The organism is Paracerasibacillus soli (assembly GCF_042432965.1).
GTDB lineage: Bacteria > Bacillota > Bacilli > Bacillales > Amphibacillaceae > Paracerasibacillus > Paracerasibacillus soli.
On sequence record NZ_JBHLWL010000062.1, the window covers coordinates 57,672 to 115,342 of the forward strand.

53 protein-coding genes and 2 riboswitches (1 of these 55 only partly in view) are annotated in these 57,671 nt (G+C 35.0%); of the genes, 28 read left to right on the forward strand and 25 right to left on the reverse strand.

Annotated elements, in window-relative coordinates; genetic code table 11:
- Positions 1-740 carry the 3' portion of an MFS transporter gene (locus ACFFIS_RS15765; protein ID WP_390188314.1) on the forward strand. It extends 442 nt beyond the left edge of the window, so only the last 740 of its 1,182 coding nucleotides appear in the window; its start codon lies beyond the left edge, outside the window; its stop codon occupies positions 738-740.
- A 265-nt stretch (positions 741-1,005) separates the two neighbouring features.
- On the opposite strand, the gene ACFFIS_RS15770 is transcribed toward ACFFIS_RS15765, so the two are convergent.
- The 3 genes from ACFFIS_RS15770 to ACFFIS_RS15780 form a co-directional block, all read right to left on the reverse strand.
- Complete coding sequence (locus tag ACFFIS_RS15770) at positions 1,006-2,337, reverse strand: NCS2 family permease (RefSeq protein WP_320381434.1); 1,332 nt, start codon at positions 2,335-2,337, stop codon at positions 1,006-1,008.
- Positions 2,338-2,741: 404 nt separating this feature from the next.
- Positions 2,742-2,843, reverse strand: a riboswitch (purine riboswitch).
- Between the two features lie 237 nt (positions 2,844-3,080).
- A complete protein-coding gene (locus ACFFIS_RS15775) occupies positions 3,081-4,241 on the reverse strand; it encodes a restriction endonuclease (protein WP_390188315.1) in 1,161 nt (386 codons plus the stop codon).
- A 168-nt stretch (positions 4,242-4,409) separates the two neighbouring features.
- The gene (locus ACFFIS_RS15780; RefSeq protein ID WP_320381431.1) at positions 4,410-4,601 is read right to left on the reverse strand and encodes a hypothetical protein; all 192 of its coding nucleotides are present in this window, start codon (positions 4,599-4,601) and stop codon (positions 4,410-4,412) included.
- 487 nt (positions 4,602-5,088) lie between these two features.
- Between ACFFIS_RS15780 and ACFFIS_RS15785 the strand changes: the two genes are divergently transcribed.
- The 16 genes from ACFFIS_RS15785 to ACFFIS_RS15860 all read left to right on the forward strand — a co-directional run bounded on the left by ACFFIS_RS15785 (position 5,089) and on the right by ACFFIS_RS15860 (position 21,708).
- Positions 5,089-6,180, forward strand: coding sequence for a DNA cytosine methyltransferase (locus tag ACFFIS_RS15785; RefSeq protein WP_390188316.1), 1,092 nt, complete (start codon positions 5,089-5,091; stop codon positions 6,178-6,180).
- 78 nt (positions 6,181-6,258) lie between these two features.
- Positions 6,259-6,444: a hypothetical protein gene (locus ACFFIS_RS15790; protein ID WP_320381427.1), complete on the forward strand. Its 186-nt coding sequence runs from the start codon at positions 6,259-6,261 to the stop codon at positions 6,442-6,444.
- A gap of 101 nt (positions 6,445-6,545) precedes the next feature.
- Positions 6,546-6,860: a YdcP family protein gene (locus tag ACFFIS_RS15795; protein ID WP_320381426.1), complete on the forward strand. Its 315-nt coding sequence runs from the start codon at positions 6,546-6,548 to the stop codon at positions 6,858-6,860.
- A gap of 12 nt (positions 6,861-6,872) precedes the next feature.
- The gene (locus ACFFIS_RS15800; protein ID WP_320381425.1) at positions 6,873-7,253 is read left to right on the forward strand and encodes a YdcP family protein; all 381 of its coding nucleotides are present in this window, start codon (positions 6,873-6,875) and stop codon (positions 7,251-7,253) included.
- On the forward strand, positions 7,253-8,599 hold the full coding sequence (locus ACFFIS_RS15805; RefSeq protein ID WP_320381424.1) for an FtsK/SpoIIIE domain-containing protein: 1,347 nt from the start codon (positions 7,253-7,255) through the stop codon (positions 8,597-8,599). Before ACFFIS_RS15800 ends, ACFFIS_RS15805 begins: the two co-directional genes overlap by 1 nt.
- Before the next feature lie 211 nt (positions 8,600-8,810).
- Positions 8,811-10,010: a MobT family relaxase gene (mobT, locus tag ACFFIS_RS15810; protein ID WP_320381423.1), complete on the forward strand. Its 1,200-nt coding sequence runs from the start codon at positions 8,811-8,813 to the stop codon at positions 10,008-10,010.
- A 129-nt stretch (positions 10,011-10,139) separates the two neighbouring features.
- Positions 10,140-10,361 carry a hypothetical protein gene (locus ACFFIS_RS15815; RefSeq protein WP_050349780.1) on the forward strand — a complete coding sequence of 74 codons (222 nt, stop codon included), beginning with the start codon at positions 10,140-10,142 and terminating at the stop codon, positions 10,359-10,361.
- Between the two features lie 137 nt (positions 10,362-10,498).
- Positions 10,499-11,953, forward strand: coding sequence for a metallophosphoesterase family protein (locus tag ACFFIS_RS15820; protein ID WP_390188318.1), 1,455 nt, complete (start codon positions 10,499-10,501; stop codon positions 11,951-11,953).
- Positions 11,950-12,357, forward strand: a complete 408-nt coding sequence (locus tag ACFFIS_RS15825; protein ID WP_320381420.1) for an ABC-three component system middle component 6 — start codon at positions 11,950-11,952, stop codon at positions 12,355-12,357. Before ACFFIS_RS15820 ends, ACFFIS_RS15825 begins: the two co-directional genes overlap by 4 nt.
- Before the next feature lie 2 nt (positions 12,358-12,359).
- Positions 12,360-14,120, forward strand: coding sequence for a DUF2326 domain-containing protein (locus tag ACFFIS_RS15830; RefSeq protein ID WP_390188320.1), 1,761 nt, complete (start codon positions 12,360-12,362; stop codon positions 14,118-14,120).
- A gap of 112 nt (positions 14,121-14,232) precedes the next feature.
- The gene (locus ACFFIS_RS15835) at positions 14,233-14,733 is read left to right on the forward strand and encodes an antirestriction protein ArdA (RefSeq protein WP_320381416.1); all 501 of its coding nucleotides are present in this window, start codon (positions 14,233-14,235) and stop codon (positions 14,731-14,733) included.
- Positions 14,734-14,801: 68 nt separating this feature from the next.
- A complete protein-coding gene (locus tag ACFFIS_RS15840; protein WP_390188322.1) occupies positions 14,802-15,194 on the forward strand; it encodes a conjugal transfer protein in 393 nt (130 codons plus the stop codon).
- Entirely contained in the window at positions 15,178-17,631 is a 2,454-nt protein-coding gene (tcpF, locus tag ACFFIS_RS15845) for a conjugal transfer ATPase TcpF (protein ID WP_390188323.1), read from the forward strand. The genes ACFFIS_RS15840 and tcpF overlap by 17 nt, the downstream gene beginning before the upstream one ends.
- On the forward strand, positions 17,585-19,753 hold the full coding sequence (locus ACFFIS_RS15850; protein ID WP_390188325.1) for a CD3337/EF1877 family mobilome membrane protein: 2,169 nt from the start codon (positions 17,585-17,587) through the stop codon (positions 19,751-19,753). Before tcpF ends, ACFFIS_RS15850 begins: the two co-directional genes overlap by 47 nt.
- 5 nt (positions 19,754-19,758) lie before the next feature.
- Positions 19,759-20,775 carry a bifunctional lytic transglycosylase/C40 family peptidase gene (locus ACFFIS_RS15855; RefSeq protein ID WP_320381564.1) on the forward strand — a complete coding sequence of 339 codons (1,017 nt, stop codon included), beginning with the start codon at positions 19,759-19,761 and terminating at the stop codon, positions 20,773-20,775.
- 15 nt (positions 20,776-20,790) lie between these two features.
- Complete coding sequence (locus ACFFIS_RS15860; protein ID WP_390188326.1) at positions 20,791-21,708, forward strand: conjugal transfer protein; 918 nt, start codon at positions 20,791-20,793, stop codon at positions 21,706-21,708.
- A 104-nt stretch (positions 21,709-21,812) separates the two neighbouring features.
- On the opposite strand, the gene ACFFIS_RS15865 is transcribed toward ACFFIS_RS15860, so the two are convergent.
- Genes ACFFIS_RS15865 through arsD form a run of 3 tightly spaced genes read right to left on the reverse strand, consistent with a single transcriptional unit; the run spans position 21,813 to position 24,235 of the window.
- Positions 21,813-22,094 carry an iron-sulfur cluster biosynthesis family protein gene (locus ACFFIS_RS15865; RefSeq protein ID WP_320381413.1) on the reverse strand — a complete coding sequence of 94 codons (282 nt, stop codon included), beginning with the start codon at positions 22,092-22,094 and terminating at the stop codon, positions 21,813-21,815.
- A complete protein-coding gene (arsA, locus tag ACFFIS_RS15870; RefSeq protein ID WP_390188328.1) occupies positions 22,091-23,872 on the reverse strand; it encodes an arsenical pump-driving ATPase in 1,782 nt (593 codons plus the stop codon). The genes ACFFIS_RS15865 and arsA overlap by 4 nt, the downstream gene beginning before the upstream one ends.
- A 21-nt stretch (positions 23,873-23,893) precedes the next feature.
- On the reverse strand, positions 23,894-24,235 hold the full coding sequence (gene arsD, locus ACFFIS_RS15875) for an arsenite efflux transporter metallochaperone ArsD (protein ID WP_320381412.1): 342 nt from the start codon (positions 24,233-24,235) through the stop codon (positions 23,894-23,896).
- A 174-nt stretch (positions 24,236-24,409) separates the two neighbouring features.
- Here arsD and ACFFIS_RS15880 point away from each other — a divergent pair, with 174 nt between their 5' ends.
- The 6 genes from ACFFIS_RS15880 (at position 24,410) to ACFFIS_RS15905 (ending at position 28,166) form a co-directional block, all read left to right on the forward strand.
- Entirely contained in the window at positions 24,410-24,742 is a 333-nt protein-coding gene (locus ACFFIS_RS15880; protein WP_320381411.1) for an ArsR/SmtB family transcription factor, read from the forward strand.
- Positions 24,743-24,771: 29 nt separating this feature from the next.
- Complete coding sequence (locus tag ACFFIS_RS15885; protein ID WP_390188330.1) at positions 24,772-26,061, forward strand: arsenic transporter; 1,290 nt, start codon at positions 24,772-24,774, stop codon at positions 26,059-26,061.
- A 12-nt stretch (positions 26,062-26,073) separates the two neighbouring features.
- Positions 26,074-26,493 carry an arsenate reductase (thioredoxin) gene (gene arsC / locus ACFFIS_RS15890; protein ID WP_320381410.1) on the forward strand — a complete coding sequence of 140 codons (420 nt, stop codon included), beginning with the start codon at positions 26,074-26,076 and terminating at the stop codon, positions 26,491-26,493.
- Positions 26,494-26,713: 220 nt separating this feature from the next.
- On the forward strand, positions 26,714-27,034 hold the full coding sequence (locus ACFFIS_RS15895) for an ArsR/SmtB family transcription factor (protein ID WP_320381409.1): 321 nt from the start codon (positions 26,714-26,716) through the stop codon (positions 27,032-27,034).
- Positions 27,035-27,117: 83 nt separating this feature from the next.
- Positions 27,118-28,005: a permease gene (locus ACFFIS_RS15900; protein WP_320381562.1), complete on the forward strand. Its 888-nt coding sequence runs from the start codon at positions 27,118-27,120 to the stop codon at positions 28,003-28,005.
- Between the two features lie 14 nt (positions 28,006-28,019).
- Positions 28,020-28,166: a hypothetical protein gene (locus tag ACFFIS_RS15905; RefSeq protein ID WP_320381407.1), complete on the forward strand. Its 147-nt coding sequence runs from the start codon at positions 28,020-28,022 to the stop codon at positions 28,164-28,166.
- A 409-nt stretch (positions 28,167-28,575) separates the two neighbouring features.
- Here the strand turns inward: ACFFIS_RS15905 and ACFFIS_RS15910 are convergent, their stop codons facing one another.
- On the reverse strand, positions 28,576-28,932 hold the full coding sequence (locus ACFFIS_RS15910) for a helix-turn-helix domain-containing protein (RefSeq protein WP_320381406.1): 357 nt from the start codon (positions 28,930-28,932) through the stop codon (positions 28,576-28,578).
- A gap of 583 nt (positions 28,933-29,515) precedes the next feature.
- Here ACFFIS_RS15910 and ACFFIS_RS15915 point away from each other — a divergent pair.
- From ACFFIS_RS15915 to ACFFIS_RS15930, 4 genes are all read left to right on the forward strand, one after another.
- Complete coding sequence (locus ACFFIS_RS15915) at positions 29,516-29,938, forward strand: RNA polymerase sigma factor (protein WP_320381404.1); 423 nt, start codon at positions 29,516-29,518, stop codon at positions 29,936-29,938.
- A complete protein-coding gene (locus tag ACFFIS_RS15920; RefSeq protein ID WP_320381403.1) occupies positions 29,935-30,165 on the forward strand; it encodes a helix-turn-helix domain-containing protein in 231 nt (76 codons plus the stop codon). The genes ACFFIS_RS15915 and ACFFIS_RS15920 overlap by 4 nt, the downstream gene beginning before the upstream one ends.
- A 591-nt stretch (positions 30,166-30,756) precedes the next feature.
- A complete protein-coding gene (locus ACFFIS_RS15925; RefSeq protein ID WP_057987222.1) occupies positions 30,757-30,942 on the forward strand; it encodes a DUF3173 domain-containing protein in 186 nt (61 codons plus the stop codon).
- A gap of 38 nt (positions 30,943-30,980) precedes the next feature.
- Positions 30,981-32,198, forward strand: a complete 1,218-nt coding sequence (locus tag ACFFIS_RS15930; protein ID WP_390188332.1) for a site-specific integrase — start codon at positions 30,981-30,983, stop codon at positions 32,196-32,198.
- A gap of 56 nt (positions 32,199-32,254) precedes the next feature.
- Here the strand turns inward: ACFFIS_RS15930 and guaA are convergent, their stop codons facing one another.
- The 5 genes from guaA to ACFFIS_RS15955 form a co-directional block, all read right to left on the reverse strand.
- Entirely contained in the window at positions 32,255-33,775 is a 1,521-nt protein-coding gene (gene guaA, locus ACFFIS_RS15935) for a glutamine-hydrolyzing GMP synthase (protein ID WP_390188370.1), read from the reverse strand.
- Between the two features lie 142 nt (positions 33,776-33,917).
- Positions 33,918-34,019, reverse strand: a riboswitch (purine riboswitch).
- A gap of 116 nt (positions 34,020-34,135) precedes the next feature.
- Entirely contained in the window at positions 34,136-36,364 is a 2,229-nt protein-coding gene (locus tag ACFFIS_RS15940; RefSeq protein ID WP_390188333.1) for a DUF4129 domain-containing transglutaminase family protein, read from the reverse strand.
- The gene (locus tag ACFFIS_RS15945; protein ID WP_320381400.1) at positions 36,361-37,626 is read right to left on the reverse strand and encodes a DUF58 domain-containing protein; all 1,266 of its coding nucleotides are present in this window, start codon (positions 37,624-37,626) and stop codon (positions 36,361-36,363) included. The genes ACFFIS_RS15940 and ACFFIS_RS15945 overlap by 4 nt, the downstream gene beginning before the upstream one ends.
- A 3-nt stretch (positions 37,627-37,629) precedes the next feature.
- Complete coding sequence (locus ACFFIS_RS15950) at positions 37,630-38,586, reverse strand: AAA family ATPase (protein ID WP_320381399.1); 957 nt, start codon at positions 38,584-38,586, stop codon at positions 37,630-37,632.
- 329 nt (positions 38,587-38,915) lie between these two features.
- Positions 38,916-40,415 (reverse strand): amidase, encoded by a 1,500-nt coding sequence (locus ACFFIS_RS15955; RefSeq protein WP_390188334.1) that lies wholly within the window; start codon positions 40,413-40,415, stop codon positions 38,916-38,918.
- A gap of 215 nt (positions 40,416-40,630) precedes the next feature.
- Here ACFFIS_RS15955 and ACFFIS_RS15960 point away from each other — a divergent pair, with 215 nt between their 5' ends.
- Positions 40,631-42,415 (forward strand): ABC transporter substrate-binding protein, encoded by a 1,785-nt coding sequence (locus ACFFIS_RS15960; RefSeq protein WP_390188336.1) that lies wholly within the window; start codon positions 40,631-40,633, stop codon positions 42,413-42,415.
- A gap of 151 nt (positions 42,416-42,566) precedes the next feature.
- Here ACFFIS_RS15960 and ACFFIS_RS15965 read toward each other — a convergent pair whose 3' ends face one another.
- From ACFFIS_RS15965 to ACFFIS_RS16025, 13 genes are all read right to left on the reverse strand, one after another.
- Positions 42,567-43,607: an SPFH domain-containing protein gene (locus ACFFIS_RS15965; RefSeq protein ID WP_390188337.1), complete on the reverse strand. Its 1,041-nt coding sequence runs from the start codon at positions 43,605-43,607 to the stop codon at positions 42,567-42,569.
- A 63-nt stretch (positions 43,608-43,670) separates the two neighbouring features.
- Positions 43,671-44,465: a TPM domain-containing protein gene (locus tag ACFFIS_RS15970; protein WP_320381396.1), complete on the reverse strand. Its 795-nt coding sequence runs from the start codon at positions 44,463-44,465 to the stop codon at positions 43,671-43,673.
- Entirely contained in the window at positions 44,462-45,490 is a 1,029-nt protein-coding gene (locus ACFFIS_RS15975; protein WP_320381395.1) for a TFIIB-type zinc ribbon-containing protein, read from the reverse strand. Before ACFFIS_RS15975 ends, ACFFIS_RS15970 begins: the two co-directional genes overlap by 4 nt.
- Before the next feature lie 101 nt (positions 45,491-45,591).
- The gene (locus tag ACFFIS_RS15980) at positions 45,592-46,272 is read right to left on the reverse strand and encodes a PspA/IM30 family protein (RefSeq protein WP_390188338.1); all 681 of its coding nucleotides are present in this window, start codon (positions 46,270-46,272) and stop codon (positions 45,592-45,594) included.
- Between the two features lie 319 nt (positions 46,273-46,591).
- Positions 46,592-48,193, reverse strand: a complete 1,602-nt coding sequence (locus ACFFIS_RS15985; protein ID WP_390188339.1) for an aspartate:alanine exchanger family transporter — start codon at positions 48,191-48,193, stop codon at positions 46,592-46,594.
- A 259-nt stretch (positions 48,194-48,452) separates the two neighbouring features.
- The gene (locus ACFFIS_RS15990; protein ID WP_390188340.1) at positions 48,453-49,100 is read right to left on the reverse strand and encodes a hypothetical protein; all 648 of its coding nucleotides are present in this window, start codon (positions 49,098-49,100) and stop codon (positions 48,453-48,455) included.
- A gap of 53 nt (positions 49,101-49,153) precedes the next feature.
- The gene (locus tag ACFFIS_RS15995) at positions 49,154-49,906 is read right to left on the reverse strand and encodes a MerR family transcriptional regulator (RefSeq protein ID WP_320381390.1); all 753 of its coding nucleotides are present in this window, start codon (positions 49,904-49,906) and stop codon (positions 49,154-49,156) included.
- Between the two features lie 398 nt (positions 49,907-50,304).
- A complete protein-coding gene (gene srtB / locus ACFFIS_RS16000; protein ID WP_320381389.1) occupies positions 50,305-51,072 on the reverse strand; it encodes a class B sortase in 768 nt (255 codons plus the stop codon).
- A gap of 174 nt (positions 51,073-51,246) precedes the next feature.
- Positions 51,247-52,017, reverse strand: a complete 771-nt coding sequence (locus ACFFIS_RS16005; protein ID WP_390188342.1) for an ABC transporter ATP-binding protein — start codon at positions 52,015-52,017, stop codon at positions 51,247-51,249.
- Positions 52,007-52,990: a FecCD family ABC transporter permease gene (locus tag ACFFIS_RS16010; protein WP_320381388.1), complete on the reverse strand. Its 984-nt coding sequence runs from the start codon at positions 52,988-52,990 to the stop codon at positions 52,007-52,009. The genes ACFFIS_RS16005 and ACFFIS_RS16010 overlap by 11 nt, the downstream gene beginning before the upstream one ends.
- A gap of 92 nt (positions 52,991-53,082) precedes the next feature.
- Positions 53,083-54,009: a heme ABC transporter substrate-binding protein IsdE gene (gene isdE, locus ACFFIS_RS16015; RefSeq protein ID WP_390188344.1), complete on the reverse strand. Its 927-nt coding sequence runs from the start codon at positions 54,007-54,009 to the stop codon at positions 53,083-53,085.
- 203 nt (positions 54,010-54,212) lie between these two features.
- A complete protein-coding gene (locus tag ACFFIS_RS16020) occupies positions 54,213-56,489 on the reverse strand; it encodes an NEAT domain-containing protein (protein ID WP_390188346.1) in 2,277 nt (758 codons plus the stop codon).
- Positions 56,490-56,517: 28 nt separating this feature from the next.
- Positions 56,518-57,135 (reverse strand): NEAT domain-containing protein, encoded by a 618-nt coding sequence (locus tag ACFFIS_RS16025; RefSeq protein ID WP_320381383.1) that lies wholly within the window; start codon positions 57,133-57,135, stop codon positions 56,518-56,520.
- Positions 57,136-57,671 lie beyond the last annotated feature (536 nt).

A 57,671-nucleotide genomic window follows, 5' to 3' on the forward strand; every position in this document is an offset into this window, starting at 1 on the left:
TTATTGGTGAAGTACTTACGCAAGTCGGTATACAATATATGATTTGGCCATATTTATTATTTGGTACGATGGCGTTACTCGTTGTCCTCAAATTGGAAGATGTAAAGGTAGAATCAGAACCTGTTCAACTAAAGGATATTAAGCAATTAGTAACGAATAAACCGTTTATTATCTTCCTCATCCTGATGATGTTTTTAACAATTGGACACCGTGCAAATGATAGTTTCATTGGACTGTATATTGCACAATTAGGCGGAAAAGAAAGTTTAGTAGGTATGGGTTGGTTTGTTGGGGTAATGAGTGAAGCAGCTGTTTTCGCTTTGGCAGGATTTTGGTTTCGGAAGTTCCGACCAGTATTCTTTATTATTATTGCCGGAGCCTTGTATAGCGTACGCTGGTTTATATATGGCGCAATCAACAATCCATATCACATCATTGCGTTACAAGTTTTACACGGACTAACATTTGGAATCTTTTATACTGCTTCCCTTGATTATGTCACCCGCTTAATTCCAAAGGTACTACAATCTACAGGGCATTTACTATTTTACTCTGTGTTTTTTGGGGTTTCAGGAATTATCGGCTCCCTTTTAGGCGGAACTTTACTAGATTCCTTTGGCGGAACCGCATTATATAATATATTAGGGTCACTAAGTGCTATTGGAACAATTAGTTTTATTATCTATTATGTCATTTCCTATACCAAAGAAGATCAACTACCATTGAAAGGTAGATCATAAACATCAAATAGCTGTAATGACATAATCTTCATAAATCGAGACAATCATGGGATATTCTTTTTAGTAATTAGAAAACAACAAAAATGAACACGTAATGTGAATATGCATTGCGTGTTCATTTTATTTTATTTTCTATAGCAGCCTGTCTGGATAATCCCTTAGCGAAAAATAAGGTTAATTTTCGTATATATCATTCTTCCACCTGTGATGCGAATGCTACAATCTAGTATGTCTCAACACGATTTTAAAAATCCTTAAAGCTTCCTTACGTTAAAAAGATAAAATACAAAACAAATATAGCAAATAACAAATACATAATTGGATGTACTTCTTTAATCCGACCTTTTAAAATCATAGTGATTGGATAAAAAACAAATCCAATTGCGATTCCTGTTGCAATACTATATGTAAGTGGCATCGCAACAATTGTTAAAAATGCTGGAACGGCAATTTCAAATTGATCCCATTCGATATTTTTCAAGGAGCTCGACATTAAGACTCCGACAATAATAAGCGCAGGCGCGGTAACTTCTGATGTAATGACACCTAGTAAAGGTGAGAAAAATAATGCTAATAGGAAAAACCCTGCTGTTACAACGGAAGCAAAACCTGTACGGCCTCCTGCACCAACACCCGCTGTTGATTCTACATAAGAAGTGGTAGTCGATGTTCCGACTACTGCACCAGCTACGGTTGCGGCTGAATCAGCAAATAATGCTCTACCTGCACGCGGTAATTTATTATCTTTCATTAAACCTGCCTGTGTAGCAACTGCAACTAATGTTCCAGCGGTATCAAAGAAATCAACAAATAAAAAGGTTAAAATAACGACCAACATCTGCAATGTAAAAATATCACCAAAATGGCTAAACGCCTGACCAAATGTCGGTGCTAAACTTGGTACTTCTCCGACTATATGCCCAATACTAGTAGGTGGGGCAATTAAACCTACAATCATCCCGGCAATAGAAGTAATAATCATGCCGTAAAAAATTCCACCACGAACACCAAGTGTTAATAAAATAACCGACACGACAAGTCCAAAAATTGCTAGCAGTGTAGAAGATGAGGACAAGTCACCAATCGCAACCAACGTCGCATCATTACCAACTATAATTCCAGCATTTTGGAAACCGATAAAAGCAATAAATAATCCAATACCCGCTCCTACAGCCATTTTTAAATTAGCTGGAATTGCATTAATAATCATTTCTCGTAAACCTGATAGTGATAGAACAATAAATATAAGTCCAGAAACTAATACACCAGATAAAGCAGTTTGCCAAGGTATGCCATAACCTAACACAACAGTATACGCAAAGAAGGCGTTCAATCCCATTCCCGGTGCTAATCCAATTGGGTAACGAGCAATAACCCCCATAAATAATGTACCAATTGCCGCGGCAATAGCGGTTGCGGTAAACACTGCACCTTTATCCATACCAGTTATGCCAGCCGGTAAGTCGATTCCCTCTAGAGATAGTGTAGTAGGATTAACAAATAATATGTAAGCCATCGCTAGAAATGTTGTTAAACCTGCCATAAACTCCGTCCGATAATTTGTCCCTAATTCCTCAAACTGAAAGTATTTCTTCATGCTGCTTTTTCCTCCCTGTTTTTTGTATTGAGCAATAACGTAAGTGCCAGTTAACGATGTACAGACTAGACTAAGCCATAGAAGATAAAGGAAACACGGCGACTGAAAAGCACAGATGTTGACTTATCGTACGAAGGCTTAGGAAGTCCGCTAGTCGTTAGGCACTGGAGCTAGATATAGCTACTATCGCTATCCAACTATTCATAGCCCAATAATTTTTAAACATTAAAAAAGCACTTTTGATCGTTGAACGACCAAAAGTGCTACCGAATTTACTATGCAAGGAAAAAGTAATCAAAATAAATAGAAGTACCGTAATAACTAAGTATTCCATTTCACCTATTTTATCCAACGGTGAAACAGACTACTAGTTACATAGCCCTTTACGTAATACATCATTTATTTGTGAGTTACTATACCTGCGTAGTCAGACTATTTACGGTAGTCCGGTAGAAACTTTTGGGCCATATCCCCGAAATTATACGCAAAATATTTAATTAAATTAAACACTAATACCTAGTATTCTATCTAACGTATGTTGTTATCTTACACGTGAAATTTTGCTTTGTCAATCATGTTTTCTATTTAGTTTGTTACATATCATTTATTACCATTGTTCAATTAGTCGTGTTACTGTCCACTTATTGGTCACATTCGTTAATCGCTATTTATATCTTAAAGACGACCCTAATAAAAGGTTGTTTTCCGATTGCGTTCCTATTAAACTAAGACAAACTAATAAATCATTCATCTTTAAAGTAATCATAATCTATATCTTTAACTAAGAATGTCTTCTTAACATTTACACCCACATTATACATAATCATTAATTTTGATAGTTCCTTACCATCAATCAAAATTATTTTTTTAGACATCGATTCAAGTCTCTCTGCGTAATTCCTTGCATTCTCAGTAAATCGTGAGGTAGTGATAAAAACTCCCTTTCTAGCTCCTTTAGCATCTAATGCACCAGAGAAACTTTGAACAGCTTCCCTACCAATAGGGTTATTAATATTATATCGTTTTGCTTGGATATAGATATTGTCTAATCCAAGCTTATCTTCTTTAATAATACCGTCTACTCCCTCATCATTGCTACGCTTAGTTACTTGGCCATCACCGTATCCCATTGTTGTTAGCAATTCAACAACTATATCCTCAAACTTCATCCAATGAATGCTTCTTAACTGTTTTAGCAGTGTACCTGCCAATTCATTCTCCAATTCATCTATTTTATCATTAACTACAGTTAATGGATCAACAACTTTTTCTAATTCCTCTATCTCATCTTTAATTTCATTTATACTTTCATTCAGAAGTGTAATGCCATGTTCTGTTATCTTATATGTTAATTTATTTACTTCCTCGATATAACCTTCTTTCTTTAAACTATATCTTACACTCCTAATCCTACTAAGAAATATAGAATCACTTCCTCCTTCATACCTCATTAAACGTTGAGCCTCGTTTAAATTATAAAACTTTACTAGCCTTTCCGTAATTTCACTAGCAGTGTATGTTCCTCTATCGCTAATCATTTTTAAATAAGGTATTAATACATCTTTAGATGATGGTATACTTCTTGCAACTTCCTCATTATAATCCTTATTATTTTTCTCTTGCTTCTTATATTTAATAAAAAGCTTCTCTTCATCAGCGGAATTTGCTGGTAAGCTATCCTTTTCTAAAATACTATTAACTTCCTCCATCGTAAAACCATTATCACTCATTCTCTTAAAGAACTTCATAATTCTAAGGGATTCTCTGTTGTACATTATCTTGTTATTAATGGTAACCCTTGGTATATACCCTTTAAATCTCCCCACCCATCTTCTTCCATTTGCTTCGGACCATCCTACTAATTCCGACATCTTTGTCTGCGTTAATAATTTCGTCTCTTTCAACTTCAACACCACCCCAGCATCCTATTTGATTACAATTGTAACACCTATATCAGTTGAATCTACTATCAATTATATTTTCTAATAGGAATACGTGGAATGTCCTTCTCTTATTCCGCCCTTTATATAAAAGTTTAAATGGGGAAAACAAATCATTAATGTTGCTAATTGTTAACGATGTTGGATATACCTTTTAATATGGATTGCTTTTACATCTTCTGCTTCCTCAACAGAAAGCTCTATTTGCATAAATTCATTCCAGCGTTTAAGTCGCCATGAACAAATTTCAACATATTTTGGCTTCCTCCCTTGAATTTGTTGATTCAGTTTAAAATCATCCAGTAACTCTGTAATTTTAGTCATAAAAAAGACCCTCCTTTTCCACAAATAATGTGAATAAAAGAGAGTCTCATTTTAAAATAAAATTGTTGTGGGTGAACAGCCCTTTCCAAACGGATAACTTCCAAACCGCTGATATTACTGTTTTTTCAGCACTTTTAATCATTCGAATTTTAGGTTCCTACTCCCACTCTACTTTCACGGTGTTATATATAGAGCAATATCATTGATTATAAAGGGTTTTAAAGAAGTATCAATCTATATAAATTGATATAAAAAATTAAAATAATGCAATTTTAATGCAATAAATGCAAATCGCAATTCAGAGTTATCACTATAAAATTTTGATATCTTTTACAAGAGACGTTTCAATTGAAGCGTCTTTTTTTATGCGAAAGTTTATTAAAAAACTTAAAATTACTTCCCATATTTTTGTAACTTTAAATAATTATATTGAATTCATTTGGATGGTTTCACCTACAAATGATTTTTAAAATTAGAGGTGAAATATATGTTAGATTACACGTCTAAAAAGAATTATAACACAAATTTTAAAATCGGTAGCCTTTTTGATGGAATTGGTGTCTTCCCCCTCTCTGCTTCCCGTTTTGGAATTAATCCAATATGGGCAAGTGAGATTGAAAAAGCACCTATCTCTATTACAAAACGACACTTTCCTAACATGATTCATTTAGGAGATATTACAAAAGTAAATGGTGGGGAAATTCCACCCGTTCATATCATTACATTTGGTTCACCTTGTCAAAACTTATCTAATATTGGTAAACGAGAAGGTCTTACTGGAAGTCAATCCAGTTTATTTTATCATGCAATACGAATTATAGAAGAAATGAGGTGTGCAACGAATGGAACATATCCAGTTATCGCTGTTTGGGAAAACGTCATGGGAGCTTTTTCATCAAATAACAGGCTGGATTTTAAGGCCGTGCTTGAATCGTTCACAAATACCGAAATTCCAATGCCTACTTCTGGAGTCTGGGCAAACGTTGGAATGGTCCGAGGGAATGATGTTGATATCGCCTGGCGATTGTTGGATGCCCAATATTGGGGAAAGCCCACACTCGCTCAAAGAAGAAGACGTATTTTCCTCGTGGCAGATTTTGGAGGAACACGTGCCACAGAAATATTATTTAAAGCCCGCGATTTGCAATCGGTTTTTACGTCTAGCGGAGAGAGCAGGCTGTCCTCCCCCACTACCAGTAGAATATCTTCTCAAAAAGCAAGGTGGAAAATACCCGTCGTCCGACCCTTTCAAGAAAGACGCATGCGAAGTACAGCCAAAGAAAGAAATAAAAAAGGATTTCATGGAAGTTTCGGAAAAACAAACGATCCCTTCCCTACTTTGTTAGCGGGATCAGTCAATAACTTTTCTTTTTGGTACGAAGGGAAAGAAAATGAAGGCTATATTCGGCAACTTACGCCATTAGAATGCGAACGTTTAATGGGTTTGCCAGAAGGCTGGACAGCTTTAGGGAACAAAGGTGAAGCGATTAGTGATTATGCGAGATATAAAGCAATTGGAAATACGATTGCGGTACCATGTGCGGAATATATTATGGCTGGTATTGCAGAAGTTTTATAAATAGAACGAAACTAACGTATAACAAATTCTATCTGTCATACTTTTTTATTGCCCAAAATAAGGTGGTGTGTGATTTCTATGGAAGAAATTGAAGCAAAAGTAATGGATTGGATTGAAGATCATTTTGTTTTGAATGAGATAGAGATTGAAGATTTTCCGTTTTTTCCTCATGGAAAATTGATACGTGATAAAAATGAAGAAACCATGGTTGTTTTTTGGTGTGTAATTTATGGACGTGTGGATTATCGACTACAAGAAGCATAGGAGTGATTGATAAATGAAAGAGTATTTTTCCCGTTCCCCTCCCCTCTCCCCTTGCTTACTTATAAACAACATAAATTAAAACAAGAAGAGAGGTTTATATAATGGAACTAAAATATGTCATTCCAAATATGGAAAAAACGTTTGGGAATTTAGAATATGCTGGTGAAGGTAAGGTGGAACAACGTCGTATAAATGGTCGCATGACAACACTTGCACGTAGTTATAATCTGTACTCTGATATTCAACGTGCAGATGATATTGAGGTGATTTTGCCGCAAGAAGCAGGAGAAAAGTTTTTTGAACATGAAGAAAAAGTGAAGTTAGTCAATGCTAAAATCACTGCTGAAGGCTATAAAATTGGTGATCGTGGTTTTACAAAATACATTTTACATGCTGACGACATGGTCAAAGCATAAGGAGGAAAAAACATGAGATTAGCAGAAGGAATTGTGATTGATAAAGAAAAGACATTCGGATTATTAAAGTTTTCTTCATTACGTCGAGAAGTCTTTTTACAAAACGAAGATGGTACAGTATCAACGGAAGTAAAAGAACGCACCTATGATTTAAAGTCTCGTGAACAAGGACGTATGATCCAGGTGAGTATTCCTGCTTCTGTTCCATTAAAAGACCTTGATTATAATGCGGAAGTGGAACTAATTAATCCTGTCGCAGATACAGTCGCAAACGCAACCTTTCGTGGTGCGGATGTGGATTGGTATATCAAGGCAGATGATTTAATTTTAAAAGGGAAAACAGCATCGCCAGGCACTAATACTCAAAAATCCACTCCATCCAAAGATAAATAATGAAATTTTACCGAAAAAGAGGGAAGCGAATTCGACCAAGTGACGCCTCTCTCTTTTTTCAATTTATCTTCTTTGGACTGTTTGGTGTATGGCTCGTTTTCTTTATCCCTTTTCATGTAAATTTTTTGCTTTCAACAACATGGGAAGTTGTTCCATTTCAAACTCACTTTGTAAGTACGTATGGATTCACTTCATTAATCATTAGTTTGGTCATGGTGGCAATTTGTGCTTTTGTTTATTATCGGTATCGTTACAACCATCTAAAACAGTTGATGCATCGTCAAAAGCTCGCAAAGATGATTTTAGACAATCAGTGGTATGAAACAAAACAAGTGATAAATGAAGGATTTTTCAAAGATATCCCATCTAGTAAGGCAAAGGAAAAAATCAGTCATTTTCCAAAGATGTATTATCAGTATGAAAAAGGCATGATTCATATTCAAGTAGAAATAACACTTGGTAAATATCAAGAGCCATTGTTAAATTTAGAAAAGAAGCTAGAAAGTGGCTTGTATTGTGAATTAGTGTCAAAAGAATTACATGATTCCTATGTAGAGTATGTGCTTTTTTATGATATGATTGCGAACCGTATTTCGATTGATGAAGTCATTGCGCAAAACGGTCGTTTAAAGCTCATGAAGGCAATGGATTGGGATTATGATCAGCTGCCACATATGTTGATTGCTGGCGGAACAGGTGGCGGAAAAACGTATTTTATTCTTACGTTGATTGAAGCACTTTTAAAAACCAATGCGAAGTTATATATTTTAGATCCGAAAAATGCTGATTTAGCCGATCTAAGTACCGTTATGCCTGATGTCTATTATAAAAAGGAAGACATGATGGCAAGTATTGATCAATTTTATGAAGATATGATGGCTCGAAGTGAAGAAATGAAACAAATGCAGGGATATAAAACAGGAGAAAATTATGCGTATTTGGGTTTACCTCCCCACTTTTTAGTTTTTGACGAATACGTGGCTTTTATGGAAATGCTTGCGTCTAAAGAAAGTACAGCGGTATTAACGAAACTAAAACAGATTGTGATGTTAGGTCGTCAAGCCGGCTTCTTTCTTATTCTTGCCTGTCAGCGGCCAGATGCAAAGTATTTAGGCGATGGAATTCGTGATCAATTTAATTTTCGTGTTGCTTTAGGAAGAATGTCAGAGCTAGGATATGGCATGATGTTTGGAAGCGACGTGCAAAAACAATTTTTCTTAAAACAAATTAAAGGACGTGGATACGTCGATAAAGGAGATAATGTCATTACTGAATTTTACACACCACTTGTGCCAAAGGATCATGACTTTTTAAAAGAGATAGAGAAACAGAAACTAGCTCAATGAAGGCTGCCCAGTGCGGCGGCGTGCGAAGCGTAAGCCGCTGTGCTGGGCAAAGCCTGCGTGGCGACAGCCACGCTTTACCCCCCGTTTCTAACAGGGGGGTAGAAAAACAATAAGAAACTGTTTCAAAAGCACAGAAACCCTGATGCAACAAGTGTTTAGGTCATATTACGAAGATGTCAGCTATTAGCCTTTAGTTGACATCTTTTTTCTGTTGGGAGGAATGCACATGAATGAAGTACCTTGGTATCAACAATTAAAAGAAAAACGACTGGCATATGGCGTATCGCAAAATAAATTAGCGGTACATGTAGGAATTTCAAGGCAGTATATTAGTGAAATTGAAAATGGAAAAATGACACCGACTCAAACCTTACAAAATGCAATGTTCGATATTTTAGAACAATTTAATCCCGAAGCACCACTCGAAATTTTATTTGATTACGTGCGAATACGTTTTTTAACAACAAACCCGAAGCCAGTTATTGAAGAAATCTTACGGTTAAAAATGGAGTATATGATCCATGAGGATTATGCGTTTTATTCTTACGTGGAACAATATGTCTTTGGCGATATTGTCGTTATGGTTTCGCCAGATGAGGATAAAGGCTGTTTACTTGAACTGAAAGGAAAAGGATGTCGGCAATTTGAAAGTTTCCTACTAGCTCAGAAACGTACATGGTTTGATTTTTTCATGGATGTATTTCGAGTAAATGGTGTCTTTAAACGGGTTGACCTTGCGATCAATGATAAGACAGGCATTTTGGATATTCCGTTCCTCACAAACAAATGTCGAGATGAAGAATGTATTTCTGTATTCCGTAGCTTTAAAAGTTATCGGTCTGGCGAATTAGTTCATGGAGAAGAAAAACGTGATATGGGAAATACATTATATATCGGTTCTTTGAAAAGTGATGTGTATTTTTGTGTGTATGAAAAAGATTATGAACAATACGTGAAACACGGCGTTTCACTTGAAGATACAGACATAAAAAACCGTTTTGAAATTCGATTAAAAAATGATCGTGCCTATCATGCAGTTGTTGATTTAATGACGTATGAAGATGCGGGACGAACAGCCTTTTCCATTATTAACCGATATATTCGATTTGTTGATAAAGATGAGAAAAAACGGCGAAGTAGTTGGCCAATGAATGCAGAGTGGCAGCATTTTTTAGATTTAGGTGAAAACAGAAAAATTTATTTAACAACAAAACCTGAACCTTACACATTCGATAAAACACTTAGATGGTTGGCACGTCAAGTAGCCCCTACTTGGAAACTGGCAACTAAACTAGATGAAATCAATCAAACAACTGTGATTCAAGATATGTTAGATCAAGCGAAGTTAACCAAACGACATCAACAATTATTGATGCAGCAGGCGCTTAAAACAGAAGATGTCATTAAATGATGGATCGGAGCAATTCCATGAAAATTTTGAAATACATTTTTATTACAATCCTGGGCGGTATCGTTTTATGGTTTATTGAATGTTTGCGTCAAGTGACAAAATATTAGAATGTGGAAGGAGAAATGTAAGATGAACTTTGGACAAAATTTATACAACTGGTTTTTAAGTAATGCACAATCATTGGTATTAATGGCAATCGTAGTAATTGGTATTTATTTAGGCTTTAAACGAGAGTTCTCTAAATTGATAGGCTTTTTAATTGTTGCATTGGTTGCAGTAGGATTGGTATTTAATGCTAGTGGTGTAAAAGATGTGCTATTGAACCTGTTCAATAGAATTATAGGCGCTTAGATGGTACACTTTGTATAGTATGTTTAGATTAAATTATAGCGTAGTTTTAGGCCATTAAGGTGATAGATATAGTATAATTGATGGGACAGTATACTTTTATTTTTATGCTAAAGGAGCTTAAAGGGGGAGGAAAGGTATTGAACTTGAGATTTTTGCAATTAACAGATATACATTTTCATAATGATAACTATAATACACTAAAGATGAGAACTGAATTAATCAAATATGTTGTAGAATTAAGAAAAGATGGAGAAATTGATTTCTTACTGATAACTGGTGACATTGCCAATAAAGGTGGTCCTTATAATTATGAAGTTAAGAAATTCTTAAATGATATTGTGAGTGCTATTAATATTACAAAAAAAGATGTTCATCTTATACCTGGGAATCATGATCTCAAAAGGGATGAAATAAGAACTCTAGTTATAGATAGTATTTTAAGAGATCCTTCGCCATCTGATAAACTTGATAAATTACAAGATGAAACTTACCAAACATTAATAAATGCTCAATCAGATTTCTTTACTTTTTATAAAGAATTTTTGGGAATAGATTATCCAAGTGAAAAATTGCATTTTATCAAAAGTTCGGATAAATACAACATATTATCAATTAATACCTGTCTGATTTCAGATAAAAGTGGAGAAGAAGGAAATTTACTAATAGGAAAAAGGCGATTTTACGAATCTATTCAGGAATTATCCGCTAAAAAAGATGAAAAGAAATTGAATATTGCAATCGGGCACCATACATTGGGATGTATTGAATATGGTGAAAGAAAAACTATACAGGCGAATTTTGATGATGGTGATATTGATTTATATATTTCGGGACATGTTCATGATCCATCTCACAATATAACTATAAATACTAGTGATAATCCATTTATTGAATTGACAAGCGGTGCCATATTTTCAGATGAATATGCAGTTCCAGGATTTGTAATTGTAGATATTAATCTAGATAATGGTGATGCTACAGCATGTTATCATATTTGGAATACTTCTGATGATTATTGGTCCGTTAATAATCAAGTAAGTAGAAGAACAAAGCATGGAAAACTGGAATTTAAATTGGAAAGACTTTCAAAAGAAATAGAGTTGAAAATAGATGAAGATAACTTATCTATTGATAACGAGGAGATAGATGAGAATGAATTCAAACAATTTATAATTGATTTTCATGAAAAATTAGATTTTGAAGGGCCGACTAGAAGCAACTTAGACAATAAGGTTGAATTAGATAATAAGTTTTATAATATGAAGTGTAGCGCTACTTTTCAAAAAAGATTTGATAGATTTTCCCGTTATTTTGGAACTATATATAGCATTATGGAATCCACAGCATATGTTAGTTCTGAGAAAAAGGATCTTATTGCAGATATTATTATAGATAAATATCTTGAATATCATAATAAATATGACAATGGAGATGAGATTTTTAACTGTATAATTGACCAAATAATTCAAGAGAATGAAAATTTATTTCCATATTCCAAACTAGTTACGAAGAAGTATGTGAAGATACTTACTGCATGGAGTATATATGAATGCGATATTTTTAATGAAGATAAAAGGTGCGTTGAGCAATGAACAGTTTATCAATTCAAGATACGAGTGAGGTACTCAGATATTCTGTTGTAAATTTTGTGAAAAAGAATCGTACGCTTTCTTTTGGAAATGAATGTATTTCTTTAGAGAAATACAGAGAATCAAAAAAGAGTGAGGTGACTAATGATAAAATGAATTACTTTTTATTATCAAAATACCGCTCTGTTGAAGAGAATGTATTATTTACAGCAAAGGTATTATATGAACTTATAGATACAAAAAGTAAACATGTGGATCAGTTATTTCTTGAGTTTTCCGACAAACAAGGAATCACAATAAACCTAAATATTGAGAGAATCTTATATTTAGCTTTAACTTTTTTATTCTCATTAGGAAAAATAGTTTTCAATGAAAACATGATTAGAAAAATAGAAAATGAGGTTTAGCTATGATTTTAGATGAATTATATATTTTCTCTCCTGACAATAATGAAATTTTCAAAAAATATGTATTTAATAAAAATGGTGTGAACATAATTTTAGGTGAAAAGAGACATGCTAACGATGAGACTAATGGTGTTGGTAAATCAACTATGATTGATTGCATATCGTTTTTGCTTGGTAAATCAATCCCAAAATATTATCAAGATAATGGGGATATATTAAATAAAAATATTTACATTGCTTTAAAAATACGTACCAAAGACACTACACATTTTTTATCAAGATCTTTTAATAATCCTCGTCATGGATTTTTGTTAGAAAATACTAACGAGCTCTCAATGGATATTTCCACGTGGAAAAAGGTAACTCTTACAACTTTTAAAAATCATGTAGAGAATCTAATATTAACGGAAAAAGAGGAAAACATTACTTTTGCTGCATTAAGAGAATATATTATTAGAGATGAAAAGAATGGTTTTAATGATATTCTATTACCTAACAGAAATGGATTAAAACAATATAGATATCTAAATTATTTATTTACTCTACCAAATAAAACAGAATTTGAAATAAAAACATTCAGGGACCGCATTGAAGAGATGAATAATGAAATAAAAATCATTGAGTCAATGAGTATAAACATAACGGATTTAAAGGTGAAAGAAGAGGAAATTATAGATCAAATAGACGAACTTGATAAAGCAATAAAGAAAGCAAAAACAGTCACTCATTTTAAAAAAAGTACGAAAAACTATACCTTAATAAAAAAGGAACTCAACGATGTTCAAAATAAAATATTTGAATATGAACATGTCCGGAGCCAGTACCAAAAAAATATAGAGAATTTAAAAGAAAAAGTAAGTGAAATAAAACAGCTTGAAAACGTGGAACAATTTTATAAAGATTTAGTAGGTTTTTTTCCCGATGATGTAAGGGAAAATTACCAGAAAGTAAAAGAGTTTTATGATTTTATGGTTGATAGCAGGGGGAATTATTTTAAGGATAAAATTTCTTCTTTAAATAGTAGGCTAAAAAAATTGAACAGCCAAAAACAAATTTTGGAGAAGGACTTAGAAGAAACTTCTAAAATATTTATAAGTGAGAATTATGTAGAAGACATATCTCTAGTAATGGACAAGAAAAGAGATAAAGAAGTTGAACTGGCTGAAGTCAGGGTAAGAATAAATGATTATAATAAAAAGAATGAAATTGTAGAAAACATAAATGAGATTCAACATAAAGTGTTAAGGATTAATTCAATGCAATATGATGAGTTTCTGTACTTTGATGATTTGAAAAGAAATCTTCAAACTTTATTTAACGAATTAGTTGATGTTTCTTATAATCAACATGGTTTTCTTGATTTTGAATATGATAATAGAATTAATTACAGTAAAACCTCTACTACTGGTAGGGTAAAAATTAGTTGTTCTATTCCTGATGAGAGATCACATGGTCGCTTGCATATGAAAATTAACATGTTTGACTTAACGTGGTTTTTGCATAGAGTATTAAATAACTTTGATATAAACTTTTTAATACATGATGGCTCATATTCAAATCCTGATCCATACGTAAAAGGAGTACTGTTAAGGCACTTAGACAAAAGATTAAAAAAGAATACTAAAGGACAATATTTTGTAACTATCAATAAAACTGAATTGACAGAAGAGGATTTGGGATACTTTGAAAAGCAAGATATGGTAGTTGCAAAATTGGACAGATTAAATGATGAAAAAAATCGATTTTTTGGCTTCAAATTTTAAAAAATAAAGTGGATATTAGAAATATATTCTAATTGTCCCAACTTGGCAGCTAACTTCAAACAGTTAGCTGTTTTTTTATGCGCATTTTTAACAAAAAGGATGTGAAAAATTAATGGACATGCAAGTATATATCGCCAATCTCGGAAAATATAATGAAGGCGAATTGGTTGGATCGTGGTTTACACCACCCATTGACATGGAAGAAGTGAGGGAACGCATTGGCTTAAATAGTGAATATGAAGAATATGCCATACATGATTATGAATTGCCATTTGAGATTGGTGAATACACTCCAATCTCTGAAATCAATCGGTTATGTGCGATGGTAGAAGAATTAGAAGGATCGCCGATTTATCATGAACTATCTGAAATTCAAGGCTACTGGTTTGATAGCTTGGAAGAATTGCTAGAAAATCAAGATGATATTATCTGTTATGCAGATTGTGAAGATATGGAAGATGTGGCTCGTTACTATGTGGAAGAAACAGGCATGCTTGGTGAAGTCCCTACTAACTTACAGAACTATATTGATTATCAAGCGCTTGGTAGAGATTTAGAAATAAACGGGAGTTTTCTTGTTACGTCACATGGTGTGTTTGAATATGTTGGATAAGTAAATATAAAAATTTGTGAAACAGTCTGTGTTCATGCAGGCTGTTTTCTTCTTTGAAAGGAGAACTTATGAAAAAACTAAAAAGTTATACACGTATTTGGTCAGTTGAAAAAGTCATTTATGCGATTAATGATTTTCGCTTACCCTTCCCCGTCACGTTTAATCAAATGTCGTGGTTTGTACTTTCTTTATTGCTTGTCATGGTACTTGGTAATCTTCCCCCACTCTCATTGATCAATGGAGCGTTATTAAAATATGTGGGAATTCCTGTTGGCTTAACATGGTTTATGAGTCAAAAAACATTTGATGGAAAAAAGCCATATAGCTTTTTAAAATCCGTCATCACTTACTTTTCACGCCCTAAATTAACTTATGCAGGGAAGCCAATCAAATTACAACAAGTGAAAATGAATGAAAGTATTACAGCTGTGAGGAGTGAACTGCATGCGTTATCCGATTAAATATATAGAAAATAATCTTGTCTTCAATCATGATGGCGAATGTTTTGCTTATTATGAATTGCTTCCCTACAACTATTCTTTTTTGTCACCAGATGAAAAAATCCAAGTGCATGATCACTTTCGCCAATTGATTGCACAAAATCAAGATGGAAAAATTCATGCCCTGCAAATTAGTACGGCTAGTAGTATTCGTTCTGTTCAAGAGCGAAGTAAAGAATTGATAACTGGAAGGTTAAAAGATGTTGCTTATGCACGAATTGATGATCAAACCGAAGCGCTTGTTTCCATGATTGGGGAATATCAAGTAGACTATCGTTTCTTTATTGGTTTTAAATTGCTCTTGAATGAAGAAGAAATCAGTATGAAATCTATGGGGAAATCGATTAAAAATTCACTATCTTCTTTTGTTCGTGATGTGAACCATCACTTAATGGGCGATTTTGTTTCCATGCCCCATGACGAATTGAGACGTTTCTCTAAAATGGAATCTTTGCTGCAAAATAAAATTTCAAGGCGTTTCAAAATACGTACCTTAGATAAAAATGATTTTGGATATTTGATTGAACATTTACATGGTCAATCAAATATTGCTTATGAGGAATATGACTATGTGCTTCCCCTACAAAAGTTAAAACATGAAACTTTAGTGAAGCGCTATGACATCATCAAACCAACACGTTGTTTAATAGAAGAAAATCAGCGTTATTTAAAAATCGAACAAGAAGAACAGACAACATATGTTGCTTATTTTACCATTAATTCGATTGTCGGTGATTTGGAGTTTCCATCAGATGAAATCTTTTATTATCAACAGCAACAATTCACCTTTCCGATCGATACATCCATGAATGTAGAAATTGTGACGAATAAAAAAGCATTATCAACTGTGCGGAACAAGAAAAAGGAATTAAAAGATTTAGACAATCATGCGTGGGAATCCAACAATGAAACAGGAAGCAATGTGTTAGAAGCGTTAGAACAAGTGAATGAATTAGAAGATGTACTCGATCAAAGTAAGGAGTCGATGTACAAGTTAAGTTATGTCATCCGAGTTTCGGCGTCTACCTTAGATGAACTGAAACAACGGTGTAATGAAGTGAAAGATTTTTATGATGATTTAAACGTAAAACTTGTTCGTCCTTTTGGGGATATGATTGGTTTGCACAGTGAATTTATTCCCGCTAGTAAACGATATATGAATGATTATATTCAGTACGTTACATCTGACTTTTTAGCTGGGCTTGGATTTGGTGCAACACAGATGCTTGGTGAAACAGAAGGGATTTATTTTGGCTACAACTTGGATACAGGAAGAAATGTATATCTCAATCCTAGTTTAGCGAGTCAAGGTGTGAAAGGTTCTGTCACAAATGCTTTAGCTTCGGCATTTTTGGGCTCACTTGGTGGTGGGAAATCTTTTTCAAATAACTTACTTGTTTATTATGCGGTGCTATTTGGCGGACAAGCTCTTATTGTTGATCCAAAGGCGGAACGGGGCAATTGGAAAGAAACATTGCCTGAAATGGCACATGAAATTAATGTGGTTAATTTAACAAGTGATGATTCAAACAAAGGACTACTTGATCCTTTTGTCATTATGAAAAAGAAAAAGGATTCGGAGAGCCTTGCGATTGATATTCTCACCTTTCTCACAGGAATTTCCAGTCGTGATGGTGAAAAGTTTCCTGTGTTACGGCGTGCGATTCGAGCGGTCAGTCAACAAGAGGAACAAGGGTTGCTTCTTGTCATCCAGGAACTTAGAAGTGATCCGAATCCATTAGCTGGTCCAATTGCGGACCATATTGAAAGTTTTACGGATTATGACTTTGCCCATTTATTATTTTCCGATGGAACGGTGAAAAATTCGATTAGTATAGAGAAACAATTAAATATCATTCAAGTCGCTGATTTAGTTTTACCCGATGCGGAAACGAGTTTTGAGGAGTACACAACAATGGAATTGCTTAGTGTTGCGATGTTGATTGTAATTTCTACCTTTGCATTAGACTTTATCCATTCTGATCGAAGCATATTTAAAATAGTTGATTTAGATGAAGCCTGGTCCTTCCTACAAGTTGCTCAAGGGAAAACACTATCTAACAAACTAGTAAGGGCAGGACGTGCCATGAATGCTGGTGTATATTTTGTGACGCAAAACGCGGATGATTTAACGGATGAGAAATTGAAAAACAATATCGGTGTGAAGTTTGCCTTTCGTTCTAGGGATATTAATGAAATCAAAAAGACATTAGAATTCTTCGGCGTCGATAAAGAAGATGAAGGCAATCAAAGGCGACTACGTGAACTAGAAAATGGGCAATGTTTGATTCAAGATTTATATGGACGTGTTGGGATTATTCAAGTCCATCCTGTTTTCGAAGATTTATTTGATGCCTTCGATACTCGACCACCTACAATTGAAAAAGAGACGAGGTGATGATGTGAATAAACGACAATTGAAAAAGGTGATTTTAACGGTAGTACTCATTGGTGCTGCCGTTTTTCTATGTCTTCTTTTACTTGGTACATTTGCACAAGCTGCGGGATTGGTAGATGATACGGTATCAGAAGATAACTTATATTCCCTTTATCCATTAGATCATTACCAACTTGATTTTTATGTCGATACAGGTTGGGATTGGCTGCCGTGGAACTGGAATGATGGAATTGGTAAACAAGTCATGTATGGACTCTATACGATTACCAACTTCATTTGGATAATAAGTCTGTATTTATCAAATGCGACAGGCTACTTAATCCAACAAGCCTACTCCCTTGATTTCATTTCTCAAACAGCAGATGCGATCGGAAAGAACATGCAAACATTAGCAGGAATTACGGCAAGTGGTTTTAGTAGTTCGGGTTTTTATGTTGGATTCTTGCTTCTGTTTATTTTAATCATTGGAATATACGTGGCCTATACAGGATTAATGAAACGAGAAACGACGAAAGCGATTCGAGCGATTCTAAACTTTTTAGTCGTGTTTCTCTTATCAGCTTCTTTTATCGCTTACGCACCAACATACATTACAAAAATCAATGATTTTTCAGCAGATATTAGTGAAGCAAGTTTAGATTTAGGAACAAAAATCTTAATGCCGAGCTCTACTAGTCAAGGAAAAGATAGTGTGGATATGATACGGGATAACCTCTTTTCTATTCAAGTAGAACAGCCATGGATGTTGTTGCAATTTGATGATTCGGACAAAGAGACGATTGGAAAAGATCGCGTTGATACGCTAGTTTCGACTAGTCCAGATTCTAATAACGGAAAAGATCGTGAAAGTGCGGTGAAAGCAGAAATCGAAGATCATGACAATAAAAATTTGACTATAACGAAGACCACAACACGTTTAGGCATGGTCTTCTTTTTATTTCTATTTAACATAGGAATATCCATTTTTGTTTTCCTATTATCAGGCATTATGATTTTTTCGCAAATTCTATTTATTATTTATGCGATGTTTTTACCGATTAGTTTTCTATTATCTATGATTCCAACCTTTGAAAACATGGGAAAACAAGCGATTATGAAATTGTTTAATGTGATCATGCTTCGTGCAGGCATCACGTTAATCATTACCGTTGCTTTCAGTATTTCTTCCATGCTTTACAGTTTAACGACGAGCTATCCATTTTTCTTAATTGCCTTCTTACAGATTGTCACGTTTGCGGGCATTTACATGAAACTTGGTGACATTATGAGTATGTTTAGCTTACAAAGTAATGATTCACAGAATGTTGGCCGTAAAATGATGCGTCGGCCTTATCGCATGTTTAATCGTGGGGGTCGCCGCTTACAACGTAATATTACACGTACACTTGCAGGGGCAACTGCTGGAGCGACGGCTGGTGCATTAGTTGGTCAATCTAAAAAAACAAAAGGAAATTCATCCCCCCTTCGTCCGTTACAACGGCTTACATCATCATCTAAAAAGAATAGAGAAAAGACGAAAGAACAGGAGAATCCGACTTCATTAAGTCAAAAGTTTGGTCAAGTAACGGGCAAGGTACTTGGTGCAAAAAATCAGATTCGAGCAAATATCAAACATCGAAAAGAACAATTGGTTGATTTACCAACGAATACAAAATATGCGGTCATGCAAGGCAAAGAACAGTTGAAAAAGCCTGTTCATGAATTCAAAGAAGGTGTGGTGCAAGCGAAGGAACAAAGAGAAAAAGTAGCAAAAGAACGCTCAATGAAGCATCGCCAATCAATAGCTGATAAACGACGGGCATTGGATAAAAAACGTGCAGCTTCTCGTGAGCGGTCTACTCATACACGGCCAGTTACTCAAAGAGAACCGATGGTAGGAAGAATTGTAGATCAAGGAAAGACATCAACAAACGCTCAAGGACATGTAACCCGTAGGATGCAGGATCCATTCAAACAGTCGAAGTTGAATAGAAAGGTATCAGTTTATAAAGAATGTCCCGAAATGGAACGTAAACAAAATATACGAAAAGTGATGAAACAACAAGATAACCCAATCAAAGTAATAAAGAAAAGAAAGCTTCAGAAACGTTCCGCGCCTACACATAGGAGGGAACGTCAATGAAGGTTATGCGATTAAAAATAATGCTCATTACGTATGGAGTAGGCTTTCTACTCTTCTTTGGCTTATTAGTCTTTGTGGCACTTTTCATTTCTAATGAAGATGATTCATCAGGAGGAAATGATTTTGACATGGATAGCGGTGGAAGCGTTTCTGTGTCAGCAGATGTATTAAAACATCGCTCAACAGTAGAAAAATATGCGAAAGAATATGGCGTCAGTGAATATGTGTCAACATTACTTGCAATTATGGAAGTCGAAAGTGGTGGGAAATTAATTGATGTGATGCAATCAAGCGAATCCATGGGATTACCACCGAATACTTTAAATTCGGAAGAAGCATCTATAAAGCAAGGAGTAAAATACTTTGCAGACTTAATTCAATCCGCAGAATCTAAAGAAGTAGATGGAAATACGGTTATTCAAGCATATAACTATGGCGGTGGTTTCATTGATTATGTTGCACAAAGAGGAAAAAAGTATAGTTTTGACTTAGCGCAAAGTTTTGCGAAGGAAAAGTCAGGTGGAAGTAAAACGACTTACTCCAATCCTATTGCGGTAAAGAAGAACGGGGGTTGGCGTTATTTGTATGGCAATATGTTTTATGTTGATTTAGTTAATCAATATTTTCACTCCCCACAATTTGATGGTGACCTTGTGCAACTTGTGATGGATGAAGCATTGAAATACGAAGGCTATCCTTATGTATTTGGTGGAGATAACCCAAATACGTCTTTTGATTGTAGTGGACTGACGCAATGGAGCTATCAAAAGGCGGGCATTCATTTGCCAAGAACAGCACAACAACAATATGACGTGACAGAACACATCTCTTTGTCTGAAGCAGAACCAGGTGATTTAGTATTTTTTCACTCAACGTATAATGCTGGAACGTATGTTACCCATGTTGGAATTTATCTTGGAGACAATCAAATGTATAACGCAGGTGATCCGATTGGCTATGCAGATTTAACAACTGCCTACTGGCAAAAACATTTAATTGGGGCTGGACGCATTAAACAATAGAAAGGGTTGGAATAGATGAAAAACAAATTTAGAAAAAAAGAAAAACAAACAGTGGAAACAAAGTCATCGAAAACAAAAGTAAAAAGTGTTGGCACACGTAAGAAATCCGTCACGGTTTTGTGGGTTGTATTAATCAGTAGTCTTGCCTTTGGGATTTATAAGAACTTTACGGCAATTGACCAACATACAGTTCATGAAAAAGAAGTCATTGAAACAAAACTTGTGGATACAAGTGCAATTGAAAGCTTTACGAAAAACTTTGTGAAAGATTACTATACGTGGCAAAACAATAAAGAATCGATTGAACGACGAGAAGAAAAATTAAGTCTTTATCTAACAAAGGAATTGCATGCTTTAAATACTGATACAGTAAGAGCAGATATTCCTACTAGTTCGAGTGTTAGTGATATTGATATTTGGTCAGTATCACAAGAAGATGATGGTACTTATGCGGTTGTTTATACGGTAAAGCAAAATATTACGGAAGATAAGAATAGCGAAAAACATAGTTCTACTTATCGGATCTTGCTTCATCAAGATAGTGTAGGTAACTTAATCATTACACAAAATCCTACTTTATGGAACACTCCGAATAAATCAGATTATGAACCAGAGCAATCTGAAAGTGATGGTACTGTTGATACTAATATGGTACAAGAAGTAACTGAGTTTTTGGAGACGTTTTTTACATTTTATCCTACTGCCACGGATAAAGAACTTGCTTATTATGTGAAAAACAATGCATTGCCAGTAGTCGGGAAGAATTATTCATTTTCAGAGCTCCTCAATCCTATATTTCAACAGTCCGAAAATCAAGTGCATGTTTGGTTATCAGTGAAATATTTAGATGAAACAACCAAGACAACGCAAGTTTCACAGTATGCATTAACATTAGAGAAAGATACAAACTGGATGATTGTAGGGAACCATTGATGTACAGGTAAGGTAATTTCCCTCTTGATTTTTGATTATAAATCAAGAGGGAAATGAATAATTATGGATTGTTGTCTTGCTCTAGTAAACAAATCCAATCGACATTAACAACAGTTATTATTTTCTTTAATCACAAGTCCTCCGTCTTCTTCGGTTCCCTCAAAATCCAAAGTAATGTTCTCCGTAGCATCAACTACCTTTTTATCAACACTCACATTAATTCCATTAATGACTTCGACTTTATCATCATCTCGCTGTTCTGCTAGAGTAACTCCAAAATTTGGTCCACAACAACCTACTCCTTCAAATGTAAAGCGTAAATTAATCTCTCCATTTTCCTTCATCATTTTTTCAATATACGATTTTGCTTGATCTGTAATAATCATTTATAAACCTCCGCCGTATTTATAGTTAAATCTCTTATTGCCTCATATCCAACAGGATTTTTAATTTTCCAAGGGATAATTACGTAATTGTTGTTTGAATGTTTTTCTACTTCTTTTATCCACTCTATTTCTGATACTGACCGTCCATGTAAGATGGGGTCAATTGTATGAGTAGCATATAAGCTTTGATTAATAACCCACCATTTAGGGGTTATATTTGCTCGATTTAAATCATCTTGCAAACGGCTCGCTTCATGAACGGGAGTCGCTTCTGCCAGGGTAACGATAACAACTGTTGTTTCTTTTGGGTTCCTTAATCGTGGCAGTAGTTGTTGAACTGATAAAGGTACTTCCCCTGTGGATCTTTCCATTTCTTTATGATAAGCCTGAGTAGAATCTAGTAATAAAAGTGTATGCCCTGTCGGTGCTGTATCAATTACAATAATTTCGTCATTTGCCTTTTCTACGATATTAGCGAATGCACGAAACACTGCAATTTCCTCTGTACAAGGTGAACGAAGATCTTCTTCTAAATAAGCGATTCCTTCTTTATTTAATTCATGTTTTGATGCTTCGATAACTTCTTCTTGGTACTTTTCTACTTCCACTTTAGGATCAATCCGACTAACGGTGATATTTCCAGTTTGATGATTCAACACTTCATTAATATGTGCAGCTGGATCTGTTGTCGTTAAATGAACTTTCTCTCCTCTTTCAGACAGTCCAATGGCGATAGCTGCGGCTACTGTTGTTTTTCCAACGCCACCTTTTCCCATTGTAAAAATAATTCGCTGCTTACTCTCTTGGAGATCATCTATTATTCTTTGCAAATGAGGTGTTTCTATATCGATAAACGATTCTTTTTCATGGTTATTCGAGAACGTTTCATCAAAAAGACAACGCATATTTTCAATTCCAGCGATATTAAATGGTGCCAATTGAATTTCATAAGTTGGAATGTTTTTTAAATCGTCCGGCATTGACGTAAGAGCTTGTTGTTGACGTTGATAAAACGCAGTAGATGTTTCGTCTTCTTTGACATAATTCTTCATTACACCATTAACAAGTAATGTTTGATTATTAATACCGATTTCACCAAGTTCTTTTGAGGCTTTTGTTACCTCTAATAATGGAGAAACCTCAGGACGTGTAACTAACATTAACGTTGTCTGTTTAGGATCTGAAAGCGATTGAACAGCCGCACTGTACATTTTCTTTTTTGTTTCTAGACCTGCTAAAGGACCTAAACAAGATGCTCCATGAGTGTTTTCATCTAAAAATCCACTCCAAGCAGTTGGCAATTGTAATAAACGAAGCGTATGCCCAGTCGGTGCGGTATCAAAAATAACGTGATCATAAGTTTGACTAATTCCTTCATCTGTTAATAGAGAAGAAAACTCATCAAAAGCAGATATTTCTACAGTACAAGCACCTGAAAGTTGTTCCTCCATTTGATTAATAACAGCTTTAGGAAGTTTATCACGATATGGTCCGACCACATTATCTTTATATTCCTTTGCAGAGATTTCTGGATCAATGTTAGCAACATAAAGATTTTGCATATTAGGAGTAGGCTTGGGTTTATTGGTTAATTCTACATCAAACACATCTTGTAAATTTGATGCTGGATCTGTGCTAACAAGCAATACCTTTTTTCCTTCGTCTGCCAAAGATACAGCAGTAGCACAGGCTGTAGAAGTTTTTCCTACTCCTCCTTTACCAGTAAAAAATAAAAATGGTGTTAACTCTAATTTATTCGGATGGAAAAATGTATTCATTATTTATTCCCTCTCTCCTTTTTATAATTGAATTCGGGGCTTTGCAGCAAGTGTTTCTTTAGTTAATCCTGTTAACTCCTGTAATTCTTCATTTGTTAAGAACTCCTTTACTTTTTTTATTTCTCCATCTACAACTGTGACTGGCAGAACATCTGGCCCCTTTTCATTTAATAGCTTACTAATAATAGGTGATTCAGCAAAAGCATGAGGTTCATTTGCTAAATTGTATCTTATGATTTCATAACCTTTCGCTTTCAAGTTTTCTGTAACAGCAGCCATACGTATTAGTTCAGGATTTACACTTGGTCCACAGACACCAGTGGAACAACACATCGCAGGATCAAAAATCTCAATTTTTTTCATTGTAATAAGCACTCCCTTTATTATTTAAAAAACTCACATAAACAGTTGCTTATATAAGCGTTTGGTTATATACTATTCCTGTAGATTGTTTTTGTCAATTAATTTTGACGGCATTAATCAATTTGTCATATTTGTAGACATTAGCACTTAGTTATGTAAAAGGTGGTGAATTTCATGTTAACTTATTCGAATGCTGAACAAATTTTAAAAGCAATTGGTGAAGAAACTAGATTAAAAATTATTTCCTATTTGACGATTGATTCTTTTTGTGTTTGTGAATTGGTTGAACTTCTTCAAATGAGTCAGCCATCTATCAGTCAGCATTTAAGAAGATTAAGACAGGTGGAAATCATTTTAGAAGAAAGAAGAGGAAAATGGATTTTCTATTCTCTCAATAAAGAGCATGAACTATATACGTTGGTTCTTCATTTGACTAGCATGCTACCTTCAAAGAATGAAAATATTCAATCATTCGTGGTTGAAGGAAGAAGAGTCCTTTGTGATTAATTGATGATGAAATAGAGAGGAGCTTTATTTTGCTTTTTTGGGCTATTTTTATTTTTTTAGTAACACTCATTTTAGTTATTTGGCAACCTAAAGGGTTGTCGATTGGATGGTCTGCAATTGGTGGAGCTATTCTTGCCTTAATAGTTGGAGTGGTTGAATTTAGTGATGTAATTGCAGTAACAGAAATTGTCTGGAATGCGACACTCGCATTTGTTGCTATCATTCTGATTTCCTTAATACTCGATGAAATAGGATTATTTGAATGGGCTGCGCTTCATATGGCTAGAATAGCAAAAGGCAATGGAATAAAAATGTTTGTTTATATAAGTATTTTAGGCGCAATCGTGGCTGCTTTATTTGCAAATGATGGTGCAGCTTTAATACTTACACCAATTGTACTTGCAATGGTTCGTAATTTAAATTTCAATGAAAAAATGATTTTTCCATTTATTATGGCTAGTGGATTTATTGCAGACACAACTTCCTTACCCTTTATAGTAAGTAACTTGGTTAATATCGTTTCAGCCGATTTCTTCGGTATTGGTTTTGTGGAGTATGCATCTCGAATGATTATTCCAAACTTTTTTTCACTGGGTGCAACGATCACTGTATTATTAATTTACTTTCGAAAAAGTATTCCAAGGTCATATGATGTATCTAAATTAAGTGAACCTAAAAATGCCATAAGGGATCACAAAATGTTTCGTTTATCATGGTATGTCCTTGGATTATTGGTAGTTGGTTACTTTGTAAGTGAGTTTATTAATCTTCCTGTTTCTATTGTTGCAGGTGTTATAGCGATATTCTTTATCCTTATGGCAAAAAACAGTAAAGCAGTGAATACAAAAGCAGTTATTAAAGGAGCACCATGGGCTATCGTATTTTTCTCAATCGGAATGTATGTGGTAGTATATGGCTTGGGAAATGCGGGACTTACAGATGCTCTGGCCACTCTTATTCAAGCGACAGCAGAACAAGGCTTATTCGTCGCTACAATAGCAATGGGCTTTATCGCTGCTTTCTTATCATCCATTATGAACAATATGCCAACAGTTATGATTAATGCCCTGGCTATTGCCGAAACTGATACTTCGGGTGTAATTCGAGAAGCACTTATTTATGCTAACGTGGTTGGATCTGACTTAGGACCAAAAATCACACCGATTGGTTCACTCGCCACTTTAGTATGGCTCCATGTTTTATCTCAAAAAGGAGTTAAGATATCATGGGGAACTTATTTTAAAACTGGAATTGTTATAACAATTCCAATCTTACTTTTTACGTTATTAGGTCTTTATCTAACACTTACTATATTTTAAAGGAGAGTTATCATGGAGAAAAAAACACTTTACTTTTTATGCACAGGGAATTCTTGTAGAAGTCAAATGGCAGAGGGGTTTGGAAAGAAATATCTTAGCGATGAATATGATGTTTATTCAGCAGGGATTGAAGCACATGGATTAAACCCTAATGCTGTCAAAGCAATGAAGGAAGTTGATGTGGATATATCTACTCAAACTTCTGATATTATTGATAAAGAAATTTTAAACAACGCAGATCTTGTAATTACTTTATGTGGTGATGCAAAAGATAGTTGTCCTATGACACCGCCACATGTAACAAGATGGCATTGGGGTTTTGATGATCCAGCGAAAGCTGAAGGTACGGATGAAAAAAAGTGGCAAGTTTTTAGGCAAGTAAGAGATGAGATTGAGGAGAGAATTAAAAAGTTTGCAAATGAAGGGAAATAAAGAAAAAGCGAAGGGCTTCTATTGCCTTCGTTTTTCTTTAACAATGCATTATTTAGATTTATGAGAATAAAAAAGTAGACCAAATATTTATTTTGATATCTTTCCCTGCTTAATTGTATTCAATAAACAATAAAAAATCACCTTAAGTCTTGACAAACTTATAACTTTGATTTACATTTAATACATCAAAAAAAGTTGATATATTGGTGGAGGGAAAAATATGGAACTAATTAAAAATGTAAAAGAATTAAGTGATGATGAAGCTCTCGATTTTTATGAAAATATGTTTAACGCATTAGCCGATAAAATAAGACTAAAGATTTTAAATGAAATTAATAAAAGTTCAGATAAGAGCTTATGTGTTTGCGATTTAGAAGAAAAATTAGAAATAAAACAATCTAAACTTTCTTATCACCTTAAAAAATTAGTAAATGCCAATATACTGGTTTCAGAAAAGCACGGCACCTGGAATTATTATAGAATTAACGAAGAGCAATTACAACTTGTTCTAACTGAAGATACTTGTTGTAAGATTTTTTAATAAGTGTCTTACTTTTTTATCATATTAATCAACTTTTATTGATTAATATATCAAGAAAAATTGATTAATCATACAGGAGGAAAATCATGGATAACTTTTTACAGTTTCTACAAACCTTTTTTACACTTTTCATAGAATTGACGGTACTTTTTATCTTTATCAGTTTTTTAGTAAGTTGGCTACAACAAAAGGTTACAGAGGATCGAATCAAACGTGTTCTTGATCGACCAAAAAAATGGAGTGGCTATCTTTATGGCACAGGACTCGGTGCCTTGACACCTTTTTGTTCGTGTTCTACAATCCCAATTTTAGCCGGATTGTTATCTTCAGGAGCGCCATTTGGGCCATCTATGTCATTCCTGATTGCCTCACCCCTTTTAAATCCATTAATTCTTATATTGCTTTGGACTTTGCTAGGGTGGAAATTAACATTGATTTATGCAATTGTAGTAGGCATATTTTCAATTCTTATTGGTATCGTTTGGGAAGCCTTAGGATTAAAGCATGCTGTTAAAGACGTTACTGTTAGGAAAGGTTCTTCTTCAAACGAAGAACAAAATGTTTCTAAATGGAAGTTAGCTTTGCAGGATGCTTGGTCATTCTTTTATCCTTTATTACCATATTTAGCGATTGGTGTATTTATAGGAGCGTTTATTTATGACTTTGTTCCACAAGACTTGATTGTTAAATATGCAGGTGGAGATAATCCTTGGGCAATTCCAATTGCATCGGTAATAGGAATACCCATGTATATCCGTGCAGAAGCAATTTTACCTATTGCAGGTGCTTTAGTTAGCAAAGGAATGGGATTAGGTACAGTCATTGCACTTTTAATCGGAGGGGCTGGAGCAAGTATTCCAGAGGTCATTTTGTTGAGTAAATTATTTAAACGGAAGTTAGTTGTGGCATTTGTAATTTCTATTTTAGTTGTAGCAATTAGCACGGGACTTATTGTGCAAGCTGTACTTTAAAGGAGGTGATATTTATGTCAGAAAAAAAATTAGGTCTTAAAGGTTTTTTCTCTAAATCAAAAAAGGATTGCTGTAGTATTGAGATAGAAGAAACAAAAAATAATGAAGATGACCGTGGTAGTGCTACGGAACAGAGGAATAAACAGAAAAAAGATGCCTAAAGATTCGTATAGTGTAATCTTCTGTTAATACTAATGCAAAGGGCTTTATTCAAAGTCCTTTGCCTTTCATATCAATTTGTAGGACAAAGTATTAATTTCATTTTACCATATAGATTTTATGCTTTTAAATGATTTACAGGAGAAGCTATAAGCAGATTTTATTATGATTTAAGGTATAAAAACACAAGAAAATATTAGTGTGAATTTTAACATTAAGAAAAGAACGTCGTAAGAAAATTACGTACAAATAAATAGAGGCGAAAAAAGTCTGAATCTTCGTTTGTAGACTCAGACCCAAAAAAATTAAAATAGGATAAATAAATATATGAGTATATGAAAAAACAACCTAAATATTATCACAGAATAAGCACACGTGAGACTATATAATTTAGTTAAATTAGAAATGTATTTAATTATCCTCTATTTTTTTAGAATCTAGTATTCCCTTAGCAACACTTTCCATAATAATAAGATCTTGATCTGTTAAGTTATCAAGGTGTTTTTCTAATTGTCTTCTTCTACTAGTTTTTATCACTTCAGAATTTGGCAAGAAAAACTCATCGACAGAAACATTTAATAACGATACAAGATCATAAAGTACTTGTATGCTGGGATGTTGCCCTTTATTCTCAATATTCGTTAAATAGCGTGGATCAATCTCTATCGACGCCCCTACTTGTTCTCGGGTTAAACCTTGTTTTACACGGGCTTCTTTTATCGCAAGTCCAAATAATCTAAAATCATACTTATCTTCTTTTCTACGCATAATAAACCACCTATATACATTTTACTGTTCCTATTTGAATATAAACAGGTATAGTAAAACGTATAATATGGTTACACAGTTCCTGTTATGTGCTTCATATAACAAAAAATGCTGCCTAACGATAATAAAAAAACCGTTATCTGGCAGTACCTTTTTCATGCATAAAATCATATTTTCTTTCAGACGACGGTTTAAATAGCCGCCGTCTCTTTTTATGAATAATTGATAAAAGTGCACAAAATTTAATCTTCTTAAAAGATGACGGCTCTCAGGAGGTAGTCATCATGCAATATATTGTTATTCAACAATGTTTGTTTTCTAATCCCTTATTAAAAAAGATCATGCACTTACACAAAATAAAGACGCCCTTGAATGTGGTTTTTTAGAACATATAATACGTTTTTTCAAAACACATAAACAGATTAAATCATCTGTTTATGTGTTTTTTTGTTTGTTAAAAAATTTTTCGAAAGAATTTTTAGTAAATTTGCAACAAACAGACCCTTTGTGTTGGGACTTAATACAAAGGGGGATAAACGAGCATAGCTCACTTCCTTTCATAACGAGAAAGGAGGTGAGAAAAATGAAGCCATCTTCTTTTCAAACAACGATAGAAAATCAGTTCGATTATATTTGTAAACGTGCGATGGAAGATGAACGTAAAAATTATTTGAAACATTTATCAAAAATTTCAAAACAAGAAGTTTCCTTTTCCGATACAGGTGATTATCTTATTAATCAGTTTTCTACAATCGATAGCTATTCAATTGATTTACAGATTTTCACATTGAACGGTTTTAATATCGGTGTGGAAAATGATCTACTAGGTGAGGCTTTACAAAACTTAACAGATAAAAAGCGTAACATCATTTTGCTCTATTACTTTATGGGTATGAGTGACGCAGAAATTGCGAAAGTATTGAAATTAAATCGTTCAACAGTCTATCGTCATCGAAATAGTGGACTAGCTTTTGTTAAAAACTTTATAGAGGAGCATACAGAATGAAACCAAAATATCCCATGATTCCCTTCTCTCTTATTGTAAAAGCAACTGATGGTGATACAGAAGCAATTCTTTATATTGTAGAACATTATAGCGGCTACCTGTCGAAACGTTCTCTTCGCTTAATGAAAGATGAATACGGAAATTCACACATGATAGTCGATGAAATGTTACGTGGCAGAATGGAAACTAGACTGATTAATAAAATTTTAGCTTTTGAAATCAGATAATCAATTCTCCATTCACGGAAGCGTGTTGGAGCGAAACACGCTTCCAAATTAGCAGTTTTTCATTCTATCAAAACACACTATTTTTAGTTTGTTTTGATAGGCTGATAAGCCTATGTTCTTTGACAAAGAAAGCATGGAAGATAACACCGTGCAGTATATATTCCTAAAAAATCAGATACGTTCTACTGATGCAGAGCCACTTGATTCATACGCCATGACTTTCGATAGAAACGAGCGATTATCTATGAATCTAATGCAATCGTGGTGGATTGCTGGCGATAACTCATCAGTTAGGATAATGATACTCCCCTACCGTCATGGTTCGAGCGTTCAAAGCGTCGCAAGCTATGTGTAGGGCTGGAAGGAATACTTGCAGGGGTGAAATTCCCGTGGAGCTGTACCAACAGCCATCTGATTTTTGATATTAATTTCAACAAGAAAAGTTACAGTAACCTCAAGTTATGACAATAAGCTTTATTATTTTAGTGCAAGAATCAAATTTACGCAACGTATTAGAAATCGTTTTATAAACGCGATATAATAATAGACAGATATCAAATAGTATATCCTAGTCTATGGAAAGGAGTTCATATGGTCACAGTCACTAAAAAAGACTTGGTAGCACTAGGTTATGGTCCTTCTTTTTCAGCTGATATCATTAAGGAATGTAAAAAGCTAATGATATCAAAAGGACACACGTATTATCAATCAAAAAAGTTAGATCGTGTTCCTAAAGAAGCTGTTGAGGAAGTATTAGGGATAACTTTAGATGTGTGATTTGTACTTCTTGCACTAATTGCGTAAGGAGTGAAATCATGACTAAAGATATCATCAAAAAAGCAAAGAACGGAACATATTATTTTCGTGCTAATTTAGGGTATCACCCAATCACTGGCAAGCAAATTCAGAAGTACCGTAGTGGTTTTAAAACTAAAAAAGAAGCAAGGGAAGAATATTCGAGGTTACTGCTGACAAAATCAGATGAATTAGAAGAAAAGCAAGATGACATTCTGTTCCAACAGTTTATTGAAGATATTTTCTTACCTTGGTATAAAACACAAGTAAAAGAAAGAACGTACGAAAATCGATTACCGACCGTAAGAAAACATTTCACTTTTTTTAATAGTTTAATCACTACTGAAATCACCCCGATTCATGTGCAAAAATGGCAATTAGCATTATCTAAAAAGAAGTATCGTTCTTCTTATATTAGAAATGTTCAAGGTTTATTTTCCATGGCGATGGATCGAGCGGTTGTTTTAGGTTTAGCTGAAAATAATCCATCTAAAATTGTTGGAAATGTGAAGAAGACAAAAACAAAAATAGATTTTTGGACTAAGGAAGAATTTGAAAAAGTCATCTCTCTTTTTTATAAGGAAGATTATTATCAACACTTTTTATTTATCTCGTTATGGTTTTTATTTATGACTGGTATGCGGATTGGAGAAGCCACTGCAATTCAATGGGAAGATATTGATTTTGATTCTGGCGTGTTATCTATTGATAAAACACTTTACTATAAAAATTTAGATAATTACTCTTTTGTAGAACCAAAAACAAAGGCTAGTGTGCGCCAAATTGCATTAGACGGGGATACTTTAACTTTACTCTGTGAATGGCAGAACGTGCAACAATCTGTCATTCAAACCAATTATGTGATGAGCTATAATGGTATTCCTACACAAAAACATACGTTAGCGAATGCCATTACACGTTTTTCAAAAAAAGCTGGAGTTCATCGAATTAGATTACATGCTTTAAGACACTCTCATGCTTCATTGCTTATTAGTATGGGAGAAAACCCATTAATCATTAAAGACCGTTTAGGACATGAAGATATTGAAACGACACTCGGTACTTATGGACACTTATATCCTAATAGTAACTTTGAGGTAGCCAATAAATTAGAAGGAATAATGTCTTATAAGACAGCAACACAAAATGAAGATACTTCACCCAAGAATCAATTCACTGCTCGTTACCTACGTAAAGATTTAGATTCAAATGCAAATAATGCAATAACAATGCAATGAAAATAGAGTAAAGAGCCGAAACCCTTATAAACAAAGGGGTTTCAGCTCTCCGACAACTATTCCCACTCAATCGTCGCAGGTGGCTTGCTCGTCACATCATACACAACCCGATTAATATGTTCCACATCATTCACAATACGGGTCGATATTTTTTCTAACACATCCCAAGGAATACGTGCCCAGTCAGATGTCATGCCATCAATGGAAGTAACTGCACGAATACCAATTGTATAATCATATGTGCGCTGATCACCCATGACACCAACACTGCGAATATTAGGGAGAACAGTGAAGTACTGCCAAATATCACGGTCTAGGCCAGCTGCAGCAATTTCTTCACGTAAAATGGCATCAGACTCCCGAACAATCGCTAATTTTTCTTCTGTTACCTCACCTAGAACGCGGATTGCTAAACCTGGTCCAGGGAATGGTTGACGCCAAACGATATGATCTGGAATACCTAATTCTGTACCCAATGCACGAACTTCATCTTTGAACAATGTATTTAGTGGCTCAATTAGTTCAAATTGCATGTCTTCTGGTAAGCCACCAACATTGTGATGTGACTTAATCGTTTGGGCTGTTTCTGTACCACTTTCAATAATATCTGTATAAAGTGTTCCTTGAGCGAGAAAATCGATATCGTTTAGTTTTGCTGCTTCATCATCAAATACATAAATGAATTCATTTCCGATAATTTTACGTTTTTTCTCCGGATCATCGACACCTTTTAATTTAGAAAGGAAACGATCTTTTGCATCTACCTTAATAACATTTATATGGAAGTCTTCCGCAAAAAGATGCATCACTTCTTCTGCTTCATTTTTACGTAGTAATCCGTGATCAACGAAAATACATGTGAGTTGATCGCCAATTGCTTTATGAATCAATACAGCAACGACTGAGGAATCAACACCACCACTTAACGCACAAATAACTTTTTTATCTCCAACTTGTGCTCGTATTTTTTCTATTTCTACTTCAATAAAGTTTTCCATTGTCCAGTCACCATGACATTTACATACATCTAGAACAAATGATTTTAATAATTCATTTCCATGTTCAGAATGGCGCACTTCCGGATGATATTGTACGCCATATAATTTCTTTTCATCATTACTCATCGCAGCAATTGGTGTTGATGAACTTGTCGCATCAACATGGAAGGAAGGTGGTGCTTCAACAATTTTATCTCCGTGACTCATCCAAACCGTTTGTGCTTGCGGTGATTTTTCGAATAATGTTGGCGTATTTTGTAATTGAATTGTTGCTTTCCCATACTCTCTTTTATGGGAACTTTCAACTTTGCCTCCAAAATGTACACCCATCAATTGCATACCATAACAAATACCGAGCACTGGAATACCTAAATCAAATATTTCCTCATCAGGTCGAAAGCTATTTTCATCATATACACTATGTGGTCCACCTGATAAAATAATTCCTTTTGGATTCATCCGTTTAATTTCATCCGCAGTTAAACGATGGGAATGTAGTTCACTATAGACACCGAACTCACGGATTCTTCTTGTGATGAGTTGATTATATTGACTGCCAAAGTCAAGTACGAGAATCATTTCACTATTCGTTATATTTTCCAACCTACTAGCTCCTAACTATATTTTATTCTTTCGTCCCTATCATCCTGTTTATTGTCTTTCTACACAAAAAAACCACACTTTATGCACAAAAAAGGCAGAAAGCATGGTTTGATTGTAAACACATCTTTTCTGCCTTCATAGTCAGAGCATTTACGGCGCTCTGGTAGAGACTTTCGAACCTTATTATCGAGGATATACGAAGGACAAATTATGATGAGAGGATGTTCAAAATTCCAGTAAAATTAATATTTTACACTTCTTGGCCAATTCGGCCTCTTTTTGAACATACCCTATTTTTTTAGCTGTATTTATTTTACATAACGTTTACCATAACGGTCAACTACTAATTTCACGAATTAAGTTTTTCCATAATTGTGTTACTTCTTGTTGTGCTTTTACGGCATTCTCATTTCGGTACAATAGTCGTTCATACATATTTGTTAATTGCTTCATCGCATCTGTACTATAACGTAAATCTATTTGTTTTGCAAATTCTCGTAACGTTTCATCTGGTCTTTTTTCCATACCATTACAATTTAATACTTTTAATAAATGATGGTAAGCTTCTTGAAAGACTTTGGCATCTTGGTGCCTGTTCATTTTCCTTTCAATCCACTTCGTTTGTAAAAATAGTCGGTTACGATACAACCAAACAATTAAAATAATGAGTATGATCACAAGGCTACCACTCACATACCATACTAATTGGGATGGGGGATCCTTGTCTTCATTCATCATAGCCCCAACCGTTTCTGTCTCTGCTTCTTTTTCCTGTTTTTCTACATCTTGCTCTTCTTGTTCAAGTGGTGCTTGTTCTGTACTTTCTGGTGCTTCTAATGTATCATCTGTGGTTTCTGTGTCATTTAATTCTTCTTCCGCTGAAACAAATTCAGTTGGATTTGAGAAGCCTTGTGTCGGTTCAAATGGAATCCAGCCAAACTTTGGAAAATAAACTTCTACCCAAGAATGGGCATTTGCATTCGTGATTTCAAAAATAGATTCCATTTCACCATTTACTTCTGTTTCACCAATTTTTTCTCCGCTTGAAAACCCTTTTACCCATCTTGCCGGTATATTTAATGTCCGTAACATGACGACCATTGCCGTGGAGTAATTATCACAATAACCAATTTTTGATTCAAATAAAAATTGATCTACATAATCTTGGTCTTCTGCTGGAACAGGTACGCCATCTGTTTCGTATTGAAAACCGTTACGCCCAAAATACTTTTCAACCGCACTAACTTGATCAAAGCGGTTATCATAACTTTTCGTAATATCCTCTGCTAAAGTGTATACACGTTCTGGCAATGTTTGTGGAAGTTGCGTATACCGTTCTTTCACTTCATATGGATCATGATTATTTGCTTCTTCTCGTAAGCGATCTTTCGGATATACTGGTTCCACATACTGAATAGCGTAGTTTTTTATTCCCTTACTTTGCCCAACTGTTTCGGGCCGTATCTCACCTGAATGTTCATCCAACATAAATGACATGGCCTCGTCTGATACGATATTTCTCATACCGTATGGATAAACTAACTTTGGAATAATTTCCTTATCCTGAAATGCAATCTCCGCTTCTTGAACAGTCCCTCCAGAATAATTACCGTCATGATTAATACCAGAAGGATTTTCATTGAATCTCGTATAGCCCGCATCATCGAGCTTTTCCCAGCCTTTACCAGTGTATGTCTCTTTTGCTTCAATTCTCCAATACTGTTCATGATTTGTGATTGCTTGAAATACGCGGGTATTGTCCTGTGCAAAGGAACCACCTAATGCGGAATCATCTTCCCCATAGCCAACCTTCTTCTGTGCCAGGCCATTGGGATGAATACCGGTCAGTTCTGAAATATACGGTACTGGATCAGACCACTGTGGCTCAAATTTCGGAGCTGCATATCCTACGACAGTTGAAAATAAAACAACAAAAATCAACGGGATAATCCAAATAAAGCTTTTTCTCCAGTTTACCTTTTTTATTGTTTCTAGCTCGACAATTTTCAAGAAGTTCGCCACGCCAAGGGACATAAAAGCAATAACAAACGTACGTATCATCGCTATTTTAGCGTCATAGACTGTAAACGTATCAAGTACACCTAGGAAAACAAATGTTAGCACTATAAATAATAGTAATCTTTTCGTATATACAAACCAGTAATGAATTAAGTAGCTCATGAGCCAAATTAAAATCAAAAATAATATACTACGAAATATAGGTGTCAGGTCATACCATGCTTGATCAATTAATGCGTACCAGTTTACGGAAAGCTCATGGGCAATTTCAGATAGCCATTCCTTACTAAAAAAGGAAGTTTTAAAGAATATACCATTTATAATAAAGGCCATTCCAAGACCTTTTAATAAAAAGGACAATCCCCAATTGATTTGAAGATAGGAGATAACAAAACAAAAGACTGCATAAATAATGAAGACATTCATATTTGAAGTATTCGTTATTTGTTTAATCGGATAAAGCCATTCTAAAAATAGAAAAAATCCACATAGGTAAATAAGTGAGGTAAAAATAATTGCTATTTTATTTTGTTTGCTTATATTCATAGCATTTTCACCTCAATTGGATTTTTCATCATCTCTTTTTCTGTTAATACCGATATCGCAATATTTCGCTCGCGAAGTTTTTGAATGAGGATATAAACTTCATCTGTCATATGATGCATAGATTGTATATACATGACACAAATTTTCTTCTGTTGGGTTTTTAACTTCCCTAAAACGTTTATTAATTCATCATCTAGTTGTGATGTGATAATAAAGGTCGTAAATGGCTTTGTTACAAATCTTAATTCTTCCAAAAGCTTTTGCGAGAAGTGTTCTCCAGTTTGTTGTACTTTCGTTACGTGTTTACGAATACCTTCCATTTTGATTGCACCGTGTTGCACAGGAAAATGAACTATTTCTTCGCTTATAGATAGTAAACCAACTTGCGCAACTTGTTTGTTTAATTGTTCAATAAAGGAATAACATACCTCGACAGCAGCATCAAATACAACTTCAGGTACATAGCCTTCGTGACATGCATCCAGCACAATGAGTGTATCGTCACTCTTTTCTTGTTCAAACTCTTTTGTCATTACATCATTTTGCTTTGCTGTTTGTTTCCAATCTATCCAAGAGAACTTATCTCCTGGCATATATTCACGAATTCCAGTAGCGACATTCGTATTTTTCAGATGGACATGGTGGGATGATATCGAGCCTTGTTCAAAACTTGAAACCTGCTCAAACATTTTGATTGCACGCATTTTGGGAAAAGCAATAAGTTGTGAATCTACGGTAAACGTCTGTTCTTTCTTTATAAATCCAAATACATCTCCCGTCCGTAACTTTATCATCGTGAAATCATGCTCACCACGGGGAATATGCGATAACTCGTACTCCATTGTAATATTGCGTTTAAAAAGCGGAAATGCACCATTTTTAATGAAGTTACTCGCTCTAGGTCGTTCTGTTTTCCTTAAATCCTCATATTTTATATGCCGATTATCAATTTTCATTAAACTGGGTGGTAGAACATCTTCAGAAACACAATAAAATAATGGAAAAGGGTATTTACGTTTCAGTTGAATGGTAACTTTTATTGTACTTCCTGATGAAATAACATGTTGGGATAATTTTCTAGTAACTTCAAAATTACGTAGTGGATAAAATAGAAAACAAAGATGATAAATACATATTGGTAGAAAGCTATAAAAGAGAAACCAACTTGTAAAACCACCTTGAAACATTGCATATGAAAATAGCAAAACAAATAAAACGATAATCAAAACGAAATTACGAATGAAACGAAACATTTTCATCATTCGTTAAAAGTCCTTTCGAATTGGTATATATGCGTTTTTCACTAATGTGGCAATGACTTCTTCAGCTGTTTTCCCTTCGTAATTCGCTTCTGAATTTAAGATGATTCGGTGTGCCATCACATAAGGAGCTAAGTATTTTACATCATCAGGCAGAACAAAATCACGGTCATGGATAAACGCAAAAGCTTTTGCTGCATTCATTAATGCGATGGAACCTCTTGGACTAACACCTAAAAAGATATGTTCATGATTTCTCGTTTCACGCGTCAAATTCACAATATACTGTTGAACATTTTCATCTACGTATACTTCTTTTACTTCTTCTTGCAAGGCGATAAGTTCTAATTTTGTCATGACAGGTTCAATCGTATCAATAGGATGACTTCTTGATGTCCGTTCAAGCATTGTTAGTTCATCCTGCATAGATGGATAACCCATTTTTAACTTCAACAAGAATCGATCTAGTTGTGCCTCTGGCAAAGGATATGTTCCTTCATATTCAACTGGATTTTGTGTTGCCATTACAAAAAATGGCCTTGCTAATTTAATTGTATTTCCATCTGCTGTTACATTTTTCTCCTCCATACCTTCTAATAAGGCAGATTGCGTTTTCGGAGATGTTCGATTTATTTCATCTGCTAGGACAATATTACCCAATATTGGCCCGCCACGAAATTCAAATTCCATTTTCTGTGGATTATATATTGAAACTCCCGTTACGTCAGATGGTAACAAATCAGGAGTAAATTGAATTCTTTTAAAATCACAATCTAATGATTTTGCTAATGTACGCACGAGCATTGTTTTTCCAACACCTGGTACATCTTCTAATAAAACATGCCCTTCTGCTAATAATGCAACTAAACTAAGAATGGCAACGTCTTGTTTTCCGATCATAACTTGATTGATATTATTCATTACTTTGCTAATTTTTTTGTTGTATATGAGCGTATCTTCCATCGTTTTATCGGCCCCTTAAATATTTCTATCATTCTCACTATAACTATACTAGAAACACTCTCGTATATAAAGAGCTATCTGAATAAAGTATTCACTTGGTAATGAAGGAATATACTTACATATATTTCTTTTCCTTTTAAAATGACTGTATCAAGTACATATTCTTAACGAATTGACTAACAAATGAACGTGTAGATGCGAATCGTTTTACTGTACGGAGATTTCATGTAGGTATGTGAAACGATATAAATAGTTAAAGTGCTAAAACCTTTGCGATTTTAGCACTCTAATGATCATATATTTTTAACTTTCTTCGTCACATGGCCCCATTATTTAAAATATGGATTTCCTTTCATTCCAACCCAAAGTTCTGATTGTTCTAGTTGATAGGCCATTTGCAATAATCCAGGCTCCATCCCTTTCGATGCGATAAATTGTACACCGATTGGCATGTTTTCTTCTGCTGTTACATGGACTGGTACTGACATAGCTGGTTGTCCTGTTAAGTTCGCAAGTTGTGTAAATGGTGTATATGTTAGACTCGGTAAAAACATATCCCAAATTACTTCCTGTTGCTTTTTAGAATCTGCAATACTTATGCTTTCAAGTAAATTCGCTTGGGATTTTTCGTCATGTGTAAGTTCACCAACCTTTGGTGCAATTGATGCAGCAGCTGGTGTCACATAAAAATCATACGTTTGATGAAAGTCTGCCATTTGTGCTGCAGCAATATCCCAAGAAGAAAGACTAGCAGAAAATTCAGCAGCAGAAACTGATTTTCCGGCTTGATTTAATACCCAAGACTCAATTTCCATATCAGCTGGTGTCATTTCCCTTCCAAAAGCTTGTTCCAGATCCCGAACTAATGAAGACATTTCACCACTATTCATGAGGAAGTAGTTGCGCATTAATTGGTAACCATCTACTTCTGGTTCCTTTTCCTCCACAATATGTCCTTGTTGTTCCAACCATTTCACCGTTTTTTCAACTGCCTTTACCGCTTCAGCAGAAACAGGTGTCCCTACAGGTGATTTCTTCGTAAAAGCAATACGATATGTTTGCTTATTTTCTTCTTTCATTGTTTCTACATAGCTACCAGGATAAAGTGGTGTCTGAAAGGCCGCTTCTGGTTGTAAAACTTGTAAAATATCTAGCATACTCGCACTATCTCGAACTGAACGACTCAAAACAAAGTCTATGGAAGCACCTTGCCATTGACGACCAACTCCTGGGCCAACTGGCGTTCTACCTCGTGTTGGCTTTAAGCCGAATAATCCTGAAAAAGATGCTGGAATGCGAATCGATCCTCCACCATCGCTTGCACCTGCAACTGGAACGATACCCGATGTAATTGCGGCCGCCGCTCCGCCACTTGAGCCACCCGGTGAATATGTAGCATTCCATGCACTTCTTGTTGGACCAAATAGTACTGGTTCTGTTATATTTTTCAAACCAAATTCCGGTGTATTTGTATGCCCCGTAAAAATAAAACCGGCTTGTCTAATTTTATGAACAAAATTGGAATCATGTGGTGAAACGAAATCTTTAAATAAGCGTGAACCGGATGAAAGACGTTCTCCTTTTACTGCCTGTGAAATATCTTTTAATAAGATAGGTACCCCAGCAAATGGTAGGTTACTAGTCTTTGCTTCTTCTGCTTCTTTTAATGCCTTTTCCTTTCGATTTCGTACAACAGCATTTAATGCTGGGTTCACTTTTTCCATTTGGTCAAAACTAAGCGCTACAAGTTCTTTTGGTGTTATTTGCTTTTCCTTTACTTGTTTCGCCATTTCTGTTGCATCCCATGTTAAATAAGTTTGTAAGTCCATTACCATCACCCCTTGTATTATAAGTTTAGATTACCATGTTACGAAATTTAACGAAAGGAAAGTTGCTACAACAGCCTTTGTTTCCTTCCGCTGTCATAAAACGTCTATTACAAACATAAAATTGTACAACTCGTAATTGTCATACTTAAAAAGACACGCTTACTGTTAACAAGAAGAAATTGGATACATCGTCTCAACCAAGGGGGAACATGTTTATGTGTAAAAGAATCATAACACTGCTTGCTATCTTGATTGGCAGCATTTTTTTATTAGTAGCTTGTAACAAGGATGATAGTGATTCAAAAAAGCAAGAACAGCAGAATAGTAAACCGACTGAAAAAGTAGAAAAGAAAGCGTCCCAGGAAGTTTCCACAGGCGGCACTGTCATTGGCGCAATGGCACAGGCACCACGCGGAATGTTCAATCCGCTATTTTATGAGGAGATGTACGAGAAAAATATAATTGATTTTATCTATGAGTCACTTGTCATCCAAAATGAACAATTAGAATATGTGCCTCATTTAGCCACAAAGTGGAAAGCAAATAAAGATCAAACAGCGTTAACTTTTGAATTAGCGAAAAACGTAAAGTGGCATGATGGCAAGCCATTCACCGCTCATGATGTCGTTTTTACATACCAGTTGCTCGCGGATCCAAAATATACGGAAGCTGGCGGAATTCGAACAACATATGTCTACTCCTTGCTTGGATATGATCATTATCAATCAGGAAACGACGAGACATTTCAAGGTGTCACGGCAGATGACGACTATACGGTTACATTTAAATTTGCAGAATCTACTATTAACCCATTACAGATTGCTAGTTTTCCTATCATACCTAAGCATATATTTGAAGACATTCCAATCGAGGATATCCCAACTGTACCTGAATCTTTACAACCGAAACATATTGTAGGAACAGGACCATTTTCATTTGAATCCATGCAAGAAGGGGAAGTATACACATTAACCCGCTTTGATGATTATTGGCAAGGTACCCCGCATTTGGACACGATTGAATGGAAGGTAATACCTAAAAATGTACTCGGTGACCTTTTAAAATTAGGTGATATAGATTTTGTTTCAGAGCCTCATGGACTCCCATTAGAAGATATAGAAAAAGTAAAAGAGAAAAATATGTTTACATTTATCGAACAACCAAGTTTCCATTATTACTATTTAGGGTTCAAACACGCCTTCCGGTCCAAAAATGATGTAGAAAACTCCTTGTTAGAACCAGAAAATTGGGTGAAACATGATAAATTGGCAGATAAAAAACTACGACAAGCAATTGCTCTATCTATCGACCGGCAGCAAATCATCGATACCTTATTGCAAGGACATGGGGAAATAATCCATACGCCGATTGCAAAACAAATGTGGGCATATGATGAAACAACCAAACTTGCTTTCAATCCTAAAAAGGCAGAATCATTATTAGCAGAACTAGGTTATAAAAAGAAAAATAAAGATGGGTACTTTGAAGATGAATCAGGAAATGAATTAATTCTACAGTTGCATTATCCTGCCTCTTCCAAAAACAATTTGCGTGATAAAATAGCAGAATTGATTGAAGAGATGCTGCAACATACAGGGATACATGTAAAGGTACGAGAACCGAAAGAAATGGCTTTATTTATGGAAGATATTTCATCTGATGTAAATATGGATATGTTCTTACTAAATGGTAGTTTAAATCAAACAGACCCAGACCCATCTGATTTTTGGTCGGCTCGTTCCATATATAACTTTTCCCGTTGGAATCATGCGGATGCAGATAAATTATTAAAAGAAGCAAAGAAGGGGCCAAAAGCACTTAAACAAGACTACCGTAAAAAGAAGTATGCAGCATGGCAAAAAATATTTGTAGAGGAATTACCAGTTTTGCCACTTTATGTACCAAATAAAATTTGGGCTCACCATAACCGTTTACAAGGAGTAAGTCCATTACCTCATACGATGCACCATCATGCACATCTATGGTCTGTAGAAGATTGAATGATTTAGCTTTCTAAACATTGGTGGAGGCTATTCCAATGTTTAGAAAACTATAAGAAAATATTTAAAAGGAAAAAGAGACTAGAACGGAAGGGTCTGACCCCCACTTGAGGGGCGACCTTTGAGTTTGTTCTAGTCCCGTTTTCTTTTATTATGCTAATTTTTGCCCACAATTTGAGCAGAAGTTTCCTCCACCTGTTTTCGTACCACAATTCGGGCAGAAATTCGGTACTTGTTTATTACCTTCATTTTCCGTTGGTTGCTGTGGTTGTGATTGTTGTTGATTTCCTTGTTGTTGATACGACGGTTGACCTTGTTGCTGGTTTGGTTGTGAACCTTGTTGATATGCTTGATTCATATTCCGCACCATTTCTCCAGCTACCGTCATTCCCATCATCATACCAGCCATATCAGAAGCTGTGCCACCACCTTGCAATTTTCCTGAAGTCATTGCATCTGTCATCCCGACTTGCTGATAGCGCTGCATGTCACCAATCATGCCATGTGTAGCAGATTTTGTAATCATATCTTGAATTTCCTTTGGATAATTAAAGCTCATAATTTGAAAACCTGTAATCGTCATACCTAGATCAATAATTTGCATATCCAAATCTTCTTTAATTCCATCAGAAATTTCTAATGCATTTGCTTGCAAATTGAACATATCTTTTCCTTCTCTCGTAATCCACTTCATCAGAAGCTGATCCAAGACAGAGGTAATTCTAATTTTAATATCATCAACAAGATAACTATCTTTCACACCAGCTACTTTATCAATTAATGAAATATAATCATTTACCTTAAAGTTAAATGTACCGTTTGCACGAATCGGTATACCACCTGGTAATTGTGGAGCTGGAATATTTATTGCATTTCTCGTTCCCCACTTCACCGTAAATTCTTTTGTATTAATAAAAAGAACTTCTACACGCATTCCGGTGTTAAATCCAAACTTAAATCCCTTTAATGTCGATAGGAACGGAATAATTTGTGATTCAATATTGTATTCCCCAGCGTCTTTAAAAATCCCTTCAATTCTTCCTTGATCGAAGAAAATCGCATCTTGACCGGATTGAATAATTAGCTTACTCCCTTTTTTAATTTCCCGGTTACCCCACTTCCAGAAAATCATATCTTCACGAAACTCTTCCCACTCGACAACGTTTGCTAATTGCCCTTTAAAAAAAGACATACCCTATTCATTCCTCTCCAATACTATTTTTCTATCGCAAGCATATAGACTAGTTTGGGCAGCTTAAAAACTTTTCCTACTTCCACTATATGAACTGCCGCCACGTGTGACGCCACCGCCTCCACCACCACGACCACTACCGCTATTATTTGATGGCTTTCTTCTTTTCGAGACGGTTGTGCGAATATACGCATCTCTTCTTTGATTTACTCGAGTTTTATTTGTATCCATATATGTCCCTTGGTTAACGGTTACCCGTCCACCGGAATGATACATCATCACACCGATAACCGCTCCGCCAATTCCAATTGCTATTAGCACTTGAAACCAAAGGTCAAAAAATATACTTTCTGGATTTACTCCAGGTCGGTATCCCATATAATCATACGTCGTTTCAATAAATGTTTCAAAGGCACCGACATAATCTTTCGCTTTTAAATAAGGGATTAATTTATCCGTGATTTGATCCGCCCTTGCATTATCAACATACTTTTCCCCTTTTTCAAAGCCAGCTAAGTAGAATTCATTTTTCCCTTCAGATTTATAAAATTCAACTGCTAGAATTACTGTATTTCCACCTGGTCTATCAAAACCTGGTTTATGATTATCATAAAAATCTGCCATATATTTTTCTATGTCGCCAGCTTCTGGATCACCTACAGTTAATATAATAAAATCTGTTTTTCGCTCAGCTCCATATTTCCGTGCCAAGTCCTCTAACATTGATTTTTCTCCACTACTTAGAACTTCTGCACCGTCAAAAATAAGTTGTTTTTCAGCATGTACTAACGACGGAATTAAAATGAAGAAGGCTATAAAGACAATGATTGCAATTTTTAGTAGCTCTCTTTTTTTCATAGCAGGCTTCCTCCAAGTAATAATGCAATAATCTTCAACGTAATAAAGGACACACCAGCTATGCTCCCCCACCACGCCGCAACCTTTTTATAACTTATTGGTGGTTTTCCTACTACCTTCCCTGTTTGCCCATTCATTGCAAATGTATGCTCTTGTTTGTCATAGTCATAATATACCATCCAAACTGGGAGTAACACGTAATAACTATTGTGCATTCTCGTATGGATATTTTTAGTTTTGTAGCGTAAGGATGAGTAACCCTTAATCGTTGAATGGATATATGAATCAATAAATGGCTGGACTTTCTCTTTTACTCGCGGAAATAGTTCCTCGTCATCATAATTATATTTTTCAGCGATGTAACCGGCTAAATACGGAGTTTTAAACTTTTTAAGATCTTGATAATTGTATGGTTCTAGTTTATCCATTAGCTCATCATTCATTTTGGTAGATGCATCAACCGGAACTTTTGCATAACCAAGGTCAATATCGCGATACACATCGTAGTATTTTGTTTCCGTATAAATATAATCTCCACGTGTATATGTACGTACTTTAGTTCCAACCGCACGAACATCAGCTGTTGAATCTAAATCATATAGCCAAAACGGTACATATAAACCGGTAATATTTTTTATTCGATTGGCAGACATAAAGCCGGGTGGCGTTAATCGGCCATTTCGGCACCACTTACGAAAAGCTTCCCGGGCTTGATCCTTACTAATTTGAAATGGCAAAACTTTAACGGGTGCAAGCGTTCCTGACAAACGATCTCCTAAAACAACACCCGCACCACAGAAGCTACAGCTCGTTGCTGTCGTATCCTCATTTGTAATAATAACTGCACCACAGTTTTTACAATGATATTCTTTTCCGTCTTCATCTGAGAATGTCGCCTTAATAAATTCATCCGAAAAATCTTCTATCTTATCTTCACGTCCACAACTGGCACATGATAAACGTCCGCTTTCACTATCAAATGCCATATCATCCCCACAACTGGGACATTTGTAATGTATGACCATTTCTATTCCCCCCTTAACAATGACCAAATCTATGTATATTCTGTTTATAAAAGCTGTAGCACCATGCTACAGCTCCTATATCACTTATATGTGAGATTCCTTTATTCCTTATTTGCCAGTTGGGCTTTTAATGCCGCTAATTCACCATCTACATTTACACTACTTCCACCGTATTTGGCTGTTAAATCTTTTATATCATCCTGTGGTCCACTATTTAATTCCGCCATGGCTCTTGCTTCATCTAGCGCTTTATTTACCTTCTCTTCCATTCTACCGAACTCGGAAATAGATTGCCCTGCTCCAGAAATAGATGAACCAATTTTATTAATTCTTTGTTGTGTTTTAGCAACAGCAGCTTTCCCTTTAAGCATGGATCGACGTGATTCCAATTCACCAATATCAGCTACTAGTTTATCGTGCATTTGTCTCATTTGTGCACTATTAGAAGCTGCTAATTCGTAGGCTTGGTTTAGTTCTGTCTCTTTATCTGTCAAATTTGCTTTTCTTTCTAAAAACTTACGAGCATCCTCTTCATTTCCTGCTTCTAATGCCTTAATTGCATAGTTTTGCATTTTATCCATATCTGCGCGACACTCATCCAACTCACGCTTTGCTCGTTGTTCTTCTGCCATAACGGAAGCTGTTTCAGATTTTACACTACCTAAATCTTTATTTAAATTTCGTAAATGTTGATCAATCAATTTTTCTGGGTCTTCTGCCTTATCTAGTAAAGCATGAATGTTACTGGACATAATATTTTTAAAGCGTTTTAAAATACTCATTTTGAATTCCCCCTTGAAATATGAAGTTTTTAATAGAACCATTGAATTGCCATTTTATTATATGCGCGCATGACAACTTATCATACGTAATAAATGCTGAAATGGTTTCATTATTTTATAATAACTTTCTACACTACTACTCATTATTATTTCGATATCACATGGGATATGTCAATGGGGATTTATAACTATTTTTAACTTTATTTTAATTAGTATGATGTTTGTATACCCTTTTAATGTTGCTGCCGTTTCATCAGGAAATTATTATCAATACTCCTCTAAAAAAACGAAGGGGATTTTTCCTTCGTTTTCATACGGCTCATAGTATAAGTGGAACAAATTGTGATGCCACAGCTACAAAGATTAAGGAAAATGGATATGCAGCAGCATACGCAATTGCTGGATCTTCTGAGTCGATTAGTTGATTTACTGCTCCCAACCCAGGGGTACTCGTCATTGCGCCACATAGCCCTCCTAAGGAATGGATCATACTCAATTTAAATACCTTTCGTGCAAAATAAAAGCCGACAAATATTGGAACCAACGTAATAATGATTCCGCCAACTAGTAGCTTTACTCCTTGCGACTGTACTACTTCTACCAATCCATGACCAGCTGTTGTTCCCGCACCAGCTAAAAATATAACAAGACCAATATCACCAACTACTTGATTCGATGGGGCATAATAACGCGCATGTATTGGCCCTATCTTTCCAAAGTGTCCAATAATTAATGCGACTAATAACGGGCCACCTGCTACACCTAGTGTAATCGACCCTAACCAAGGTAAATGAATTGGGATCATCCCGACAAGAATACCGATTAGCAAAATAACACTTAATGAAAAAATGTGTACATTTGTTATCGCTAATTTTTTCTTTGTAAATAGCTGTTCTACTTGATTTAAACGTTCTTCACTACTTACGACTGTTAGCACATCACCACGTGCCAAACGCATTTTAGGATTCTGATTCAGTTCGATACCACCTCGTTCTATTCTCGTAACAGTAATACCATAATCCTTTCGTAAGCCTAATTCCTTTATATTTTTTCCTATCGTATCATAGGAATCCACGACAATTTTCCGTAATGCAACACTATCTGCATTATCTAAATCTGTCACCTCTACTTCTCTTCCAACCCGTTTACAAAATTGATATAAATCTGATGGAATCCCTACCGTCACAAGTTTATCGCCGACCAGAATAACCGTATCTCTCAGCGCAATAATTGTTCGCTTTCCGCGAATGATGCGACTAATAACAATCGAGTTATCTGTTGTAAAATGTAATTCACCTAATGTTTTTTTATCAAACGAGGAGTTTGTTAATTCAATCGTTATCACTTCTGGTGAATCTGCTGTCTTAATTGGATTGTTCGCTTCATTAAAGTCTTTGATTAAATCGACTTTTAGTATTTTCGGTAGAAGTTGAACAAATAGAACAACAGCAAGAACACCAAATGGATAAGCGATCCCATATCCAACAGAAGCAATCGGATCCTTTGTTGCTTGAAGCGCAGCAGCTAAACCTGGCGTACTCGTTAATGCCCCTGTCATCAGTCCAACACTTAACGCACTCGATAAATGAAATATTTTCGATACAATAAATGTGATAATGACGGAAACAACGACAACGATAAGTGAAATAACGCCAAATATTAATCCGTTTGTGCGCATCATTCTAAAAAAGCGCGGTCCAGCTTGTAAACCGACCGCTACAATAAATAAACTTAAACCTAAATTTTGCACAATTGGTGATACTTGATAGCCAAAGTGTCCAAATACGATTGCAACGAGCAATACACCAGCTGCTCCTATACTCAATCCTTTTATTTTAATTTGTCCAACTAAGGACCCTAAAAATAAAATAACGAATAATAATAACAAAGGTTCATCTAATAAGTCTGTAAGTAAATTCATGGTGTGCCTCCACAATATATTCATATTCCCCCTATCATTATATGCCTTTATGCCCAAATGAAAAGTGATTTGTAATTCCTTTTAATACAAGAGAATATGAATATGTTCCCCTTGAAGGAAACTAGTTATAACATGAAACTTTTATCCTAGTAGGACTTGGTCTATAACACCATCATCATTCGTAGCACCATTTCTGTTTTTGTTACAACAAAAAAGAACAATCTCATCCTCTCCTTCAGATTGTTCTTTTTTTATCAGTTTATTTTTCAGGGAAAATAGTGTAATACCAAGCATTAATTGTATCAGCAATATAAACAATTCCCCAAATGACACTAACGGGATATAGTGCTGCAACCCGGTATGGACCATTTTCAGGCACTTCAGCTGGATTAACTTCTTCAATCCATGACCAATCTGTCATAAGTTCTTTGAGTGATAAGTGGTCGTTACCAAAATAAAGTAAAAAGATGCTTTGTGCTATGATAAAAATAGCGGTATGCACATACCAACCTATTCTATATTTTCGGGCCACAGCATGACTGTCTCTTTCCTTAGCCATGATTTGTTTATCTTTTTCCGTTAATAAGTCCACACCTTGCCACTTGCCGACCTTCTGTTTAATCCAGCGATCGAGCTTTTTAAAGTCAGCAATTCCGAACGTACAAGCATATACTAAAAACACCAAAATGATAATTTGAAACGTCTCGATTTCTCCAGTTGCTTTGTAAACGACTAAAGCAAGCACCCCTTCTAATAACAAAAGTAGAAGAAATATAAATAAGAATGTTTGACTAAGTAGTCGTTTCTTCAAAGCATAACGAATGAACAGGAAAAGTACTAAAGACAAGAATGATAATACTTCCATACTGATAAAAATTTCCCACTGATACGTAATAATAAAATCCATTGTCAAGTCCTCTCTTTGCTAATTTAGCACGCCAACATACACGTTGCTTCGCATTAAAAATTCACTTGTTCCTGCTGTTCATAATGAATCCATGCCGCTTCAAAAAAAGCGAGTAGTTCTGGTTCAATCGGATAGAGCCCAGCTTGCTCCGACTTTTCTGGGGACGTTCTTATTTCCCAAAGCTTTTCAAGAAATTGCTCATTGTCCCCAACTGTTTCCATACTTTTTTCTGCTATACGTTGGATGATTCTTTGCACTTCATCCGCTTCATGACCTTTAGACATGTTCTGTTTTAATTGTCCTATTAATGCAATCCATTCTAATGTATCTGGGTCACTGTGATTTACATTCGGTAATAAAGCAAGCATTTCAACTTCTTCATTTGTGAACAGCTTTTTTCGAAAAGACCTTTGTTCTGCTCGGTTATCTTCATACAGTTGAATGAGTTGTTGAATATTCGTTAACTGAATATCAGCATCCATCATCTTTGCATGCAATATACCAGTAAGGATAGACTCTATTTCAATCAGTTTTTCCTTTTCCTTTTGTACATAGTTTAATTGTTCCTGAATACTGTTGAACCAGTTCCAATTATGTTGCGTAAGAATATTTTTAATTTCTTGCAAAGATAAACCTAATCTTTTTAAAAACTGGATTTGTTGTAGTTTTTTTAATTCTGCCTCTCCGTATAACCGATGACCACCTTCTGACTTTCCTGCTGGTTTTAATAAATCAATTTGGTCATAATAACGTAATGTTCTTACCGTAATACCTGTTTGTTTTGTAACCTTTTTGATAGAAATCAAAATATAGCCCCCTGCAACCCCTTTATCATATTTAGTATACATGATGACGCTACGTCACTTTCAACCTTTTTTTGATTTTATTCCACTTTATATAATTCAATTATGATAAACTACAACCCCAGCAGTGAGATTTAGTTTTACATCGATGATTGGAAACTATAACAAAGAATAATGCGGTGGGAGTAAAATGAATATTGAGGGTTACTAGCAGCATATAAATAGGGCTGGCGCAAAACCAAATTGTCAGAATTCCCCATTACTGCATGTAGTATAGAGCACTTTACTTATTTCCTGATTATAATAAAAGGGAGTCAGACCGTTTTGTCTTAACCCCACTTTTTATCATCTATTTATCTGAAATAGGGCATACAATATTTCACATATCGCAAATAGGAGAATTATTTCTTAACAAGCTTTGCTTGAACAACTAATCTACCATTATCTTGATCTAACGTATATTCACATGTTGATAATGTAATAATGGCATCATCTGGATTTAATTCAACATCTGTTTTGTATAACGACTTCTTTTGTACCTTTGCAAGAAATGCTTCATATTGTTCATCAGTTGAAAAGTTCGTCTGAATATAATCAAAATCAGTCAACGTATTGTAAACAGCGAAAATCTCTGCTTCATAACTATCGTACAATGTATCAAATTGAAATGCTTTATGAGATTCAAAAAAATCCTTATCTAGAAATTTCGTTAATTGTTGGAACATCGATCCATCTTTCATTCGATGCCCGTATATAACAGTATTTTGATCATTTGCAGTGTCAACGTCATTACGATAATCTAAAAAAATACTTCCTGCCCTTGATTCCTTTCCGTAATAATTTCTCGTTAAATATGTTTCATTATTAGGAGCCTGCAAAATCGGATAATCCACTTGCGTTCCTTCAATCGTAATCCAACCGACAACATCAGGATTTTGCTCCAACAACGCCTGAAATCCAGGCCGAATTGTATGAGATTGGGAATCTCCCATATCTTTCTTCGCTTGATAAAAAGTATCTTGGAGTTCATTTAGCATTTTACGGTTTTGATAGTAATCGTTAAAAATGAGAACGAGGTTGAATGCGGCATAACTAAAAACCCCTAAACAAATAATCGTTATCAGTCTTGATATATACTTTTTCCATCTATTCCTGTTTGCTTGTTTCACGACATACCGCCTCTTCCTACTTGATAAAGTAAAACTTTTAATCAATGGGGGTTCTCACTTCCCGCATCGATTGTAAATTGAACGAATGGGGCCTTTACTGGCTGTTGATCCATGTTCTTCATTCCATGGCTTATTGAATGAGGGTTTTACAGCCAGTTTCCCTGTGATAAAATACTAGATTCCAATCGGCACAATGTACATACCCACTGCTTCGTCATGCTTAATCACAACATCTACACCGTAAATTTCATGTATTAATGCTGTAGTCATTATTTCTTCTGGCTTTCCTGTTTTAATAATTTCCCCTTGCTTCATCGCAATAATCGTGTCACTATATTGGATTGCCTGATTAATATCATGTAGTACCATGACAATTGTTAAGCCTTGTTCATCACGTAGTCGTTTTACAAGTTCTAAAATCTCATATTGAAAATAAATATCTAGATTTGATGTAGGCTCATCTAAAAATAAAAATGGTGTTTTTTGTGCCAATGCCATTGCGATCCAGGCACGTTGCTGTTGACCACCTGACAATGTTACCAACGGTACATCTCTTTTTTCCAACAAACCTGTGCAAGTTAATGCCCACTCCACAATTTCTGCATCTTCCTTTGTTTGGGGTGAAAATGTATTTCGATATGGCAATCTACCATAATACACCAACTTTTCCACGGTCATATCAGAAGGAGCGATATTTTTCTGATGAACAACACCAAGCTTTTTTGCTAGTTCTTTCGGTTTATACTGATGCAATCCTTTTCCTTCAAAAATAATTTGGCCTGCCTGCGGTTGATTATTATTTGTTAACACACCCATTAAAGTTGATTTTCCAGAACCATTTGGACCTAATATTGTCGTAATTTCTCCCTTTTGGATCGTCGCATTTACATGATGTAGTCGTTTAATTTTATCCTGATAAGCGAAAGTTATATCCTTAATTTCCATAAATACGATCACTCTTTCTAAGCATAATGATGAGGAATGGTCCGCCAATAATAGCCATAATAATGGAAGCTGGAATTTCAATTGGTGCCATGATTGTTCTACCTAATGTATCTGCAATCAAAATTAACAAAGCTCCGGCCAATGCTGAAAAGGGAATAAGTACCTTGTGGTCATTTCCTACCAATGTTCGTCCGATGTGCGGAATGAGTAAACCGACAAATGTAAACATACCTGCTATCGCCGTGGCGATGGAAGCAAGTAGTACAGCAACGATGGAAATAATAAATCTAGCTCGATTTACTGGGAAGCCCAAGTTTGTTAATGTATTATCTTTTAATGCTAAATGATTACACCATGCATAAAGCACAAAAGCTAATAGAAGTCCGATTGTTCCATATAGGACAATAACATGTACATCATTCCACGTTTTCATTGTCAGCGTTGATGTCGTAACAGACACGCTAGACATCATACTACTCGCATTTTGTGCACTTAAAAGTTCACTTAAACCAGTAAATAAGGCGTGAATGGCAACCCCAATTAAAATCATACGCAACGGATTTAAGCCTGATTTCCAAGAAAAAGTGTAGACGAGGAAAAATGCAAAAGCACCACCAATAAATGCAAATAAAGGTGTATAGAAAAATAATGTAGGGAAGAAAGTTAGGATTAATATTGTCATAAAACCTGCTCCCGAAGATACGCCAATAATACCTGGCTCAGCCAATGGATTTCGCATAACTGCTTGTAAAAGTACACCAGATACTGCTAACGTAGCACCAGCAAATAACGCAATAATAATCCGTGGAAAACGTAAATCTTTAATAATTAATACATTTTCATTCGTCCCCGTAAATAGTCCTTTTACAAGTTCAAATGCTGATATTTCAATACTTCCTGAAACCGCTGAATAAATGATTACTGTAGGAAGCAAAATAATTATCACAATAAAGCTGATCATCTTTTTATTCATCATTTCTACCTCTTCATTCATTAACCATTTCTTTAGCTATTTGTACGTAACTGTTCAAAGAGAAAGAATAAATTGGAATCCTTCAATAACCATTATTTTTCATCTGGATATAAAATATCTACCAATTCATCTAATGCTTCTATTGCCGCGAGATTTGCAGTTGTACCAAATCTTGTTTCTTCTAAGTCATAGACACGATTATTTTGAACTGCTTTAAAATGTTTCCAAACATCATTTTCTTTAAATTCCTTTTCAAACATCTTCACAACCTCTTCCGGCATGCCGTGCGCTGCGCGTAAAATAATATCAGGCTTTAACTGTTGTAAATATTCCGTGTTACCGGAAATATATTCTTCATCACGATCTGTCACAACATTTACCCCGCCAGCACGTTTTACTAAATCTCCAATATAAGAGTGCTCCGTACCAACGATATAACTACCGGGAATCCCCATTAAAATTAATACGGAAGGAGCATCCTTTCCTGCTACTCGCGCTTCAATTTCAGCCATTTTATCTTCATACTGTGTTATGAGCTGATTCGCTTGTTCTGTGCGGTTATATTCTTTACCAACTTTCTCTATTTCGTTTAACATATGATCGACACTTGTAAAATCAAGATATTGTGTTTTAATATCAAGATTAGAAAAGTCCACATCCATATTATCTAATAAGGTGGTAACTGATAATATGTCTGTCGGTTTAAGTGATAGCATAAGTTCCATATCTGGGCTCATCGGACTACCAATTTCAGTTGCATCTTTATATCGTTCCGGCAATTCTTTATAACTCGTTGGAATACCAACTAAATCGATATCTAATTTGTCCATGATTTCTGTTATGGCTACAGTCGTTGCAATAATCCGGTGATCGTCCTCTGGTTTATTTGCTTCCGCCGCTTTCACCTTGTCTGCGTTAGTATCCTTTTCCTTTTCACTTGCACTATCGTTTGCCCCACAGCCAGCGACTATGAAGATAATACCTAGCAACATCACCCATAATTTCAAGCTATTTTTCATGATTGCGCACCTCTTTTTTAGGGGAATATTCTACATTTTGGAATACATTGGCATAATATAAACAATCGGAGGCTGGAACATAAGGGTCTGCCCCTCACGTTCAACTACTATTAAAAAGGAAAAGTTCAATTTTTAATAGTAGTAAAGGGGTCAGACACTTTGGCTTTGTCCCAGCCTGCTTTTATTTGCTTTTAATCTTTTGATTATAAGATAGAACGTCGTCTAAATTTAATAGCTAACGGAATGGCGGAACCAACTAATAGGAGTACATAAAGTAACATACTAGTTGTATCTCCTGTTTTAGGGTTACTACCCGTTGATTTTAAACCATTTGCGTCATTGTTATCGGTATTAGAACCAAATTTTGGTTTTTTAAGTTTATCGTCACCATGAGTAACTATTTGATATTTACTTGGATCGTCTTCTTTCATAGTTGTCTGATCTAGGAAAAGACGAGCTAAGTGTTTCATGTCATATTCCATACCTGCTACCTCTTTTGGTACAACAATATGCATATCCAATGTAATAACATCAGATAAATCGCCATCAACCTTAAATTGAATAACAGCTGAGCCATCTTTATTTATTTTAACTACGTCAACATCACCGTGAACTGTTTTTAAGTAAACAATCCATTCCCAATTATCAACCGTAAGTTGGATGTATTTATCATCACCTTTTATTAATAAAATACCTGGCTTTCTGAAAAAGTCATCTGCTGCTGATACTTTATCTTCGGTTTCATGCTTAATAACGTAATCAATTGTATATGCTTTATCCGGGTTTTGTTTTGTAACTTGATTAGAACTTTTATCACTATTATTGTTGTTGTTTTTGTTATTGTTTTTGTTGTTGTTGTTTTTGTTATTGTTCTCGTTTTTATTATTGTTGTTGTTATTATCATCTTCATCTGGATTTAGGATTAGACGTGCATGATGTTTTCCGCCATAGGCCATATCCATAGTTAACATTATAGGATCAGACAACTTCCCAACAATTTTAATTTCAATAACTGCCGAGTCATTATTTTCATCTATAACATTTACATTAGATTTATCAGCCGTTAGCGAATTAAACATATTCCAACCATTAACTTTTACTTGAATATATTTTTCGCCATTCTTTTCAACTAATTTTCCAGGCTTTATGAAAAAGTCATTAGCAATAGATGGTTCATCCTTCGTCTCATGTTTAACAATATAATCAATGTCAGTGGATTTTTCCTCTTTAGAATCTCCTTTGACATTTTCCTTTGCAAATACACCATAAGTTGAAAAATGGGTTGGGTGTATTGTTATCTTACCGTCTTTAACAATACCATTTTGCTCAATCCACTTGCCTTTAGCTTCATTATAATAGTAAATATCAACATCTTTACTCTTAAATTTACTTGTGTCATACCCCATTGTTAATTCAAATTTCCCTGGGTTATCTCCAAGATTACTGAAGTTAAATTCGTAAACTTCACCAGCTACAATGTAACCTTTATGATTTGTCACATACTCTTTATCTTTAACTGAATTAATTACTAATGTTGTTCCAGCTGGTAATCCTTCAGGCAGAGTTAATTGTGTGCTTGCATCGCCACTAATCGTTACTTTGTCTCCGCCATTAACTGGATTTTCATGTCCCTTTTTAATTTCAATTTCCTTTGGTTCTTCTGGCTCATCCGGATTATTACTTTCATCGTCCTCAGTGATTTTCACCAAGGAATCCAAATCAAAATCAACTCGTACTTCATGTGTACTGCCATAAAACATTTTCATACCTATTGTGAGTGGCTGAGATAGATCGCTCACATTAAATCCTACAACTCTTGTTTTATTTTCTTTATCCTCGCTAATAACATCAACATCTCCACCGTTAGGTAAAGTTATTCCTAGAATAAAATTGCTATCACTGTGTTCTAATTGTACATAATTTTTTCCATTCTCAACCTTTAAGATAGCTGGCTTTTTAAAGTATTTATCAACATCCATACCATCATAGTGTACACTGTAATCCATCGTATAAGTGCCATTTGATATTTCGTTATCTGAGTTATCCTCATCTGCAACTTTCACTAAGGAGTCCAAATCAAAGTCAACTCTTACTTCATGTGTACTGCCATAGAACATTTTCATACCTATTGTGAGTGATTGAGATAGATCGCTCACATTAAATCCTACAACTCTTGTTTTATTTTCTTTATCCTCGCTGATAACATCAACATCTCCACCGTTAGGTAAAGTTATTCCTAGAATAAAATAGCTATCACTATGTTCTAATTGTACATAGTTTTTTCCATTTTCAACCTTTAAGATAGCCGGTTTTTTAAAGTATTTATCAACGTCCATACCATCATAGTGTACACTGTAATCCATCGTATAAGTGCCATCTTTTAAGCCATTACTAGACTCCGCCGATACAATGTTATTTGAAAATGGTAATGTAAATACCGTAATCAATAAGGCAAGAAATATATTGAAAGTTTTCCGCATTTTCTACTCTCCTCATTAGCTTTTTCTTTTAGTCACGTGCTGGTCGTAATTTCCAAACGGCAACCATTCCTATAACAGCTGCTAGTAATAAAGAAGCATAAAGTATAATAGATGAATCATCACCTGTTGGTGGGTTTTCTTCCGCTCCGCCCGTTGCTACCGCTCCATCATCTGATTTCTTTTCATTGACATCTGATGATGAATCACCAGCTGTAGGTAGTCCACTCACATCAAAAACTGCGCGAGCCGTATGCGTCATATCATATAAATCTGGAACTACAATATGCATTTCCATGTTAACCGGCTGTGATAAATTACCATCAACTCTAAATTTCACTGTTCGTGTATCGCCACTATCACTTACCACGTCAACTGGTCCACTTGGGGCACTTAGAGATTTAATCATCTTGCTACTCGTCACCGTTAATTGAATATGCTTCACGCCATTCTTTACCGTCAACGTTGCAGGCTTAGAAAAATATCCATCTGCAATAGATGTACTATTACTGCCCGCTTCTTTCATTTCATAATTAATTTTATATGTACCATCTGCGATATCTTTTGCAAAAACTGTACCATGTGGAATAACAATTAAAGAAAATACCATTACAGCAATAGCTAAAATTAACGAAAATCTTTTATTCATTATTTTCTCCCTTTCTTATTGAGTTCGACTTGATTTTAATAGATTTAATGTAAAAAAACGTGTTATGTGTATGACCTCCTCCAATTATTTGGTAAAATAATATAAAAGCAGATTGATATCCCATAACAATGGTTTGCAAACAAACATAACGTTTCTATCTTTATTGCACATTACAATTTAGGGTTTTCAATCTAGCTACATTACAAAGCTTTAATACCATTATAATTAATACAATACGCTTTTGTACACATTAATATGAACGCAAGATGAATAAATTGTGACATTTGTGTGAACTTTAGGTATTTAGAACTATTATAACCTGTGTTTTTTCCCCCGTAACATCCCCCAAAAATAACGATAAATAGAAACTTCCGTTCGCGGGCAGCCGTGTTAAATTATCCATAAAAAAATGATTCCGATAATCGAAGACTAAGCCGCTCCCTAAAGTAGACATGTAAAAAAGTAAAACTACTTCAGTAAGAGCTTATCAGACTGATAATCAGAATCATTCTTTAATATTTTTGACAAAGGTATCC

What these genes read in the sequence shown, in the direction of transcription:
- ACFFIS_RS15770 (WP_320381434.1), bottom strand. Translation starts at nt 2,337, where the DNA reads ATGAAGAAATACTTTCAGTTTGAGGAATTAGGGACAAATTATCGGACG.
- ACFFIS_RS15780 (WP_320381431.1), bottom strand. Translation starts at nt 4,601, where the DNA reads ATGACTAAAATTACAGAGTTACTGGATGATTTTAAACTGAATCAACAA.
- ACFFIS_RS15785 (WP_390188316.1), top strand. Translation starts at nt 5,089, where the DNA reads ATGTTAGATTACACGTCTAAAAAGAATTATAACACAAATTTTAAAATC.
- ACFFIS_RS15790 (WP_320381427.1), top strand. Translation starts at nt 6,259, where the DNA reads ATGGAAGAAATTGAAGCAAAAGTAATGGATTGGATTGAAGATCATTTT.
- ACFFIS_RS15795 (WP_320381426.1), top strand. Translation starts at nt 6,546, where the DNA reads ATGGAACTAAAATATGTCATTCCAAATATGGAAAAAACGTTTGGGAAT.
- ACFFIS_RS15800 (WP_320381425.1), top strand. Translation starts at nt 6,873, where the DNA reads ATGAGATTAGCAGAAGGAATTGTGATTGATAAAGAAAAGACATTCGGA.
- ACFFIS_RS15805 (WP_320381424.1), top strand. Translation starts at nt 7,253, where the DNA reads ATGAAATTTTACCGAAAAAGAGGGAAGCGAATTCGACCAAGTGACGCC.
- ACFFIS_RS15815 (WP_050349780.1), top strand. Translation starts at nt 10,140, where the DNA reads ATGAACTTTGGACAAAATTTATACAACTGGTTTTTAAGTAATGCACAA.
- ACFFIS_RS15825 (WP_320381420.1), top strand. Translation starts at nt 11,950, where the DNA reads ATGAACAGTTTATCAATTCAAGATACGAGTGAGGTACTCAGATATTCT.
- ACFFIS_RS15830 (WP_390188320.1), top strand. Translation starts at nt 12,360, where the DNA reads ATGATTTTAGATGAATTATATATTTTCTCTCCTGACAATAATGAAATT.
- ACFFIS_RS15835 (WP_320381416.1), top strand. Translation starts at nt 14,233, where the DNA reads ATGGACATGCAAGTATATATCGCCAATCTCGGAAAATATAATGAAGGC.
- ACFFIS_RS15840 (WP_390188322.1), top strand. Translation starts at nt 14,802, where the DNA reads ATGAAAAAACTAAAAAGTTATACACGTATTTGGTCAGTTGAAAAAGTC.
- tcpF (WP_390188323.1), top strand. Translation starts at nt 15,178, where the DNA reads ATGCGTTATCCGATTAAATATATAGAAAATAATCTTGTCTTCAATCAT.
- ACFFIS_RS15850 (WP_390188325.1), top strand. Translation starts at nt 17,585, where the DNA reads ATGCCTTCGATACTCGACCACCTACAATTGAAAAAGAGACGAGGTGAT.
- ACFFIS_RS15855 (WP_320381564.1), top strand. Translation starts at nt 19,759, where the DNA reads ATGCGATTAAAAATAATGCTCATTACGTATGGAGTAGGCTTTCTACTC.
- ACFFIS_RS15860 (WP_390188326.1), top strand. Translation starts at nt 20,791, where the DNA reads ATGAAAAACAAATTTAGAAAAAAAGAAAAACAAACAGTGGAAACAAAG.
- ACFFIS_RS15865 (WP_320381413.1), bottom strand. Translation starts at nt 22,094, where the DNA reads ATGATTATTACAGATCAAGCAAAATCGTATATTGAAAAAATGATGAAG.
- arsA (WP_390188328.1), bottom strand. Translation starts at nt 23,872, where the DNA reads ATGAATACATTTTTCCATCCGAATAAATTAGAGTTAACACCATTTTTA.
- arsD (WP_320381412.1), bottom strand. Translation starts at nt 24,235, where the DNA reads ATGAAAAAAATTGAGATTTTTGATCCTGCGATGTGTTGTTCCACTGGT.
- ACFFIS_RS15880 (WP_320381411.1), top strand. Translation starts at nt 24,410, where the DNA reads ATGTTAACTTATTCGAATGCTGAACAAATTTTAAAAGCAATTGGTGAA.
- arsC (WP_320381410.1), top strand. Translation starts at nt 26,074, where the DNA reads ATGGAGAAAAAAACACTTTACTTTTTATGCACAGGGAATTCTTGTAGA.
- ACFFIS_RS15895 (WP_320381409.1), top strand. Translation starts at nt 26,714, where the DNA reads ATGGAACTAATTAAAAATGTAAAAGAATTAAGTGATGATGAAGCTCTC.
- ACFFIS_RS15905 (WP_320381407.1), top strand. Translation starts at nt 28,020, where the DNA reads ATGTCAGAAAAAAAATTAGGTCTTAAAGGTTTTTTCTCTAAATCAAAA.
- ACFFIS_RS15910 (WP_320381406.1), bottom strand. Translation starts at nt 28,932, where the DNA reads ATGCGTAGAAAAGAAGATAAGTATGATTTTAGATTATTTGGACTTGCG.
- ACFFIS_RS15915 (WP_320381404.1), top strand. Translation starts at nt 29,516, where the DNA reads ATGAAGCCATCTTCTTTTCAAACAACGATAGAAAATCAGTTCGATTAT.
- ACFFIS_RS15920 (WP_320381403.1), top strand. Translation starts at nt 29,935, where the DNA reads ATGAAACCAAAATATCCCATGATTCCCTTCTCTCTTATTGTAAAAGCA.
- ACFFIS_RS15925 (WP_057987222.1), top strand. Translation starts at nt 30,757, where the DNA reads ATGGTCACAGTCACTAAAAAAGACTTGGTAGCACTAGGTTATGGTCCT.
- ACFFIS_RS15930 (WP_390188332.1), top strand. Translation starts at nt 30,981, where the DNA reads ATGACTAAAGATATCATCAAAAAAGCAAAGAACGGAACATATTATTTT.
- guaA (WP_390188370.1), bottom strand. Translation starts at nt 33,775, where the DNA reads ATGATTCTCGTACTTGACTTTGGCAGTCAATATAATCAACTCATCACA.
- ACFFIS_RS15940 (WP_390188333.1), bottom strand. Translation starts at nt 36,364, where the DNA reads ATGAATATAAGCAAACAAAATAAAATAGCAATTATTTTTACCTCACTT.
- ACFFIS_RS15945 (WP_320381400.1), bottom strand. Translation starts at nt 37,626, where the DNA reads ATGATGAAAATGTTTCGTTTCATTCGTAATTTCGTTTTGATTATCGTT.
- ACFFIS_RS15950 (WP_320381399.1), bottom strand. Translation starts at nt 38,586, where the DNA reads ATGGAAGATACGCTCATATACAACAAAAAAATTAGCAAAGTAATGAAT.
- ACFFIS_RS15955 (WP_390188334.1), bottom strand. Translation starts at nt 40,415, where the DNA reads ATGGACTTACAAACTTATTTAACATGGGATGCAACAGAAATGGCGAAA.
- ACFFIS_RS15960 (WP_390188336.1), top strand. Translation starts at nt 40,631, where the DNA reads ATGTGTAAAAGAATCATAACACTGCTTGCTATCTTGATTGGCAGCATT.
- ACFFIS_RS15965 (WP_390188337.1), bottom strand. Translation starts at nt 43,607, where the DNA reads ATGTCTTTTTTTAAAGGGCAATTAGCAAACGTTGTCGAGTGGGAAGAG.
- ACFFIS_RS15970 (WP_320381396.1), bottom strand. Translation starts at nt 44,465, where the DNA reads ATGAAAAAAAGAGAGCTACTAAAAATTGCAATCATTGTCTTTATAGCC.
- ACFFIS_RS15975 (WP_320381395.1), bottom strand. Translation starts at nt 45,490, where the DNA reads ATGGTCATACATTACAAATGTCCCAGTTGTGGGGATGATATGGCATTT.
- ACFFIS_RS15980 (WP_390188338.1), bottom strand. Translation starts at nt 46,272, where the DNA reads ATGAGTATTTTAAAACGCTTTAAAAATATTATGTCCAGTAACATTCAT.
- ACFFIS_RS15985 (WP_390188339.1), bottom strand. Translation starts at nt 48,193, where the DNA reads ATGAATTTACTTACAGACTTATTAGATGAACCTTTGTTATTATTATTC.
- ACFFIS_RS15990 (WP_390188340.1), bottom strand. Translation starts at nt 49,100, where the DNA reads ATGGATTTTATTATTACGTATCAGTGGGAAATTTTTATCAGTATGGAA.
- ACFFIS_RS16005 (WP_390188342.1), bottom strand. Translation starts at nt 52,017, where the DNA reads ATGGAAATTAAGGATATAACTTTCGCTTATCAGGATAAAATTAAACGA.
- ACFFIS_RS16010 (WP_320381388.1), bottom strand. Translation starts at nt 52,990, where the DNA reads ATGAATAAAAAGATGATCAGCTTTATTGTGATAATTATTTTGCTTCCT.
- isdE (WP_390188344.1), bottom strand. Translation starts at nt 54,009, where the DNA reads ATGAAAAATAGCTTGAAATTATGGGTGATGTTGCTAGGTATTATCTTC.
- ACFFIS_RS16020 (WP_390188346.1), bottom strand. Translation starts at nt 56,489, where the DNA reads ATGCGGAAAACTTTCAATATATTTCTTGCCTTATTGATTACGGTATTT.
- ACFFIS_RS16025 (WP_320381383.1), bottom strand. Translation starts at nt 57,135, where the DNA reads ATGAATAAAAGATTTTCGTTAATTTTAGCTATTGCTGTAATGGTATTT.